The sequence below is a fragment of the Streptomyces sp. NPDC041970 genome (assembly GCF_055588985.1).
Map to the genome: position 1 here is coordinate 1 of NZ_JBVJCD010000011.1, position 55,142 is coordinate 55,142.

The window sequence follows — 55,142 nt, forward strand, 5'->3', positions numbered from 1 at the left end:
CCCCCCCCCCCCCCCCCCCCCCCCCCCCCCCCCCCCCCCCCCCCCCCCCCCCCCCCCCCCCCCCCCCCCCCCCCCCCCCCCCCCCCCGCGTCCGGCCCCGAATTTCCTGCGGGGACGGCCGGAACACCAGGTGTGGGCCCCGCTTCTCCGGGCACACGCACGGCAGCGGAATTACCCCTCTGCACACCGGTGTTCCGCCCCGTCAACGAACGGAACAGAGCTTCGCGAAAGGACCGGGCAATGAACGACTCCCTGTGGGGCTATCAGCCGTCGAGCGGCCATGCGACGGGTGTCGATCTCATCGGCTATTCGGTCGAGGCGACCGACGGCGGTATCGGAAAGGTCGACAAGCACTCCGAGGAGGTCGGCTCGTCCTACCTGCTCGTCGACACCGGAGTCTGGATCTTCGGCAAGGACGTCCTGCTGCCCGCGGGCGTGGTCACGCGCATCGACCACGACGACAAGAAGGTCTACGTGGACCTCACCAAGGACCAGGTGAAGGACTCCCCCGAGTTCGACCGGCACCAGCAGGCCGACGACCCGGCCTACCACGACCAACTGTCCGCGTACTACACGGCGTTCCGCGTCATGTGATCCGCGTACGCCCCCCGGACGGCGGCGGGCCCGACCCCGAGGAGGGGCCGGCCCCGCCGCCTCACGCGTTCGAGGGGCCGACTCGCGCGCGTACGGACACCACACGGGCGTACGGGGGCGGCACGGCCCACCCGACGGCTCGGGCCCGGCGCGCGACCTGCCGCGGCATTCGCCGTACGGCCTGCCGCGCGACCCGCCGTACGGCCGCGGCGGGCGCCCCGGCGGCCTGACCGCCGCCGGGAGGGCCGCCGCCGGGAGTACCGCCGCCGGGAGGGCTCCAACCGGCGGGGCCCCGGCCGGGGGCGAGCGCTGCCGGGCGTCCGACGCCGGGCAGCCGCCGCCTCACCGCGGCAAGCGCCCCTCGCGGTTGATCTCCGTCACCCGCGCCCGCAGCACCACGCCCGGCGAAGCGGGTCGCACGGCGTCGAGCGGACAGTCCCACTCCGGGCCGCCGCCGGGCGGCCGCAACCGCACGAACAGACCCAGTCGGCCCATTACCCGGCCGACCCGCCCGTCCCGCCCGTCCACGGCGAAGGACCCCGGTTCGGGCGCACACGGCTCGCACCCCTCATCCGTCATGACCGCCCTCCCCGACCGCTCTCCCCCTCCGACAGCACCTCGCACAGCCGCAACGCGGTGTCGATGTTGCAGCGGCCCAGGTCGACCAGGGGCGACGGCTCGTCGCCCGCGCACGAGACGGGATCGACCCGCAGCGACGGCAACGTCACTCCACGCCCCGCCAGCCCTTCCTTCAACCGCGCCACCGCGTCCTCCGCCGTCCGCACTCTGTCCGCTGTCACGCTGCGCCGATCCATCGCTACCATGCTGCACACCTTCCACTCTGCGTAATGGACATGCATACCCAGCGTGTCCAACGCGCAGCTACCCTGGAAGAGGCGTAGTCCCAACAACCGCACGAGTACCACCAGGAGTTGCCGTGCCAGGTCCGAAAGAACTCGATCCCTTCTCGTCGCCGAGGGCCCTTCTGGGTGCGGAGTTACGCCATCGGCGCGAGGCGGCCGGCCTCTCGCAGTCCGAGCTGGGGGCCCCGCTCTTCGTCAGCGGCTCGTTCATCGGGCAACTGGAGTCGGGCGTCCGCCGGATGCAGATGGACCAGGCGGTGAAGCTGGACCAGATCCTCGACACGGGTGACTTCTTCACACGGAACTGCGAGGCGCTGAAGAAGTCGAAGTACCCGGACCACTTCGCGGAGGCAGCCAAGGCGGAAGCGCAGGCGGAGCAGATCAAGGAGTACGCGCCTCAGCTCATTCCGGGACTGTTGCAGACCGAGGCGTACGCGCGTGCGGTGATCCACGCCTACCAACCGACCGCCCTCGAAAGCGTCATTGAGGAGCGGCTCGCCGCCCGACTGGAGCGGACACAACTGCTGGACGATCCAACGAAGCCCGTGTTGTGGGCGGTGTTGGATGAGGCGGTACTGCGACGACCGGTCGGCGGTCCCGCCGTGATGGCGGAAGCTCTACGGCACATCGCGGCGCTGATCAGGCAGCGACGGATCATCGTGCAGGTGCTGCCCTTCTCTGTCGGGGCGCACGCGGCTTCGACCGGTGCAATCAAATTGATGGCCTTCGCGGACGAGCCGCCCCTGGCCTACGTAGATGGCTTCGGTCTCGGGCAGTTGCAGGACGAACCAGCTAGCGTTCGAAACTACGAACTGGCCTACGATCTCTTGGTGGCCAGCGCGCTCTCACCGGACGCGTCCCTGGCTTTCATCGAGTCGGCGGCAAAGGAATACGACGATGACGCTCAGCAGCTCGGACTATGACCTGTCCATCGTGACCTGGCACAAGTCGTCGTACAGCGGCGGCGACGGCGGGAACTGCCTGGAAGTCGGCACCTGGCACAAGTCGTCGTACAGCGGCGGCAGCGGCGGCAACTGCCTGGAGGTCGGCACCTGGCGCAAGTCGACCCACAGCGGCGGCAGCGGCGACTGCCTCGAAGTCCTCGACGGCCTCCCCGACGTCGTCCCCGTCCGCGACTCGAAGGTCGCCGACGGTCCCGCCCTCCTCTTCCGCACCGCCGCCTGGGGCGCCTTCGTGGCGGACCTCAAGCAAGGCTGACCCGCCCCCGGGGACGGTGCCGGAGCCGGGGATCGGAGGCGCGCGGAAACGGAGTCCGACCCTCCCCTGGAAGCGCTCTCAGCCCTGCCCCCGCCCGGCGTTAGGCTGTAGACGATCCGGCGGCGACACGGCCCGCGCACCGCGCACCACGTGTCGCCGCCCCTGTCGACGAGGAGCGTTCTCCGTGCCCGAGCAGCGTCCCGCATTTCGGCCCACTCTGGAAGCCGTCGCGGCGCGTGCGGGGGTTTCTCGGGCCACCGTCTCGCGGGTCGTCAACGGGGCCGAGGGCGTCAGCAAGACGCTGGTGGACAAGGTGCGCCTGGCGATCGACGAGCTGGGGTACATCCCCAACCACGCGGCGCGGACGCTGGTCACCCGGCGGACCGGGGCGGTGGCGGTCGTCATCGCGGAGCCGGAGATCCGGTTCTTCTCGGACCCCTTCTTCTCCCAGCAGATCCGCGGCATAAGCAAGGAGTTGACCGCCCACGACACCCAGCTCGTCCTGCTGCTGGTGGAGGGGCCCGGAGACTTCGACCGGATAGCGCGGTACCTGTCCGGGGGGCACGTGGACGGGGCGCTGGCGTTCTCGCTGCACACCGACGACCCGTTGCCCGCGATCACGCGTCGGGCCGGGATTCCGACGGTGTACGGGGGGCGGCCCGGCCCGACCGCCGATCCGGGGGACCAGGCCGTCCCGTACGTGGACGCGGACAACCGGGGCGGTGCGCGGCTGGCCGTACGGCATCTGCGGGAGCTGGGGCGCGAGCGGATAGCGCACATAGGCGGGCCGCCGGACCAGACGTCGGCGCTGGACCGGCTGGAGGGGTACCGGGACGTGCTGGCGGACGTCGATCCCGCCCTCGTCGCCCACGGCGCGTTCACCGTGGAGAGCGGGGCGCGGGCGATGGCGGAGCTGCTGGGGCGGCGGCCCGATCTGGACGCGGTGTTCGTGGCGAACGACCTGATGGCGTCGGGTGCGCTGCGGGTGCTGCGGGAGCGCGGGATCGCCGTGCCGGAGCAGGTGGCGGTCGTCGGGTTCGACGACATGGACCCGGTGGCGGTGGAGACCGATCCCCCGCTGACCACGGTGAAGCAGGACGTCGAGGGGCAGGGCCGGCTGATGGCCCGGCTGCTGCTGCGCACGCTGGACCGGGACCGCAGGGGCGGCGGGGAGGCGGCCGCGTCGGTGATCACCCCGACGACGCTGGTGCGGCGGGCCTCCGCCTGAGAGCCGGAGACCCGCCGCCTGGGTCGCTCCCGTACGGCCGCGGGGCCCTGCGGGCGTCCCGTGCCGCTCGCGGGGAGCCCTACACGTACGGGATCTTCAGGACCGCCGCGTCGGTGCCGGTCTGCACCTGGGAGACGCCGTCGCCGAGGGCGTTCCAGATCTCCAGGCGGACGGTGCCGCCCTTGAGGTCGCCCAGGCTTCCGGTGGTCGCCCGGACCCCCGCCGCCTGGGTGTACTCCTCCCAGCCCGTGACCGGATCGGTCGCGAAGTAGCGGAAGGTCTCGGTGCGGTCGAACGTGCCGTCGCCGGTCAGGTCGTAGCCGACCCGGACCTGCGGGGCGAGGCCGACCTTCGTGCCGGCGTCCACCCGGAGGCGGAACGAGGTCGCGGCGCCGGCGGCGAGGGTGCCGTCGACCTTCCGGATCTCGTACACGTTCGGGCGATACGGAACGCCGTCCCGGTTGACGCCGTCGGCCGAGGCGAGGGTGTCCACGCCCGCCGGGTCGGTGGTGGCGGTGGTGAGGACGCCGCCGCTCTTCAACCGGAAGGTGTTGCCGGTGGACGGTCCGGGTTCCCCCGGACCGGGGTCGCCGCCGCCGGTCCCGTTGCCGGTGGCCGTCGAACGGGCCGGTACGGACAGCGTCTTGCCGTCCGAGAAGGTCACCGTGCGGGCGGTGGAGCCGTGGTTGTGGGCGGTGTAGGTGCGGACGCCGTTCTTGCTGAAGACGGCCGAGGTGGGCAGGTCGCCGCTGACGGTCATGTCGGGGGCGCCGAGCGCGTCGAGGGTGGTGATCCAGTGGTAGGTGTGGGCCTTCGACTCGCCCTGCTCCGGGGAGTAGTTCCCGTTGGCCGCGTCCCACTTGGCCTTCGCGGCCGCCGGGTCGGCCAGTGACTCGAACTCCCACAGCAGGTCGCGCCACTCCTGGGCGGGCCCGCCGTTCTGGCGCTCCATCTCGGCGATGTTCCGCTTGATCGCCGCCTTCTCCCGCGCCAGGTGCAGGGAGCCGCCGGTCACGGGGAGGACGTTGATGCCGTGGATCTCCTCCGGGTTCGCGGTCCACCAGGTGGAGTACGCGCCGCCGCTGCCCCAGACCATGCCGACCGTGTCGTGGCCGAAGGAGGCGGGGAAGACCTGCTGGTCGGCGTCGAACCAGTACTGGGTGATCGCCTCCGACTCGGTCGTCAGCAGGTAGCTGCCGAGGTCGCGCAGGGCGGTGTCGCCGGTGGCCGCGCCCCACAGGACGAGCCCGGCGCTGAGGTTGACGGACTCCGACGAGGACTCCTGGTTGTTGCCCGCCGCGAAGCCCTGGTGGCCGGAGGCCCAACTGTGGCCCGCGTACACGTCGAAGCCGCGCAGGAACGGGTAGGCGGCGTCGGTGCGGCTGGGGTTGGCCGCATCGCGGACCAGGTGCTCGACCATCGTGCCCCAGGCGGAGTCGGCGGCCCAGGCCGGGTCGTACTGGGCGACGACCGCCGCCGCGTAGACGTAATAGCTGTAGTGGAAGTGGTGGTCGTTGAGTTCGGTGTCGCTGCCGTACGAGGCCGGGTAGCCGGTGAGGGTCTTCCACTGCCGGTCGTAGCTGAACTCGCTGGGCCCGCCCGCCGTGAACCACTCCTGGAGGCGGCCCTTCATCAGCCCGACGAGCTTGTCCCGGACGGCGGTCTGGCCGATCTGGTCCGCGATGGGCGCGAGTTGGGCGAGGCGGCCGAGCGCCTTGCCGGTCCAGTAGGTGTCCGAGGCCCCGGAGAAGGGGTCGGAGGCGTTCGCCACCTCGTTGAGGTAGCCGGTCAGCCGCGCCCGGTCGGTGCCGGTGGCGGCTGGCAGGGCGGGCACGACCCCGTTGGCGCGCTGGCTGGTCGTGAAGGAGGCGGACTCGCGGACCTTCATCGTGCCGCGCGGCGACACGTACGTGTACGGGGTCAGCGGGTCGGTGGTGTGCCGCCACTGGTGGCGGTAGAGGGCCTGGAGCGTGCCCCGCTCGGTCCCCTCCTCGGCCTCGGTCGTCAGCGTGTACGTCGCCTTCACCGTGCCGCCCGCGGACTGCCACGCCACCTGGGAGCCCGTGACGAAGCTGAAGGCGTACTTCCGGTAGGTGGCGAGCGCGTCCGGGGACGGGAGCACGGCGAGCGAGAAGTAGTCCCTGCCGCCGAGCCCGGCGGTGATGGCGGAGCCGGAGACGTTCCAGTCGCTGCCGGTCGGGGCGAAGAGGGCGTAGTGGTGCCCGGCGACGGTGATGCCGAGGACGTTGCCCTGGTCGGCGAAGACGGTGGGCGCGGTGGCGGTGGTGACGCGGGCGTCGCCGCCGGAGCCCTTGGCGTACACGAAGGGCATCCCGTGGCCGATGGTGGCCCGGAAGGTGCGCGCGCCGTCCGCCCAGTACGGGGTGACGGTCCAGTCGGACCAGGCGTCGGCCTTGGTGTCCGGGGAGTTCAGGCCGGTGAGCCCCACGGTGAGGTCGGCCTTGTGCGCGTACTCGTACTGCCGTCCGTCCCCGACGATCGCTGGGGTGGTCGGGTAGCCGACCTCCAGGCCGGACGCCTTGGCCTGGTAGGTGAGCGGGTGCCCGTACATGGGGGTGGAGTACGGGTTGCCGCCGTAGCGCTGGTAGGCGAGCGAGGACCACCAGTCGTTGGTGGGAACCGGCTTGCCCTGCGCGGCCGCGGTCACCTTCGGCGTCACGGGCGCGCCGGTGTCGGTGGTCGGGCCGGACGTGCCGGCGGGACGGGTGTCGGAGTAGCTGCCGGCGCCGGCGGGGATGACGGCGGCGGAGGCGGGCGAGGCTGCGGGGCCCAGGCCCACGGCGGCCACGGCGAGGGCCAGGAGAACCGCCGCTGCGGGTCTGGGGAGAGAGGCTTGCATGAGCAGCACCTCGTTCATGGGGGGGGGAGGAGAGAGCGTGTTCGAGAGCGCTCTCACGTGTCAAGGAACGTAAAACTCCTGAAACGTCAATGTCAAGGGAGCCCGCACGCAAGGCAGTTGAGAGACGGGCCCAGCCGTTACGCGTTCGAGTCTTGACGGGGAACGGGGTGTGCGGGACGCTCCAGTCGCAGTTGTGAGAGCGCTCTCACCGCGCTCGGTTCACCCCGGAGCCAAGGGAGGCTTCCCATGCCCATCGCCCGAGCCGCCAAGAGAGCCACCGCCCGCCTCGGCGCGGTCGTCCTCGCCGGGGCGCTCCTCGCCGCCTGCGGATCCGGCGGCGCGTCGGACTCCTCCGACAGCGCGGGCGGGAAGGTCACGCTCACCGTCGACCTCTTCGGCTCGTTCGGCTTCGAGGAGGCCGGTCTGTACGAGGAGTACGAGAAGCTCAACCCCGGTGTGACGATCAAGCAGAGCGACACCCAGGACGAGGTCGACTACTGGAAGTCGTTGCAGACCCGCCTCGCGGGCGGCGGCGGACTGGCGGACGTGCAGGGCGTCGAGGTGGGCCGCATCGCGTCGGTGACCCAGCAGCAGGCGGACAGGTTCCAGGACCTGCGGGAGTTCGGGGCCGACAAGCTCAAGAGCGAGTTCGCCGAGGCCAAGTGGACGGCGGCGACCACGAAGGACGGCCGCATCCTCGGCCTGGGCACGGACGTGGGGCCCGAGGCGATGTGCTACCGCACCGACCTCTTCCGGCAGGCCGGACTGCCCACCGACCGCGAGGAACTGGCGAAGAGGTGGTCCACCTGGGACGGCTATCTGGAGCTGGGCGAGCAGTACAAGAAGAAGGCCCCCGCCAAGAGCGCCTGGCTGGACAGCGTCGGCAGCCTCTACGCGATCATGATCGGCCAGGAGAAGGAGCGGTACTACGACGCCTCCGGCGAGCTGATCTACGAGAAGAACCCGGCGGTGAAGAGGGCCTGGGACACTTCGGTGAAGGCGGCGGACGCGGGACTGAGCGCCAAGCTCGACCAGTGGTCCCCGCAGTGGAACCAGGCGTTCGCGGCCGGGTCGTTCGCGACGATCCCGTGCCCCGCCTGGATGCTCGGCTACGTCAAGGGCCAGGCCGGTGACGCCGGCAAGGGCAAGTGGGACATCGCCAGACTGCCCGGCGGCGCGGGCAACTGGGGCGGCTCGTACCTCTCCATCCCGCGCGCGGCCAAGCACAAGAAGGAGGCGTACGCGCTGATCGAGTGGCTGACCGCCCCCGAGCAGCAGGCGAAGGTCTTCAAGAAGCAGGGCAACTTCCCGTCCTCCACCGGGGCCATCGCGACCATCGCGGACGCCACGGACCCGTACTTCTCGAACGCCCCGATCGGCCGGATCTTCGGTGACGCGGCCAAGGCGTCCCCCGTCCAGGTGCTGGGCGTGCACGACCAGAACGTGATGCAGCAGTTGACGAACGCGCTGAGCGAGGTCGAGCGCAAGGGCACGTCGTCGGAGAAGGCGTGGGAGACGGCGAAGAAGGGCGTGGAGAACGTGATCGGCTGACGCCCGCTGCGAGTCCGGGGGGGGCGGGTCCGACTGCTTACGCCGGGACTCCGGGGGCGCGGGGCGGGTTCGACCGCATACGCCGGGGCTCCGGTGGGCGCGGGTCCGACCGCGTACGCCGGGCCGACCGCGTACGCCGGGGCTTCGGGGGCGGGGCGGGTCCGACCGCGTACGCCGGGGCTCCGGTGGGGCGGCGCGGGTCCGACCGCGTACGCCGGGCCGACCGCGTACGCCGGGCCCCCGGCAGGCGCGGGGCCGCCCGCGCCCACCGCCCCCGACCTCCGGGCCGCGCCCACCGGCCGGGCAGGCTCCTCCGGGCCGCGCCCACCGGCTCACGCCGGGCGCGGGGCCGAGCCGCCCCGCGCCACACCAGCCCCCCCGGCGGGCGCGGGGCGGCCCGCCCGCCGGGGGCCACGACAGATCGGCTCCGCACCCCGCTTCCGTCCCCACTCCCCACCTCAAGCCCCCACCCCAAGCCTCCCCGCCCCACTCCCCCACCCCGCTCCCGATCCGGAAGGGCCGCACCGTGTCCCTCACCGCCACCGCCGCCGCGAAGGCCGGGCCGGGCCCGGCCCGTACCGGGCCCGAGGACGGCCGGGCCGCCGCCCTCCGGCGTACCTGGCGCACGGCGTCCCCGTACGCCTACCTCGCCCCCTTCTTCACCCTGTTCCTGGCCTTCGGGCTCTTCCCGCTCCTCTACACGGCGTTCGTCTCCCTCTACCGGGTCGAACTCCAGACGAGCGGCGAGATGGAGTGGCGCGGCATCGCCAACTACACGGCCGTCTTCAGCGACACGTACTTCTGGATCTCGCTGCGGAACACGTTCACCATCGGCGTGCTGTCCACCGTGCCGCAGCTCGCGATGGCGTTGGGCCTGGCGCACCTGCTCAACTACAAGCTGCGCGGGCGCACGTTCATCCGGACGGCGATCCTGCTCCCGTACGCGACGTCCGTCGCCGCCGCCACCCTGGTCTTCGCGCAGCTCTTCGGCCGCGACTTCGGGCTCATCAACTACGCGCTGGGGCTGGTCGGTCTCGACCCGGTGGACTGGCAGACGGGCACGGTCGCCTCGCAGATCGCGGTGTCGACGATCGTGATCTGGCGGTGGACCGGTTACAACGCGCTGATCTACCTGGCGGGTATGCAGTCCATCCCGAGCGAGCTGTACGAGGCCGCCGAGATGGACGGGGCCTCGCGCTGGCGGCAGTTCGTCCACGTGACGCTGCCCGGACTGCGGCCCACGATCGTCTTCACGGTGATCGTCTCGACCATCGGCGCGACCCAGCTCTTCGGTGAGCCCCTGCTGTTCGAGGGGTCGATCTCCGGTGGCATCTCGCACCAGTACCAGACCCTCGGCCTGTACATGTACGAGCAGGGCTGGGGCTTCTTCCACCTGGGCCGGGCCGCGGCCATCGCCTGGGTGATGTTCGTCCTGATCGTGGTGCTCGTCGGGGCCAACGCCCTGGTCGCGCGCCGCCGCGCCCGCAAGGAGGCCGGCCGATGACCGCGCTCGCCGCACCGCCGACCGCTCCCGACCGACCGCCGCGGGACGCCCCGCCCGGCGCGCGGGGCCGGGCCCGCAGGAGCGGCGCCGGGCGGACGATGCACGGCGGCTGGCTCTCGTACCTCATTCTGGGCGTGGCGCTGCTCGTGTCGGCGTTCCCGTTCTACTGGACGATCGTCGCCGCCAGCCGGTCCAACGCGGACCTGGCGAAGGTGCCCCCGAGCCTGCTGCCGGGCCCGAACCTGATCAGGAACTTCGAGGCCGTCCTGGAAGAGGCGGACATCGGCAAGGCGCTGCTGAACTCGCTGATCGTGTCCGGCTCCATCACGGTGGGCACGGTGCTGTGCTGCACGCTGGCGGGGTTCGCCTTCGCCAAGCTGCGGTTCCGGGGCCGGGGTGCGCTGCTGGCGCTGACGATCGGCACGATGATGATCCCGCCGCAGCTCGGTGTGATCCCGCTGTTCATGCTGATCGCGGAACTCCAGTGGGTGAACCAGCTCCAGGCGGTGATCCTGCCCGGTCTCGTCTCGGCGTTCGGGGTGTTCTTCATGCGCCAGTACCTGGTGCAGTCGCTGCCGGACGAGCTGATCGAGGCGGCCCGCGTCGACGGGGCGTCCACCGCCCGCATCTTCTGGTCGATCGTGATCCCGATCGCCCGGCCGGGAATGGCGGTGCTCGGGATGCTCACCTTCATGACGGCGTGGAACGACTTCTTCTGGCCGATCATCGCGCTGTCCTCGCAGGAGCCGACCGTGCAGGTCGCGCTGCGCCAGCTCGGCGGCGGTTACGTCAACGACCAGTCGGTGATCATGGCCGGCACGCTGCTCGGCACGCTTCCCGTGCTGTTGGTCTTCGGCCTGCTGGGCCGGCAGATCGTCGGCGGGATCATGCAGGGCGCCGTGAAGGGCTGACCTCCGCGCCTCCGCGCCTCCTCCTCTCCGCCCGCCCCCCTCCACCACCAGGAGTAGCCGTCTCATGACCGCTGTCGATGCCCGTCCGGCGACCGCCGACGCCCCCCGCGCCGAGACCGACGCCCGGCTCCGCTTCCCCACCGGCTTCCGGTGGGGGACGGCCACCGCCGCCTACCAGATCGAGGGCGGCGCCGCCGAGGGCGGTCGTACGCCGTCCATCTGGGACACGTTCAGCCGGACGCCCGGCAAGGTCCGCAACGGCGACACCGGCGACATCGCCGCCGACCACCTCCACCGGATGCCGGACGACGTACGGCTGATGAAGGAACTCGGCGTCACCGACTACCGGTTCTCCGTCTCCTGGTCCCGCGTCCAGCCGACCGGCCGGGGCCCGGCCGCCGAGCGCGGCCTCGACTTCTACCGGCGGCTGGTCGACGAGCTGCTGGCCGCCGGGATCAGGCCGGTCGCCACCCTCTACCACTGGGACCTGCCGCAGGAGTTGGAGGACGCGGGCGGGTGGCCGGAGCGGGACACCGCGTACCGCTTCGCGGAGTACGCCGGCCTGGTGGCCGGGGCGCTGGGCGACCGGGTGGCCACCTGGACGACGCTGAACGAGCCGTGGTGCTCGGCGTTCCTCGGGTACGGCAACGGGGTCCACGCCCCCGGCCGCACCAGCGACCTCGCCGCCCTGCGCGCCGCCCACCACCTCAACCTGGCGCACGGCACGGCGGTCGGCGTCCTGCGCGACCGCCTCACGGCGAGCGCCGCCGAGATCTCCCTGACCCTGAACCTCCAGGCGCTGCGCCCGCTGACGGACGCCGCGCCGGACCGGGACGCGGTGCGCCGGATCGACGCGGTGGCCAACCGGATCTTCCTGGACCCGGTCTTCCACGGGCGGCTCCCGGAGGACCTGGTCGAGGACACGGCGGCGGTGACGGACTGGTCGTTCGTCCACGCCGGGGACCTGGAGGCGGCGTCCGCCCCGATCGACGCGCTCGGCATCAACTACTACTCCCCCAGCGTCGTCTCGGCCGGCTCGTCCGACTCCCCCTCCCCGTGGGCGGGCGCCGAGAAGCACGTGGCGTTCACCCCGGCGGCGGGCCCCCGCACCGCGATGGACTGGCCGGTCGACGCGGACGGCCTGTACGAGCTGCTGACCCGCCTGCGCGACGAACTCCCGTCCGTACCCCTGCTGGTGACGGAGAACGGGGCCGCGTACGACGACTACGCCGACCCGGAGGGGCAGGTCCACGACCCGGAGCGGGTGGCGTACCTCGACGCGCATCTGACCGCGGTGCACCGGGCGATCGCGGAGGGGGCGGACGTCCGCGGGTACTTCCTCTGGTCGCTGCTGGACAACTTCGAGTGGGCGTACGGCTACAGCAAGCGGTTCGGGATCGTCCACGTCGACTTCGCGTCCCAGCGCCGTACGGCGAAGGACAGCGCCCGCTGGTACGCGGACGTGATCGCGCGGGGCGGCCTGGAAAGGGGGTGAGCGAAGCGGTCCGGATGATTCCTCCCGTAATCGTCCGGGCTGGTTTCGGCCGGATGAATCGGCGGCGACACCTCCCTCACCGGCGGGTGTCGGACCGGACGGCCGCCGGGGCGCGCGGGTGGCGCGAAGAGGTCGGCGGACCCGCCCCGGCGCACGCCCACCGGGCCGCGCCGGGACCGGTGCGGACAGAACGAAGCTGATCAGCAAAGGGGCGGGTGGGAGCCCGTCGGCGCGGAAGCGCCGGCGGACCCCCACCCGCCCCGCGCCGTGTCGGGGCGACCGCCGGGCGCACGAGCCCCCTATACCCCAGAGCCCTTGAGGCGTACGGGAGTTGGCGGAAAACAGCCGTTTCCGATCTGTCCCCTGGCGTACACCTCTTGACCCCCCAACCCCCGTCCGTATGGTCTAGACCAGGAACGAGGGAGCCGGTGACAACGCCGACGCACCGGCTCTCGCCGCTCCGCCATGCCCCACTGGTGCACGCGGACCCGCGCGGGCTCCCAGCACGTATCCCCCCACACACAAAGCGGGAGAAGGCCCATGAGGAGTCACACCGCCGAACCGACCCTGCCGACCACCGGAAGCGCCCCCGCGCCCCTGCCCCACCGGGCCGGCTTCCACCCCAGCTCCCCGACCACCCCTGCGCAGCCCCTGGTCGCCGCCCCTGCGTCGCCCCTCGTCACACCCCCCGCGCGGCCCCTCGTCCAACGACTGGCCGTACGCCTCAACCTGCACACCCTCACCCTCCTCCGGGTGACGGTCGGCCTCATCTTCCTCGGCTTCGGCGCCCTCAAGCTGTTCCCCTCGGCCAGCCCCGCGGAGCACTTGGCCGTCGAGGCGGCCACGAAGATGACCCTGGGCCTCGTACCGGAGACCGTGCTCCTCCTCGGCCTGGCGGCCCTGGAGACGGCCATCGGCATCGGCCTGATCACCGGGTGGCTGCTGCGCCCGGTCCTCGTCGCCTTCTTCCTCCACATGGGCGGGGTCTTCTCGACGCTCTTCCTCCTGCCGGACGCGATGTGGCAGGCCCACTCCCTCGCGCCGACGATGGAGGGCCAGTACGTCTTCAAGAACCTGATCCTGGTCGCGGTCTGCATCGTGGTGGCCGCCGACGAATGGGGCAACGGCACCCGCAAGCGCACGTCGCGGCTGTCCCGCCTGCCGCGGCGGTGAGGGGCCCCCTACCGTTGCCGCCGCATCCCCCGCTCGCACCGTCCGCCCGCCTACCCGTCACGGGGAGGCGGGCGGACGGCCGAGCGGGGACGGACACCGCCGACCGCGGCCCGGACCCGGCACGGGTGGCCGCCGACCGCCGGAGCGGCCCGCGCCGCCCGCCCCGACCGGGCGGCGGCCACGCACGACGGGGAGCCCGCGAGCCGGGCGGAACACCGGTCGACTCCGCCACGCCCTACGCGTACGGGCCAGGCGGCACCGGAACCGCCAGGGCCCCGCAGCCCCCTCCACCGGTAACCGCTCACCCGGACGGCCGAGGCGGAGCCGGTCGCGCGGGGGATGAGGCGCCGGTTCCGCGCCCCTGCTGGACCTGCGCCTCTCAGCGGCCTCCTTCTTCCCTCGCGCGCGTGCGCGCGAGGCTACTCAGCGCGTGCGCCCGAGGCGGAACGGGCAGGGGAGGGGCGGATCGGCCGGTCACCCGTGGTGCGCCCGGACGACCTCCGCCGGGGTCCGGCTCATGTACCAGCCGTCCACGCGGGGCCCGACGAGATCGGACGGCCAGCCCGCCAGGTCCACGGCCGCGTCGTACACCGCGTCCCCGAACGCCACGATGGCCCGGCGCGGATCGTCCGTCTCCCCGAGCGTGTCCCACGGCAGCAGGACCAGCCCGGCATCGGGATGCCAGGCCGCGCCCTCCACACCCCAGCTCCGGCCGTCGAGCCCGTCCGGCTGCGGCCAGATGTACGCGTACAGCCCGGCCTGCGGTGCCGCGTCCTGCCCGAAGGTGAAGCCCACCGCCACGTAGGCGTCGAGTTCGCCGTTCTGCTGGAACGGCGGGCGGTGGGGCGTCGGCTCGGTGGGCCTCCCGCTGTGCCGGGTGGCGGACAGGTCGAAGCCGCCCCACATTACGCCGACCCGCGGGTGGTATCCCAGGAAGGGCGCCTGCCACGCCTCCAGTCCGCCGGCGGCGATGTCCAACGCCTCCCACAGGAGCCGTGCCGCGCGGGCGTCCCAGACGCGTTCGGCGCGATCGTCCGGGAAGGTCGACGCGGCGTCGGGGATCTCGCAGATCAGCGAGGTGTGCGGGCGCTGGACGCCCAGTTCGGCCGTGGCGTCGCAGAACGCCTCGTAGAACGAGGCGACGGACCCCTTGGCCAGCGACACGGTGCGCGAGCCCGTGTCCGCCTCGATGACCACGTCTCCGTCGAGCAGCCGGTAGTGGGCGGTGAAGGTCGCCCCGGACTGCCGCAGCGTGGGCGTCCGGAGCCCGCGGGGGGTGACGTCGAGGACGATGTTCCCCCAGCCGGCTTCGAAGGGCGCGTCCAGGGTGTACTTGCCCGCGACCTGGACGACACGGTTCACGTAGCCGATCATGGGCGCCAGATCGTCGTAGGCCAGCGTCGGCCATGCACGGTGACGTTCGCTCATGCTGATGGGCCTCCCGTGTCCGAGCAGTGGGCAGAATGCCCCGGACAGCCCATTTTCGCCCGCAGCGCGACGCGGGGCGAACGGAGCCGCCACCGGTGCCGGCGAGGTCGACCGGCACCACGGCGAGCAGAGCGCAGGCCCCTCCCCCCTCTCCGCGGCCCGGCTATCCGCGGCCCGTCGGCTGGAGGAGGGCGAAGAGGGTGGCGGTGGTCAGGCCGTACAGCAGGTGGGCGGTCAGGTCCTTGGTCAGCGTCACCCGGTCGTAGGAGGAGACCGGCCGGTAGAGGCCGGCCGCCGGCAGGACGACGTAGCCGGTCGCGCAGAGGCCGGCGCCGAAGGGGAGGCCGTACCCGATCCGCGGCCTGCGCGCCGACCCGGCGAGCAGGCCGTACTGCGCACCCGCGAGCACGCCGTACGCCCAGTGGGTGGCGTTGTTGGCCGGCCGGGCCCACCGGTCGGCCAGCTCGCACCGGAACAGGCCCTCCACCAGCCGGCGGCCGACCTGCGCCGGAGCCGGGGCGTCCCGCCAGCCCTGGACGGAGGCGGCCGACTCCCAGGGGACGAACGCCTCGTCGCCGCCCCCGCGCCGGTACCGCAGATACAGCAACGCGTCCATCGCGAGGGTGCCGACCGCGCCCGCGAGCATTCCGCGCGCCACGGCGCCGAGCGGTGTTGTCCTGGCCATGGTTCGACCGTACCCAAAGTTGCGATCAGCGCACGTTGAGTGACGATCGAGAGGGCGACCCCGATGTCCGGGCGGCACCGGCGTCCGGACGCGCTCGACGCACCCGTTCCCGTACACCGGGGCGGTGCCCGTGGAGCAGAGAAGCGGCCTCGGGCGAACGGGAAGCGGAGTCGACAGTGCGGCACACGCGAGAGGGAGCGGGCGATGAGTGAGGGGCGCGTAGCAGTGATCACCGGTGCGGCGCGGGGGATCGGACAGGCCACCGCCGTCGCCTTCGCCCGAGCCGGCTACCGGGTCGCCGGCGCGGACATCGCCGCCGCCGCCAGCGGCGCGCTGGACTACGAGCCCGCCACCCCCGAGGATCTCGCCCGGACCGGCCGACTCGTGGAAGAGGCCGGCGGAGCGTGGCTGCCGGTGCTCTTCGACCAGCGCGACAGGGCGGCCGTGCGGCAGGGGTTCGCCCAGGTCGTCGACCGGTTCGGAGGCGTCGACGTCGTCTTCGCCAACGCGGGCGTCCAGGGCTTCGCCCCGCTGCTCGACATGAGCGACGAGCTCTGGCACGACCAGATCGACATCAACCTCACCGGCACAGCGAACGTGCTGCGCGTCGCGGCCCCCCTGCTGGTCGAACGCGGTGGAGGCCGCATCATCATCACCTCCTCCACCCAGGGCCAGCACGGCACTCTCGACGGCAGCGCGTACTCCGCGTCGAAGTGGGGGCTGATCGGGCTCATGAAGTCCGCCGCCCTGGAGCTGGGGCGGTACGGGATCACCGTCAACGCCGTGATCCCCGGCCTGATCAACACAAAGCTGACCCGGCACGAGGACCGGTACGCGCAGATCATCCGCAACGGCGGCAGCGAGCCCACCGGCGTCCTGGCGGAGGACGAGCGGACGGCGGCGGACGCCCAGCAGAAGAAGCTCCCGCTCGGCGTCCCCTGGGTCGAACCGGAGGACGTCGCCCCGCTGGTGGTGTTCCTCGCCTCGGACGAGGCCCGCATGGTCAGCGGCACCAGCTTCGCGGCCACCGGCGGCGACAGCGCCAACGTCACCGCCTGACGCGCACCGAGGCACGGGCGGGGGCCGGCGTCACGGCCGACGACACACGGGCTGCACCCCTCACATCAATCGAGGGGCGCGCACGGCCGGGCGACGGGCTCCCGCACGCGCGTGTCCAACGCCAGGTTCAGCTCGTCCACGAGGTCGATCGCCGCATCCACTTCCAGACGCAGGTGCGCCGGCCCCTGCGCGCTGCCGTTGAAGGTGATCATCAACGGCAGGTCGAAGCACGTGTCCTGCTTCCGCACGTCGATCACGCGCATGACGGGACGATCGGGGATGCGCTCGACCCGCCAACCGCGCTCAGGGTCGCACTGCGGCAGAACTCCCATGATTATCACCTTCCGTGAAGACTTCGGTTCTTTCCGTCATGAGCATCGGCGCTGCTGGCTACGCTCGGAAGGGGGCCGCCGTAGCCCTATACCCACAGGACACAGGAGAGTTGGTATGCCCAAACGCAGGTCCGATTCAGGAGGTGAGGCATCCGCCCGCAAGATGCTCCACGGAACCCTGCTGAAGCTGCGGGACCGGTCCGGGATGACGCTGGACGACCTGCACGACGCGACGACGTACGACCGCTCGTACCTGCACAAGCTGGAGACGGGGGCGCGCCTGGGCTCGCCGGAGGTGATGGCGGCGCTCGACAAGGTCTACGGCACGGGTGAGCAGTTGCAACAGCTCTGGGAGCTGGCCCGCGACGACGTCTTCGGCAGCCGGTACCAGCGGTTCATGAGACTGGAGCGGGAGGCGACGGTCCGGTACGAGTACGCGTGCAGCACGATTCCAGGACTGCTCCAGACGAAGGCCTACGCGACGGAGGTGCTGGAGCACGCCCGCCCTCGTGACGCGGCGAAGCTGCAGGAGGACGTTGACGCACGCATGAGCCGCCAGTCCGTCCTGGACGGCGAGGACGCCCCGTACTTCCGGGCACTGCTCGACGAAGCGGTGTTCCGGCGGGCGGCATCACAGCCGGCTGTGTGGTTGGAGCAGTTGGACGCCTTGCTCGAGTGGCAGAAGCGACCGAACGTAACGCTTCAAATGCTGCCCTTCGCGACAGGGCTTCACGACTTGATGGGCGGCTCGCTGACGGTTCTGTGGCTGTCCAACGGCAAGGCGGTGGCCTACCTGGAGGGCAGCAAATCCGGTGAACTGATCGAGGAACCAGGGCGGGTTGATGAGCAACGCCTGTCCTACGATGTACTGCGGGACAAGGCACTCTCTCCGGAGCAGACGACCGAGTTCATCCAGCAGCTAGTCAAGGAGATCCGGACATGCGATTCCGTCGACTCAACCTGACACACGCCACATGGCGGAAGTCCTCGTACAGCAACTCGGACGGCGGCAACTGCGTCGAGGTGGCGGATGGCCTTCCGGGCGTCATCCCCGTCCGCGACTCCAAGCAGCCGGAGGGCCCGGCCGTGGTCTTCGGGGCGGCGGCGTGGTCGGCGTTCGTCAACGACATCCGCTAAGTCCGTCCAGCGGCTAGCCAAGGAGATCCGGACATGCGATCCCGTCGACTCGACCTGACACACGCCACCTGGCGGAAGTCCTCGTACAGCAACTCGGACGGTGGGCAGTGCGTCGAGGTGGCCGACCACTTCCCCGACGCCGTCCCCGTCCGCGACTCCAAGCAACCGGAAGGCCCGGCCGTGATCTTCGGAACGGCGGCATGGTCAGCATTCGTCAACGACATCCGCTAAGCCCTCCAGTCGCCTTCGCGCCGGGGCCCCTCCCCGCGCGTCCCCCCTCGGGCAGCGAGACGGCCTCATGTGGGTGGACAGGGCGGTGGCACCACACGCTGTGCGGCTCAGGACACAAGCGAGCGAGTTCGATATGTCCGTTTCTCTGGAAGTGATGAAAAACAACCCCCTGACCACCTAAACCCGCAGGTCAGGAAGTGTCGTCCCCGCGCGTGCGGGGTTGGTCCCCTGTGGTGAACGCCGGGCTGTTCGCGTTGGAGGTCGTCCCCGCGCGTGCGGGGTTGGTCCCGCGTACCACGGGCGGGACACATCGCTGGCCTTGTCGTCCCCGCGCGTGCGGGGTTGGTCCCGGCGGAGATCCCGTCGCAGGATCGGATGCGGAGTCGTCCCCGCGCGTGCGGGGTTGGTCCCCGGATATGCCGCCCCAGACGGACCACTGGTGGGTCGTCCCCGCGCGTGCGGGGTTGGTCCCGCCTGACGGCGCAACTTCCCTGCAAGCGCTCTGTCGTCCCCGCGCGTGCGGGGTTGGTCCCCGGCGCATCGAGCGGCCGACGTCGGCACAGACGTCGTCCCCGCGCGTGCGGGGTTGGTCCCACCCGTGTCAGCACCGACCCCCGCATCCGCACGTCGTCCCCGCGCGTGCGGGGTTGGTCCCAGCATCCTCGCCGCCGAAGCCCGCGTCGGCCTGTCGTCCCCGCGCGTGCGGGGTTGGTCCCTTGCTGGCGCGCGGCGGCTGGTGGCGGCCCTTGTCGTCCCCGCGCGTGCGGGGTTGGTCCCGCGTCGCCGTGATGGAGCGTCCAGCTACTCATGTCGTCCCCGCGCCCGCTGGGCTGCCCCCCGTACGCCGCCTCTCGGCGTCGGCGTCCGGCGTTCCCGCAAGGTCGGGGTGGTCCGCCTGCTCGCGCACGTAGGCAGAGAGCAGGGACGCGCCCGCCCTCTACCGGAAGGCGGCATCCCCACGCGTTCTCCTACGACTGCGGCACGACGACGAGGCCCCGCGCCCTCGGACCCCCTCCCGCAGACCCCCACCCACCGGCCCCAGCCACGCCCCCGGACCCCCAACGCGCCCCACCTCACCCCACCCCCGCGCCCCACCTCACCCCGCCCAGCGTCCCGTCAGGAACGTGATGGCGATGAGCGTGGCCGCCGGGGCGGCGACGCTGAGGTAGGCCGTCCTGATCCACGGGCGGCGCAGGCTCAGGGCTGCCAGGCCGATCCACAGGGGCCACCAGAGGAGGGTGGCGCGGGGGATGGAGGTGTACCAGTAGGAGGTGCCCAGGGCCCAGAGGCTGAGGGCGATGTAGACGGCCTCGGGCCAGCGGCGGCGGCGCAGGAGCGCGGCCAGGAGGACGAGGCCCACCAGCATCGCCGCCAACTCGGCCTGGAACATGAACGCGTACCCCGTGGTGTGCACCTCGTCGAACGCCGCGTTCCAGGTGTTCGTCCACGCCTCCCAGGGGGTGTGGAAGGCGCGGTGCCAGCCGCGTTCCTGCGCGTGCTTCCACGCCATCCAGTCGCCCGTGCGGGTGTGCAGGTACCAGCTGTACGCGGCCGGGGGCAGCGCCGGGAGTGCCAGCCAGCCCACCGCCCGCCAGTCCCGCCGGGTCCGGGCGGACAGGAGGAAGAGCACGCCGATCGCGGCGGCGAGGAACAGGCCGCTGACGCGTACGGTCGTCGCCAGGGCGGTCAGCGCGGCGGCGAGGGCCCAGTGGCGGCGTTGGGCCGCGAGCCAGGCGGGCAGGGCGAACGCGAGGAACAGGGCCTCCGTGTAGCCGGCGGCCAGGAACACCGCGCACGGGGAGAGCAGGAAGAACATGACGGCCCGCTGGTCGCTCCCGCCGTCGAGCCCCCTCGCGCCCCCGGCGCCCGCCGTGTCCTTCCGCGCCCAGGAAGGGCCGGTCCCGGCCCCCGCATCCGTGCCCGCCGCGTGCGTCCGCGCGATACGGGCGAGCGCCAGCACCGCGACGGCTCCGGCGACGAACGAGATCAGCATCCCGGCCGCCGTCCAGTCAGGTATCACGGTGTGCACCGCGCGCAGGAGGAACGGGAAGCCGGGGAAGAACGCCTCCCGGTTGTCCCACCCTTCCGTCCACGGGCCCGTCCCGGACGGGAAGTAACCTTCGCGCGCTATGTGGAGGTAGTGGTTGGCGTCCCACTGCTGGAACGGCGCGAACAACGGCCCCGACTCCCGCGCGTCCGCCTTGGCCGGAAACAGCCACCGGACGAAGTGGGCGGTGACCCACAGGGATATTCGGGTCAGCAGGTAGAGCCAGAGTATTCGGCGGTCGTCGGGGCTCAGCCGGTCGGCCACCCGGCGGAGGCGGCCGCCCCACGCGGGCCCGCCGGTCTCCTTCCGGCGCTCGGACCGGCGGGCCGACCGGGGCTCGGGGGGTTCGGGTTGGGAGGGGGCAGGCCGCAGCCCGGAGGAGAGGGTGGACACGAAGAAACCTTTCGGGCACGCCCATGCGTGCGGGATGGCCCGGTGGAGCCTCCGGGACGGGGAGGGGCACGAGGGATGGGGCAGGTACGGAGTCGGGGTGGTCGTGCCCGAAAACAGGCGGGATCGTAGCCGAGATCAGGTTGATGCGTACCCGCAAAAGGGGCGCGGACCAACCTGCCGGGGCCAGGACGCCTCAGCCGCCCCGAGCCCCGATCACCCCGCCGGGGCCGCGGCCCCCGTGCGCGTGGGCGGCAACCCCGTACGTGTGGGCGGTCGTTGGCCCGTACGGACGCCGCCCGGTCCGGACGGCTCCCCCACCCATCCCCTGGTCTCCGGCGGTGTGCCGCCCCGTACGGAGGGCGGCTGGTTCGCGCGCCCCTCGTACGCCGGCGGAAATCCGCGAGACGAGGGCGGAAGGCCGGGCGACGACCGGACGCCGGGCGGCACCACCCCACCCGACGACCACCGCGTACCCGGCGGCACCACCCCACCCGACGACCACCGCATCCCCGGCGGCACCACCCCACCCGGCGACCACCGCATCCCCGGCGGCACCACCCCGCCCGACGACCACCGCGTACCCGGCGGCACCACCCCACCCGGTGACCACCGCATCCCCGGCGGCACCGGCCCGTCGGGGGGCGACGCCGGGTCGCCGTACGACGGCGGGACCGAGGCCGGTACCACCTCCTGCGTGCGGACCGGCATCAGCGCGACCGCCGACGCACCCCCCGCGCCGACGGCCAGGCAGACCCCCACGGCCAGCGAGGCCATCCGGCGGCGCTGCGCCCTCATGCCGCGTACGGTGATGCTCGCCGCGGGGCAGGCGTCGGCGCGGAGCCGTCCGAAGTCCCCGGCCTGCCGGAACAGGGGCCGCAGCGGGTCCTGCGGTTCGGACATCGCGAGTGGTTCAGACATCAGGAGCCTCCTCGATGCGCGGGTCCCGCAGGCGTCCGGCGAGCGCCGCCCGTCCGCGGACCAGATGGGTCTTGATCGTGCTGCCGGAAAGCCCGGTCTCCCCGGCGATCTGCTCCACCGTGAGGTCGCACAGGTAGTGGAGGGTCAGCGTCCGGCGTTGCTGCGCGGGGAGTTCTCGGAGCGCGTCGACCAGGACCAGGTGGGCCGGGTCGGGCGGTTCGACGTGTTGCGGTACGCCGCTCCCCCGGCGCCACGCGTCGGCCGAGCGGCGCCGGAAGCGCCAGCGGCTGACGGCCAGCCGCCAGGCGACCGTACGTATCCACGCCTCGGGCCACCCGTCGCGCTCCAGGTGCCGACGCCGGACCCAGGCCCTGACGAAGGCCTCCTGCACGACGTCCTGCGCCTCCTGGAGGTCCCCGGTCATCACGTACAACTGGCCGGTGAGACGCGCGACCGCCTGGACGTAGAACTCTTCGAACTCCTCGACGGTCAACGGCTGCTCCCGGCTCTTTCGCTTCACCGGGTATACGCCCGGCGCAGCGCATCCGGTCTACGTCAGCCGCGAACATCCCGACGTGACGGTGGTCACGGCGCCCGGCCGGACCCCGCGCGCCTCCCGAAGCTCAAGCCGCGAGATCCGAGCGCTCTTCACAAGGATGGGGTGGAGGGTTCTGCTGTCCCACCCACCCTCCCCGCCTGCGAAGTTGACCTTTCGTGACCGACTTGCCACGCATGGTCGCCAGGCTCTAGCGTGCACAGGGACAACAGAAACAAAGACGACCCCCGCCGGTGCGGGAACACCGAACAGGGGTCTGACCAACGAGATCGGACACAACGATCCCCATGGCTGACAGCCAGCTTAGTGCTGCCCCCCGTGCCCCGCACGCACCGCTCCCCGCGAGCCCGCCCGCTGCGCCCGCCGCGCACCCGATGGCCAAACCGGGGTACGGCAAGCGCTCCGCCCCCGACGAACGCCCGCGCACCGACCGGGACTTCGCCCACCTGCTCCCTCGGGACGCGGCCGTCGCCGCCTACGTGGACCGGCTGCCGGACGGCTCCGACATCTCCGTGAAGACGCTGGCCAAGCACCTCCCGTACGGCCAGTGCGCCCTGCGCACCACCCTCAACCGCCTCCAGGCCGCCGGACATCTGCGGCGCGGCAGCGAATGCGTGATCACGGACGACGTGATGCTCTGGGTGACCCGGACCTTCTTCTCCCGCACCGCACGCGAGGACGACTGGTGGGACGCCTACACGCGGGGTGACGTCCCGCCGGACCGGCCGCGGCGGCCCACCCGTTCGCGGGCGTTCATCCTGCTCGCGGCCCTGGGCCGGACGGCCCCCGCGCTGTCGCTGTCCGCCGCCGACTGCGTACGCCTGGAGCCGCAGGTCGTCGAGTGGTTCGCGCGGGGCGCGACGGAGGCGGAGCTGCTGCACGCGCTCACCGTGGGCCTGCCGTCCCCCGTCCACTGCGCCGCCCGCCTGGTCGAACGGCGGCTGCGTGACAAACTGCCGCCCGAACGCGTCCTGCCGACCCCCCGTACGGTCCTGCGCACCCTGGAGTGCGGCGAGTGCGGGGCCCCCGGCAGCCCCGAAGCGCTCCTCGGCGGCCTCTGCCGTCTCTGCCGGGAGCCGTCCCCGCAGCCCCCGGCCGGCCCGCCGGGAGCCGTGCGGCCGCCGGGCGTACGGGAGCGGATGGACGCGGTCCGGGCCGGGCTGGTCCCCCGGTCGGAACGGGCCCACCGGTCCCGCTCCCGCGACCGGGGCTCCGGCAGCGGTTCGTAGCGGCCGACGGGCCGGGTGCGCCCGCGGCGGGACCGGAGAGGGCGTGCCCAAGGCGTGCGGCGCACCCGCGCAACCGGCGGGGCGAGGCGGGACAGGACGGGGCGCGGGCCGGGGACAACCGCGCGGCGCACCCGCGCACCCGCGCACCCGCGCAACCGGCAGGGCGGGGCGGGACAGGGCGCGGACCGGGGGCAGGCGGACCGTCCCCAACGCCGCAGGGGCGGCGCCTCCCCTGAAGGAGGTGCCGCCCCTGCGGGACGTACGGTGAACGACGATCGACCGGGGGCCGGAGCCCCTGCGGACGATCAGAAGTCCATGTCACCGCCCGGCATACCGCCCGGAGCGGCCGCGCCGGCCTTCTCGGGCTTGTCGGCGATGACGGCCTCGGTGGTGAGGAAGAGCGCGGCGATGGACGCGGCGTTCTGCAGAGCGGAGCGCGTGACCTTCGCCGGGTCGATGATGCCCTCGGCGATCATGTCGACGTACTCGCCGGTCGCGGCGTTGAGGCCGTGGCCGATCGGCAGGTTGCGGACCTTCTCCACGATGACGCCGCCCTCAAGGCCGCCGTTGACGGCGATCTGCTTGAGCGGGGCCTCCAGCGCGAGCTTCACGGCGTTGGCGCCGGTCGCCTCGTCGCCCGTGAGGTCGAGCTTGTCGAAGACGGCCGAGGCCTGGAGCAGAGCCACGCCACCACCGGCGACGATGCCCTCCTCGACGGCGGCCTTGGCGTTGCGCACCGCGTCCTCGATGCGGTGCTTGCGCTCCTTGAGCTCCACCTCGGTGGCGGCGCCGGCCTTGATGACGGCCACGCCGCCGGCCAGCTTCGCCAGACGCTCCTGGAGCTTCTCGCGGTCGTAGTCCGAGTCGGAGTTCTCGATCTCGGCACGGATCTGGTTGACGCGACCCTGGACCTGGTCGCTGTCACCGGCGCCGTCGACGATCGTCGTCTCGTCCTTGGTGATGACGACCTTGCGGGCGCGGCCGAGCAGGTCCAGGCCGGCGTTCTCCAGCTTGAGACCGACCTCCTCGGAGATCACGGTGCCACCGGTGAGGATGGCGATGTCCGCGAGCATGGCCTTGCGGCGGTCGCCGAAGCCCGGAGCCTTGACGGCGACGGACTTGAACGTGCCCTTGATCTTGTTGACGACCAGGGTGGAGAGCGCCTCGCCCTCGACGTCCTCGGCGATGATCAGCAGGGGCTTGCCCGACTGCATGACCTTCTCCAGCAGCGGGATCAGGTCCTTGACGCTGGCGACCTTGGAGTTGACGATCAGGATGTACGGGTCGTCGAGGGACGCCTCCATACGCTCCATGTCGGTGGCGAAGTACGCCGAGATGTAGCCCTTGTCGAAGCGCATACCCTCGGTGAGCTCCAGCTCCAGACCGAAGGTCTGGGACTCCTCGACGGTGATGACGCCTTCCTTGCCGACCTTGTCCATCGCCTCGGCGATCTTGGCGCCGATCTCGGTGTCGGCGGCGGAGATGGAGGCGGTCGAAGCGATCTGCTCCTTGGTCTCCACGTCCTTGGCCTGCTCCAGCAGGGCGGCGGAGACGGCCTCGACGGCCTTCTCGATGCCCCGCTTGAGCGCCATCGGGTTGGCGCCCGCGGCGACGTTGCGCAGACCCTCGCGGACGAGAGCCTGGGCCAGAACGGTGGCGGTGGTCGTACCGTCGCCGGCGACGTCGTCCGTCTTCTTGGCGACCTCCTTGACCAGCTCCGCACCGATCTTCTCGTACGGGTCCTCGAGCTCGATCTCCTTGGCGATGGAAACACCATCGTTGGTGATCGTGGGCGCGCCCCACTTCTTCTCGAGGACGACGTTACGGCCCTTGGGGCCGAGGGTGACCTTGACGGCGTCGGCGAGCTGGTTCATCCCGCGCTCGAGACCGCGCCGTGCCTCCTCGTCGAACGCGATGATCTTGGCCATGTGAAGTGGTCCTCCCGGACAGGGGTGGATTTCTCCGGACCGAGTGGCGCCCGCGACGGACGGCCTGCGCGTGCGGCGGTCCCTTGCTCCACCGCACCTGCGGGCCTCACCGGCCCGGTCCAAGTTCTGTCACTCTCACCTGGAGAGTGCTAACGCCAATGATTAGCACTCGACCCCTGAGAGTGCAAGCGCCTCGGCGGTCGCGGCGACCCTCTCCAGCCACCCGCCGGGGCCCGGTCCGGGCGTGCGGCTACGGCGTCGATGCGGGCACTCGCGGGGCGGCCCCGCCACCGGCCGGGGCGCCCCCGCCGCCTGCGGGGGGCAGTGGGCGCGCTTGACCTGCGGAAGGGGCGAACAGGGGACGCGGGGCGCGCACGGGGTGCGGGGCGAGGCGTGGCGGGCGCGGGGCGAGGGCAGGGCGAGGCGGGCATGGGATGCCCCGGAGCAGGAGCAGGAGCGCGGGATGGCCCGGAGCAGGCGCAGGGCGAGGCGGGCACGGGATGCCCCGGAGCGGGCGCAGGGGCGCGGGATGGCCCGGAGCAGGCGCGGGGCGAGCGTGACGGCCCGCACAGAGGCGGGGTGCGGGCCCCCGGCGACAGGGGCCCCGGCGGCCCGGTCGACGGCCCGGCCCAGAGACGGGGCGCGGGCAGGCCCCGGCGGCCCGGAGTACGCGGCGAGGGCCCGGCCCCGGAATCCGGGGTCGGGCCCTCGCCGCGTGAGTAGTGTCGTCGGACGACCGCGCCGGCTCAGCCGACGGCGAGCTTGACCATGTCGGCCTGGGGCCCCTTCTGGCCCTGCGAGATCTCGAATTCAACTCGCTGACCCTCTTCGAGGGTGCGGTACCCGTCCATCTGGATCGCGCTGTAGTGGACGAAAACATCCGCACCACCGTCGACCGCGATGAAGCCGTACCCCTTCTCCGCGTTGAACCACTTGACGGTGCCCTGAGCCATGCCTAACTCCCCTATTACTGGCCCTTGCACAGGACCGCACTTCGCGGACCCTGGGTCGCATCCCACCCTCCGACAGGAGAGGGTGCGTGGCGCTGTAGCGCGTCGACCGCGGCCGAATGTATCTGCCCAACTGCCCTCTGCAACAGGTCAATCGGACGAGAATTCTGGGCGCGACCGAACACCCGAAAATGCGTGTTTACCAAGATTTGCGGGCAAGTCGGGCCAGACAAAGGCCACTTATGCCTCAAGAGGGGGATGCACTTTGGCTACTTCTCGACGGAGCCGGGCGCATTCTCATATGCGGGCGGCACGAGCAGCGGAGGGGGCTTCCCCAACTGTACCGCGCTCAACCATGCAGAATCGCCCCCTCCGCTTCTGGTGCGGAGGGGGCGATTTCTCGTACGGAGGGAACGGCCGCGACGCGCGCCGGGCGGCGACCCGGCGTACGCGGGGGCGCCACGGCTCACGCGGGGCCGGTCCGGTTCACGCGCGGGCGCGATGGGAAGGCTGGGGTGCGCGGGCCGCCGTGCGGCACCCCCCGTAGCGCGTCAGCAGCCCGTAGCGCGTCAGCAGCCGCCGGCGACGGCGGGGATGATCGAGATGCCCGCGCCGTCCGGCGTGGCCGTCTCCAGGCCGCCCTCGAAGCGCACGTCGTCGTCGTTGACGTACACGTTGACGAAGCGGCGCAGCTTGCCCTGGTCGTCGAGGACGCGGGCGGCGATGCCGGGGTGGTCCTTCTCCAGGGACTCGATGACCTCGGAGAGCTTCGCGCCCTCGGCGGTGACCTCGGCCTGCCCACCCGTGTACGTACGGAGGATGGTGGGGATGCGGACCTTGACGCTCATGCTGGTGCCCTTCTTCCTGCGGTCTGGGGTGGTCAGGCGGAGGCGAGGCCCGCGCTGCGGAACGCTTCCAGGCTCGGCTTGATGGTCGCCGTGGCCTGCGAGGTCGCGGAGACCGCGTCGAGCGTCTTGAGGCCGTCACCGGTGTTCAGCACGACGGTGGTGAGCGTCGGGTCGATCACGCCGGCCTCGATCAGCTTCTTGGTGACGCCGACCGTCACCCCGCCCGCCGTCTCGCCGAAGATGCCCTCGGTGCGCGCCAGCAGCTTGATCGCGTCGACGACCTGCTCGTCGGTCACGTCGTCCACCGCGCCGCCGGTGCGGCGGGCGATGTCGAGGACGTACGGGCCGTCCGCCGGGTTGCCGATGGCCAGGGACTTGGCGATGGTGTTCGGCTTCTGCGGGCGCACCACGTCGTGACCGGCCTTGAAGGCGGCGGAGACCGGGGAGCAGCCCTCGGCCTGGGCGCCGAAGATCCTGTACGGCCGGTCCTCGACCAGGCCCAGCTTGATCAGCTCCTGGAACCCCTTGTCGATCTTCGTCAACTGGGAGCCGGACGCGATCGGGACGACGATCTGGTCCGGCAGCCGCCAGCCGAGCTGCTCGCAGATCTCGTACGCCAGGGTCTTGGAGCCCTCGCCGTAGTACGGCCGGAGGTTGACGTTGACGAAGCCCCAGCCCTCGCCGAGCGGGTCGCCGATCAGCTCGGAGCAGAAGCGGTTGACGTCGTCGTAGTTGCCCTCGATGCCGACCAGTTCACCGCCGTACACGGCGGCCATGACGACCTTGCCCTGCTCCAGGTCGTGCGGGATGAACACGCAGGAGCGCAGTCCGGCGCGGGCGGCGGCGGCGCCGACGGCCCCGGCCAGGTTGCCCGTGGAGGAGCAGGACAGGGTGGTGAAACCGAAGGCGCGGGCGGCCTCGACGGCGATAGCGACGACGCGGTCCTTGAAGGAGTGCGTCGGGTTGCCGGAGTCGTCCTTCACGTACAGGCCGCCGGTGACGCCGAGTTCACGGGCGAGGTTGTCGGCCTTGACCAGCTTGGTGAAACCGGGGTTGAGGTTGGGCTTCTCCGCGACGTCCGCCGGGACGGGCAGGAGCGGGGCGTAGCGCCAGATGTTGTCCGGGCCGGCCTCGATGCGCCGGCGCAACTCCTCCGGGGAGCCGGTGGGCAGGTCGTACGCCACTTCCAGCGGGCCGAAACAGGAGGCGCAGGCGAAGATCGGGCCGAGTTCGAAGCGTTCTTTGCACTCGCGGCAGGAAAGCGCGGCGGCGGGTCCCAGATCCGGGGACGTGATGGTCTGACCTTCAACTGTCTGAACAGCCATGATGGCGGAGGCCCTCTCTCCTCATCTTCCTCACGACGCGTTTCGCCGCGAGACGGAATTGGCACCTTCCCCACCGTGACCTCGCGGTCGGCAGGAGGGTTGCCGGGACTTCAACGGGCCGTTCCCTCAGTCCCTCTGGATGAGCTGTGTGGCACGGGATCTTCGATCCCGGCGTTTGTGGGCGGTCCGACCCCGACATGCGAGGGTGATCCGCGTTGTTCAAGACTGTAACCGAAGCACTGGGCCGTTGAGATAGTCGTCCGTACGGCGAGATGGATCACACACAGGGAGTTCAGACCGTGCTCGAAGAGGTGGAACGCTGGTTGACCAGGCGTTCCTGGTCGTCCGCAGACCGCCCGCCCGCGCTGCTCGCCGACGTCCGGGACGCCGATCCCCGGCGTGCGTCGGTGAGCGTGGTGCTGCCCGCGCTGAACGAGGAGGCGACGGTCGGCGCGATCGTGGCGACGATCCGGCGCGAACTGATGGAGAAGGTCCGCCTCGTGGACGAGCTCGTGGTGATCGACTCCGGTTCCACCGACGCCACGGCCGCCGTCGCGCGGGCGGCGGGCGCACGGGTGGTCCACCGGGACGCGATCCTGCCCCGCATACCGGCCGTGCCCGGCAAGGGCGAGGTCCTGTGGCGCTCGCTCCTGGTGACCAGCGGGGAGATCGTCTGCTTCGTCGACGCCGACCTGCTGGACTTCTCGTCGGACTTCGTCTCCGGCACGGTGGGTCCGCTCATCACGGACCCCGGCGTCCAGTTCGTCAAGGCGATGTACGACCGCCCGCTCGGCGACAGCGCGGGCCAGGGCGGCCGGGTCACCGAGCTGGTGGCGCGTCCGCTGATCAACCTGCACTGGCCGCTGCTGGCCGGTTTCGTCCAGCCGCTGGGCGGCGAGTACGCGGTGCGCCGCTCGCTGCTGGAGCGGCTGCCGTTCCCGGTCGGTTACGGGGTGGAGCTGGGGCTCCTGGTGGACGCGCTGCACACCGTGGGCCTGGACGCGCTGGGCCAGGTGGACGTCGGCGTACGCAGACACCGCCACCAGGACGGCCGGGCGCTGGGCCGGATGGCGGCGACGATCTACCGCACCGCCCAGGTGCGGCTCTCGCGGGGCCACCTGGTGCGGCCGGTGCTGACGCAGTTCGAGCGGGAGGAGAGCGGCTTCGTCCCGCGCACCCACGCGGTGGACACCGAGGAGCGGCCCCCGATGCGGGAGATGGCGGAGTACGCGGAGCGACACGCGGCGTGAGGCGGGGCGGTCGGGGGCGGTCGGCGTGCGCCGCGTACGGGCGGAGGCGCGGGTGGCGCGCCGCGTACGGGCGGGGGCGCGGCACGATCGGGCGTACGCCGCAGGCGGGACCGGCGCGGGCAGAACGCTGACGCGGACGAGCACGGCGTCGCGGGCGGGACCCGGCGCGGGCGGGAACGCCGCCCCGGACCGGCACGGCGGCGCGGGCGGTGGCTTCCGCCGCAGGTAATCGCGTTTGACGGCTTCCCTTACGGGCTAGGTTCCGCTACATGGTCTCTGAGCTCGCCGAACCCGCAGCCCCCGCCACCGCCCAGGTCCTGGTCGCGTCCAACCGCGGCCCGGTCTCGTACACGCTCGGTGAGGACGGTTCGCTCGACGCCAAGCGCGGCGGCGGCGGACTCGTCTCGGGTCTGAGCGCCGTCGACGACAAGCTGTGGGTCTGCGCGGCCCTCGGGGACGGGGACCGCGAGGCGGTGCGGCGCGGGGTCGGGGAGCCGGGCGTCCGGATGCTCGACATCGACGCGGAGGTGCACGCCGACGCCTACAACGGCATCGCGAACTCCGTGCTGTGGTTCGTCCACCACCTGCTCTACCAGACCCCGGTGGAGCCGGTCTTCGACGCGGAGTTCCGGCGGCAGTGGGCCTCGTACGAGGCGTACAACCGGGCCTTCGCGCAGGCGCTGGCCGAGGAGGCGGGCCCCGGAGCGGCGGTCCTGGTGCAGGACTACCACCTGACCCTGGTGCCCGGAATGCTCCGCGAGCTCCGCCCCGACCTGCGGATCGGCCACTTCTCGCACACCCCGTGGGCTCCCGTCGACTACTTCCGGCTGCTTCCCGACGACATCGGCGAGCAGGTGCTGCGCGGCATCCTCGGGGCGGACCGGGCGGCGTTCCTGACCCGCCGCTGGGCGGACGCGTTCATCAACTGCTGCACGGAGATCCTGGGCGGGACCGGCCGCACCCGCATCGGCGTGCACGGACTCGGCGCGGACGCCGACTTCCTGCGGCGGCGCTCGCACGAGGCGGACGTCGACGAGCGGATGGCGGCGCTGCGGGAGCAGGTGGGCGAGGGCCGCAAGACCATCGTCCGGGTGGACCGCACCGAGCTGTCCAAGAACATCGTGCGCGGCCTGCACGCGTACCGGACGCTCCTGGAGACCCACCCCGAGTGGCGCGAACGCGTCGTCCACGTGGCCTTCGCCTACCCCTCCCGCCAGGACCTCCCCGTCTACCGGGACTACACGGCGGCGGTGCAGAGCCTGGCCACCGAGATCAACGGGGAGTACGGCACGGAGAGCTGGACGCCCGTGGTGCTCCACGTCAACGACGACTTCGCCCGCTCGCTGGCCGCGTACCGGCTGGCGGACGTGGCCCTGGTCAACCCGATCCGCGACGGCATGAACCTGGTCGCCAAGGAGGTCCCCGTCGTCTCGGACGAGGGCTGCGCGCTGGTCCTGTCACGGGAGGCGGGGGCCTACGAGGAGCTGGGCGAGGACGCGATCGTCGTGAACCCGTACGACGTGACGGGCACGGCCGAGGCCCTGCACGAGGCGCTGACGATGAGCGCGGACGAACGCTCCCGGCGCTCCGAGCGCCTGGCCGAGGCGGCGACCGCCCTGCCCCCGCAGCAGTGGTTCCTGGACCAGCTCGACGCGCTGCGCAAGGACTGAGTCCGGCCGGACGGAACAGCCCCGGCCCCCCGCGCACTCCGGGGGGCCGGGGCTGTTTGCCGTCATCCGACCGGTCACACCCGGTCGGTCAGGGGCATATCTCGGTCACATCCGGTCGGCCAGCGCCGCCAGGAGGGCGACGACCGCGGCCGGGCCGGGGACCGCCAGGTCGGCGCGTTCGGCCAGCTCGGGCACCTCGGTGCTGCCGCTGCACACCAGCAGGCCGGGGACGCCGTCCGGGGACGCCGTCCGCAGCTCCTCCACCGCGGCGAACGCGGCGAGGTCCCCGAGGTCGTCGCCCGCGTACAGAACGGACCGGGCGTCCCGCTCCCGTACGAACGTCTTGAGCGCGACGCCCTTGTCCACGCCGGGCGGACGCAACTCCAGGACCAAGCGGCCCGGTTCGACGATCAGCCCGTGCGCGGCGGCCAGGGCGTCCAGCGGCCCGCGCAGCGTCTCGAACGCCGCCTGCGGGTCGTCGGCGCGCCGGGTGTGGACGGCGACGGCCCGCCCCTTGTCCTCCACCCACGCCCCGTGGGAGACGCCGAACTCCTCCAGTACGCCGGGGAGTTCGGCCCGTACGGCGTCGACGCCCGGATGCGGGGCGGGGGCGCTGACGGTGCCGGTCCCGGCGTCCCAGCGCTCGGCGCCGTAGTGGCCGAGGACGACGAGGCCCTCCAGACCGGGGACCCCCGCGAAGCCCCCGTTGCGCACGGCGACCTCGGCGGGGCGGCCGGTGATCACGGCTACGGCGGCGACCTTCGGGGCGAGCGCGGCGAGCGCGGTCACCGCGCCGGCATGGGCGCGGGCCTGCTCGGGGTCCGGGACGATGTCGGCGAGGGTGCCGTCGAAGTCGAGCGCGATCACCGCGCGGTCGGGCCGGTCCAGCAGGGCCTTCAGCCCCTCGCGGCCGGCGGGGGTGGCCGGGTTCGGCAGAGTTTCCGGGTGACTGGCCATGCGCCGAGCTTATCGGGTGGCCGCCCGCGAGGGGCGGGGCCGGGCCTCCGCCCCCGTACCGCCACCGGGGCCGCCGGGACCGTCGCGGCCACCGCCGGAGGCGGGCGCAGAGGCCCTTCGCTGGGGGCTCAGGTCGGGCCTGGGCCGGGGGCCGAGGTCGGGCGGTCGGGTCCGGTTCGGCGGCGATCATCGCCGGAGGGGCCGAGAGGCCGGGAGACCAGGGCCTGGAGGCCGGCTCGCGTGCAGCCTCCGAGGGCGCCCGGACCGCCACGACCGCCGCGGGAAGCCGGGGCGGGAAGCCGGGGCCAGGAGGCGGGGCCGGAGCCCCAGGCTCGTCGCCGCAGGCCCGGAGCCGTCAGCCGCCCCGTTCAGCGGCGGTCGCGCTTCGCCGCGCGCACTCTGCGCAGCCGGTTGACCGTGACCGGGTCCTCCCGCAGCGCCCGCTCGTCCTCGATCAGCGCGTTCAGCAGTTGGTAGTAGCGGACCGGCGAGATCCCCAGCTCCTCGCGGATCGCCCGCTCCTTCGCGCCCGGCCCCGACCAGGGCCGCCGCTCCAGGGCCAGCAGCGCCCGGTCCCGCTCGGACAGCTCGGCCGGGTCCGGGGCGGGCTCGGGGCCGGGCTCGGGCGCCGGTTCGGCGTCGGGGGCGGGGTCGGATGCTGCTCCGGGGTCGGGGGCGGTCATGTCAACCAACCTAACGCCCGCCCCCGACACCGCATCCGGGGTGCGCCGCCCGGCCGCCCGCCCCGCGACCGCCGCTCCGCCGCCTCCGGCCCGCCCCCCGACCGCTACTCCGCCGCCTCCGCCCGCGTCGCCTCGGCGGATATCCCGCCGAGCACGCTCTCCGGGTTGCTGCCCGGCGCGACCGCCCCGCCGATGTTCTTCTTGATCGCGTCGCTCACGGCGGCCCACGACGTCTTGCCGAACGGCGGCAGCGTCGAGTTCGGCAGGGCCGCCAGGAACTTGCGCATCTTGCGGTGCTTCTCGTCCGCCTCCATCGCGGCGGAGGCGCTGCCGGTGACCGGCAGCATGGTGTACTCCTCGGCGAAGTCGAGCACGTTCCGGTCCGAGTAGACGAAGTCGAGGAACGTGCCGATCTCCTTGCGGTGGCCGTTCTGCTTGAAGCCCATCATCCAGTCGGCGACGCCCATCGAGCCCTTGGTCGGCCCGTCGACGCCGGGCAGCGGCACCATGCCGACCTTGACGCCCTCGGCCTCGGCCTTGTTCATCAGCGTGGGGTGGCCGTTGAGCATCCCGACCTCGCCCTCGGTGAACGCCGCGAACGCCTTCTCCCGGTCGAGTCGGTCCGGGGGGACGGGGCCGGTCAGGCCCTTGCCGACCAGGTTGTCCCGCAGCCAGCGCAGCGTGGCGACGTTGGCCGCCGAGTCGATGTCGTACGCGCCGACCTCGTCGGTGTAGCCGCCGCCCCCGCTGAGCAGCCACATCAGGGTCTCGGCCTGCGCCTCCTCCTGGCCGAGCGGCAGGGCGAAGGGGTAGGCGACGCCCTTGGCCTTCAGCGCGGTGGCGGCGGCCAGGATGTCGCCCCAGGTCTCGGGGGCCTCCAGGCCCGCCCGGTCGAAGAGCTTCTCGTTGTAGAACAGCAGCCGGGTGCTGGCGACGAAGGGGAGCCCGTACAGCGTGCCGTCGATCTTGCCCGCGTCGGTCAGCGACGGCAGGAAGTTCGCCGTGGTGCGGATGGCGAGGGTCTCGTCGGCGGTGTAGAGCTTGCCGTCCTTGGCGTAGTTCGCGTACGCGCCGATCTGGGCGACGTCCGGGGCCTTGCCGGCCTCGACCATCTCGGCGACCTCGCGGTCGACGTCCTTCCAGGCGTAGACGCTGACGTCGACCTTGATGCCGGGGTGCTCCTTCTCGAAGGCGGCCGCGACCCGGCTCCAGTACTTCTCGGAGGTGTTGGACGGCCCCGTGCCGTAGTCGGCGGCGACCAGCTTCAGGGTCACACCGCCCGAGCCGCTGTCACCGCCGCAGCCCGACAAGGTCACTGCCATCGCCAGCGCGGCCACCGCCGCGGTCAGACTCGTCAAACGCCGCTGCACAGCCTCGCCCATCCTCGTTGATCGTCTCTGCCCTGGTCGGCGTGTCCGGCGTGCTCGTGCGGCCGTCCTCGTCGTGACCGCGCCACCCTGCCCCGACATCGTCCGGATGAACGACGATTTTCCCCCATTGGCGAACCGGCGGTCTACACCACTGGAGTATCGCTTCGGCAACGCACACGCGCCCCGGCGGTGACAACTGGCGTACGCGCCCTGGTAGTCAGGGGCTCCGCACCGTATGTTGGTCCAGACCTTTATCCCCGTTTCCCCTCGGGGCGGGGTGTCGATTCCCTCCCTTCTCGGGAGGTAAGCGGCACGGTCCACTGCGCCCATCATTTTGTATGGATGCGCAACAAACCGCGCTAGTGGACTAGACCTTTTGGGGGTCGGCGGGCGAAACTGTCTCCCGTGAGACATGTCATCGCCCTCGATGTGGGCGGCACCGCAATGAAGGCCGCGCTGGTCGGGGCCGACGGCACGCTGCTCCACGAGGCGCGGCGGGCCACCGGCCGCGAGCGCGGCCCCGACGCGGTCGTCGAGTCGATCCTCGCGTTCGCGGCGGATCTGCGCCGCCACGGCGAGGAGCACTTCGGCGAGAGCGCCGTCGCGGCCGGGGTCGCCGTGCCCGGCATCGTCGACGCCGAGACGGGGACCGCGGTGTACGCCGCCAACCTGGGCTGGCACGACGTACCGCTCCGGGCCCTCCTGCGCGGCCGCCTCGGCGACATCCCGGTCGCCCTCGGCCACGACGTCCGCACCGGCGGGCTCGCCGAGGGCCGCATCGGGGCCGGGCGGGGAGCGGACCGCTTCCTCTTCGTCCCGCTGGGCACCGGCATCGCCGGGGCCATCGGCATCGGGGGGACCATCGAGGCGGGCGCCCACGGGTACGCGGGTGAGATCGGGCACATCGTGGTCCGCTGGGACGGGCCGGAGTGCGGCTGCGGCCAGCGCGGCTGCCTGGAGACCCTGGCCTCCGCCGCCGCCGTGACACGGGCCTGGGCCGCCGCCTCCGGCATCCCCGACACGGACGCCGCGGACTGCGCGAAGGCCGTCGAGGCGGGCGACCCGGCGGCCGTCCGGGTCTGGGCGGACGCGGTCGACGCGCTCGCCGCCGGGCTCGTCACCGCGCTCACCCTGCTGGACCCCCGCACGCTCATCATCGGTGGCGGGCTCGCCGAGGCCGGGGAAACCTTGTTCACACCACTGCGTGCGGCCGTCGAGGAACGCGTCACGTTCCAGAAGCTGCCCCACATCGTCCCGGCGGCCCTCGGGGACACCGCCGGATGCCTGGGCGCAGGGCTGCTCGCCTGGGATCTACTCTCCACGGAGGTTTCCGCCTGATGGCCGGACGCGCAGCAGACAGCACCGTTCTCGCGGGCGGACGGGTGGTGCTGCCCACCGGCACCGTCGAGGACGGCCGGGTGACCGTCGAGGGCGCCCGGATCGCGGCCGACGCGCCGGAGGGCGCCCGGATCGTGGACCTCACCGGCCACTGGGTGGTCCCCGGCTTCGTGGACATGCACAACCACGGCGGCGGCGGGGCCTCCTTCACCTCCGGCACCGTCGACGAGGTCCTCACCGGCATCCGCACGCACCGCGAGCACGGCACCACCACCCTGGTCGCCTCCATGGTCACCGGCGAGATGGACTTCCTCGCCGAACGCGCCGGCATCCTCTCCGAGCTGGTCGAACAGGGCGACCTGACCGGCATCCACTTCGAGGGCCCGTTCATCTCGCCGTGCCGCAAGGGCGCCCACAGCGAGCAGCTTCTGCGCTACCCCGACCCGGCCGAGGTCGGCAGGCTGGTGGACGCGGCGCGCGGCGCCGCCCGCATGGTCACCCTCGCCACCGAGCTGCCCGGCGGCCTGGACTCCGTACGGCTGCTCGCCGAGCGCGGGGTCATCGCCGCGATCGGCCACACCGACGCGACGTACGACCAGACCGTCCTGGCGATCGACGCGGGCGCGACCGTCGCCACCCACCTGTTCAACGCCATGCCCCCGCTCGCCCACCGCGAGCCCGGTCCGATCGCCGCCCTCCTGGAGGACGACCGGATCACCGTCGAGCTGATCAACGACGGCACGCACCTGCACCCGGCCGTCCTGGAGATGGCCTACCGCCACAAGGGCGCCGACCGGGTCGCGCTGATCACCGACGCGATGGACGCCGCCGGCTTCGGCGACGGGGAGTACCAGCTCGGCCCGCTCGCGGTCGAGGTCCGCGACGGGGTCGCCCGGCTGGTGGAGGGCGGCTCCATCGCCGGCTCCACCCTCACCCTGGACACCGCCTTCCGGCGGGCCGTCACCGTCGACCGGATTCCCGTCGAGGACGTCGTCCGCTCCATCTCCGCCAACCCCGCCCGGCTGCTCGGCGTGGACGACCGGGTCGGTTCGCTGGAACCCGGCAAGGACGCCGACCTGGTCGTGCTCGACGAGGACTTCGTCCTCAAGGGCGTCATGCGCCGGGGCGAGTGGATCGTCGAGCCCAAGACGGCCTGACCCGCCGGGCGTCCGCGCCCGGACCCCTCCCGCGTGGCGGGGCGGCGGCCGACCCCCGGTACGGGGTCGGCCGCCCCTCCTTTGGCATGATCACCTGCGCGCCGCACACGGGTGCGGGCCGTGGGAGCCACGGACCGAGGGAGGGACGGCACAGGTGATCCTGACCGTCACGCTGAACGCGGCGCTCGACGTGGCCCACACCGTCGACGCGCTCGTCCCCCACACCACGCACCGGGTCGGCGAGGTGGCCGAACGCCCCGGCGGCGCGGGCCTCGGCGTCGCACGGATCCTCGCCGCGCTCGGCCACGAGAGCGTCGTCACCGGCTTCGCCGGCGGCCCCACCGGCGACGTCCTGCGCTCCCTGCTCGCCCCGCTGCCGCCGCGCGACGCCCTGGTGCCCGTCGCCGGGAACACCCGCCGGACCCTGACGGTCACCGACCGGTCCACCGGCGGCGCCACCCGGCTCGACGAGCCCGGACCGCAGGTGAGCCCCGCCGAGTGGGCCGCCTTCCTGCGCACCTACGAGGACCTCCTCGCCTCCGCCGACGCGGTCGCCCTCTGCGGCGGCCTGCCGCCCGGCATCCACGTCGGCGCGTACGCGGAACTCGTCCGCACCGCCCGCGCCGCCGCCGTCCCCGTCCTGCTGGACACCGCCGGCGAACCGCTGCGCCGGGGCATCGCCGCCCGCCCCGACCTGGTCAAGCCGAACGCGGAGGAACTGGCCCGGCTGACCGGCTACCGCGAGCCGCTGCCCGCCGCCGGGGACGCCCGCCGCCGGGGGGCCCACGCCGTGGTCGCGTCCCTGGGGCCCCAGGGCCTGCTCGCCGTCACCCCCCGGGGCCTCTGGCGGGCCGCCCCGCCCGCCGCCGTGCGCGGCAACCCGACCGGCGCGGGCGACGCGGCGGTGGCGGGGCTGCTGTCCGCGCTGGTCGAGGGGGCGGACTGGCCGGACCGGCTGGCGCGCGCGGCGGCCCTGGCCGCGGCGACGGTGCTCGCCCCGGCGGCCGGCGCGTTCGACGCGGCGGCCTACGCGGAGCTGCTGCCGCGCGTCGTCGTGGAGCCGTGCACGCCTACGCCCTGACCACCGGGGCGGTGGTCAGGGCGTAGGTCCTACGGATCACGGCCGTCGGTCGCGTCCGGAGGCGGGCGTGCGCCCGGCGCATGTGCCCGGAGGCGCGCGCCTGCCGAACGTGTCCGGGGACCGTGCTCGCCGGACGTGTCCGGGGAGCCGTGCCCGCCGGGTGCGTCCTGTCTGCCGTGCTTGCCTTCTGCGCCTGCCGGACGGATGCGAGCGCTCGCGCCTACCGGATGTGTCCGGCCTTCAGCTCCAACTGGTCGAGGTTGGCGTCGCACGCGTCGCCCGTCTCGCACGAGAGCTTGAGCGTGTTCGAGCCCTTGTCGAGCTGGACGTAGGCGAACGTGTTCGTCCAGCCCTTCGACAGGTCGCCCTCGGGGGCCTGCGCGAAGTTCTTCATGTTGATGGAGCGGGGCGCCTGCGCGTTGACCGTCAGGGTCGTCTTCGCGTCCTTGCCGGGCACGCCGTACGTCACGTACAGGGTGTACGCGCCGGCCTCGGGGACCTCGACCGTCCAGGTGGCGGACCGGCCGACCTCGTTGAGGTTGATGTAGTTGCCGTTCGCGCCCTTGGCGCCCGCGACCGAGTTGTCCAGGGAGGCCGTGCCGCCCAGGGTCAGCGTCGCCGCGTCCTGCTTCGGCAGCTCGACCGGCTTCGGGGTCTTCTCGGGCTTCTTCTCCGGCTTCTCGGTCTCCTGGACCTCGTCGGACGGGCCCTGCGTGGAGGCTGCCTCGTTCTTCTTGTCGCCCTTGTCGCCGTCCTCGCCCGTGAGCAGCGCGGCGCCGATGCCTATGAGGACCACCGCGACCACGGCGACCGCCGCGATCAGCAGCGCCTTGGTATTCGGTCCACCGCGACCGGGGGCGCCGTGGCCGCCCTGCGCCGGGGCGTGCGCGGAGGGCGCGCCGCCGGGGTACGTCTCGGGGGCGGCGTACTGCGCGGTGGGCCGGCCGTGCTGCTGCGGGGGGTAGCCGTAGCCGCCCTGCTGGGGCGGGTAGCCGTACCCCCCCTGCTGCGGGGCGGCCTGCTGCCCGTACTGGCGCTCGCCCACGGCCCGCACCTGGTTGTACGACGTTCTGGGCACGCCCGGCTGGGGGGCGGGACCCGGATAGCCGTAGCCGCCCTGACCTGGCGGCTGCGCGCCCGCCGCCTGTCCGTCCGCGTACAGGTAGCCGAACGGATCGTCGTCCTCGGGCTTGCTCGCGCCGTTGTTCCCGGCCGTCATCCCTGGGTCACTCCTCACCATGTCGCCAGCCGTCGCCGACCGGCCGAGCCTACCTCGAACGGAGCAGAGCCCGAATTGCGCTCACCCCCCTCGGGAGGCCCCGAAGAACGGGCACGGCGTGCCGGAGGAACCGGCCGTGAACGTCAACCGGCTCTGCGGTGAACCTTCGAACGGGACCGCTTCTCCACGTACATCCGCTGGTCCGCGGAGCGCAGCACCTCTTCCACCGTCATGCCGCACTCGGCCCACCCGATGCCGAAGCTGGCGCCGACCCGGACGGCCCGGCCATCGACCCTGATGGGCGGAATGATGGCATTTCTCAAGCGTACGGCCAGGTCAGCGGCGTCCGCGGCGCCGAGGCCGTCGGCGAGGACGACGAATTCGTCACCTCCGAGCCGGGCGACGGTGTCGCCGTCGCGCACGCAGGCCCCCAGCCGCCGGGCGACCTCGATGAGCACGGCGTCCCCGGTGTGGTGCCCGAAGCGGTCGTTGATGGACTTGAATCCGTCCAGGTCGCAGAAGAGGACCGCGAGCCCCTTCGTCCCGTCGTCGCGCTCCGGGTCGGGGGCGACCGCGTGCACGTGGTGGTCGTAGAGGCCGCCGCCGGGGATCTGCTCCCCCTCGTACGCGTCCAGGGCGCTGCCGTGGGTCAGGGACGACTCGACGTCCCCGTACGCCGCGTCCAGCGCCTCGATCGCGGTGGTGGCCGGGGAGTAGGGGCGCTCGCAGATCCGGTCGCTGAGCCGCGACTTCAGCTCGGCGCTGTTGGGCAGCCCGGTCAGGGCGTCGTGGGAGGCGCGGTGGGCGAGGTTCAGTTCGAGGCGCTTGCGCTCCTCGATGTCCTCGACGTGGGTGAGCAGGAAGCGCGGTCCGTCGGCGGTGTCCGCGACCACCGAGTTGCGCAGCGAGACCCAGAGGTACGTGCCGTCCCGGCGGCTCAGCCGCAGCTCGGCCCGGCCGCCCTCGGCGGAGGTCCGCAGCAGGGTGCCGATGTCCTCGGGGTGGACCAGGTCCGCGAAGGAGTAGCGGCGCAGCATGGAGGCGGGGCGGCCCAGCAGCCGGCACAGGGCGTCGTTGGTGCGCAGCAGGCGGCCGTGCTGGTCGCCGCCCATCTCCGCGACGGCCATGCCGCTGGGCGCGTACTCGAAGGCCTGGCGGAAGGACTCCTCGCTGGCCCGCAGCGCCTGCTGCTCCCGCTCCAGGCGGACCAGGGCGCGCTGCATGTTGGCGCGCAGCCGGGCGTTGCTGATCGCGATGGCGGCCTGGGAGGCGTACATCCGCAGCGCTTCGCGCCCCCACGCGCCGGGGCGGCGCCCGTTGCGCGGCCGGTCCACGGAGAGGACGCCGAGGAGGTCCTGCCCGCCGCCGGAGGCGTGCATCGGGGCGTAGAGCCGGTCCAGCGGATGCCACTCGTCCTCGAAGCGGGGCTCGGGCCCCTCGGTGTGCCACTGGGGCACGTCGTCGTCGAGCAGCACCCAGCCCTCGGTGTGCGGGATGAACCGGATCCCGTCCCAGTCCTCGCCCATGGACAGCCGGCGCTCCCAGGAGGCGCGGGGGCCGACGCGCCCGGTGATCAGGGCCTCGGCGGTCTCGTTGCCCGCGAAGGCGGCGATGACGAGGTCCCCGTCGGGCCGGACGAGGTTGACGCAGCCCAGCTCGTACCCGAGCCCGGTGACGATGCCGTCGGCCACGCTCTGCAGGGTGTCCGCCAGGCTCCGCGCCGTGTTGAGATCAGCGACGGCCTGATGCAGCCGCCGCATGGTCGCCAGGCGGACGTACGGCTCCGACTCGGCCTCCATTGCTCGCACTCCCCGAGACCTCGACAGCAACTCCAGGTTTCATATCGACGTACTTGTTGCAGTGTCACGGCCACTGAATCACAGTGAGCTGTGCACCCGGTACACAGGGTCAGCAGAAAATGGACTCTGTGACCCAAGTCACGCGAGATGCCCCTGGGGCGCCCCGGCGGTCGCGGGCCCGGCGACGGGTCCTAGGACCGGCCTGGTCCCCTGGTCCGATGCGCCCGCCCGGCCCGCCCGGTTAGCGTGCGGGTGTGCTCCCCACGACTCCCCCCGCCCCGCGTCCCCGGCCCGTCCCCCATGCTGAGGGGGTGAGCAACGACGAGTTCCGCGCCGCCCTGGCCCGCCTGGCCGCCGGGGTGGTCCTGGTCACCGCCCAGGAGCCGCCCCTGGACGAGCACGGCCGGGGCGAGGACGTCGGCATGACGGCGACCGCCTTCATGTCGGTCTCCCTGGACCCGCCCCTGGTGATGGTGAGCCTGCGCAACGACTCCCGCATGGACGACCTGCTCTCCGAGCAGCCCCTGTGGGCGGTCTCCGTGCTGGCGGCGAGCCAGCGGCACATCGCGGGGCGGTTCGCCATGAAGGGCCGGATCAGCGACCGGCTGCTGTTCGAGGACGTCCCGTACGTACGCGGCGGCACGAGCCGCGCGCCGCTGATCGGCGGGGCGCTGGCGACGCTGGAGTGCCGTACGGAGCAGCGCGTGGTGGCGGGGGACCACACGCTGGTGATCGGCCGCGTGCTGACGGCGGAGCTGCCGAGCCCGGAGGGCGAGCCGCTGACGTACTTCAAGGGGCGCTACCGGCATCTGGGGTGATGGCGGGGGGTGTGCGGCGGGCCGGGGGCCGGGGGCCGGGGGAACGGCTGGGGTTCCGCTCGGCGACGGCTGATGGGGCGCGGGGTGCGGGTCGGCTGCGGGGTGCGGGTCGGCTGCGGGTGCCGGTACGGCTGCGGAGAGCCGGGGCGGCTGCGGGGTGCGAGTACGGGCTGCGGGGTGCGGGCGGTCGGGGCCCGGCGCGGGCGCTCGGGCCGGGGGTCACCAGTCGCGGCCGGAGCGGCCGCGCTTGGTGTCGCCGCGCTGCTTCTTCTCGCGCAGCCTGCGCTCGTTGATCCCGCGCGGCACCTTCCGCTTGATCCGGGGCTTGGGCGGCGGGGCGGTGGCCTCGGCCAGGAGGGCGGCGAGCCGCACGGCGGCCGTCTCGCGGTTGCGCCACTGGGAGCGGTGCTCCGAGGCCCGTACGGAGACCACCCCGCCCACCATCCGGCCCGCGAGCCGCTCCAGCGCCCGCGCCTTCCACACCTCGGGGAGCGCGTCGGCGGCCCCCAGGTCGAAGCGCAGCTCCACCTGGGAGTCGCTGGTGTTGACGTGCTGGCCTCCGGGCCCGGAGGAGCGCGAGAAACGCCACATCAGCTCGGCCTCCGGCAGGGAGACCGAACCTCGGATGACATAGGGCCCGGACATGACACCCATGGTCCCTCCCCCGCGCGCCGTTCGTCACCTTCTTTTGACGGGCTTCCGCCGACGACGGGGCTTCCTCCCGATGGTCCGGCGCGTCGCGCGCCGGGAAATCCGGCAAAGAAAGTAAAGCGACCAGGAACCTCGTGGTCCGCTGCCTGCGTTAGGACGGGTGACGGTAGCTTTCGTGATGGCACGAAGCCCGCACACGACGAGGAAAGGGACTTCCCATGGCAGTAAGCCTGTCCAAGGGCGGCAACGTCTCGCTCACCAAGGAGGCACCGGGCCTTACCGCCGTCACGGTCGGCCTCGGCTGGGACGTCCGCACCACCACCGGCACCGACTTCGACCTCGACGCCTCGGCGATCGCGGTCAACGTGGCCGGGAAGGTCGTCTCCGACCAGCACTTCGTCTTCTTCAACAACAAGGCGACGCCGGACCAGACCATCGTCCACACCGGTGACAACGTCACGGGCGAGGGCGAGGGCGACGACGAGCAGATCAACGTCAACCTGGCGGGCCTGCCGGCCGACGTCGACAAGATCGTCTTCCCGGTCTCCATCTACGACGCCGAGACCCGCAGCCAGAACTTCGGCCAGGTCCGCAACGCGTTCATCCGCATCCTCAACCAGGCCGGCGGCGCCGAGATCGCCCGCTACGACCTGAGCGAGGACGCCGCCACCGAGACCGCCATGGTCTTCGGCGAGCTGTACCGCAACGGCGCCGAGTGGAAGTTCCGCGCGGTCGGCCAGGGTTACGCCTCCGGCCTGCGCGGCATCGCGCAGGACTTCGGCGTCAACCTCTGACCCGAGCCCACCCCGTCCCACCCGGAGCCCCCGGCCGCCCTCCGCGGCCGGGGGCTCCGCGCGCGGTGGACCCGGAGGGCGCGCGGGGCGCGGTGGGCCTTGGCGGCGTACGGCGGGGGGCGGAGGGCCTTGGCGGCGTACGGCGGGGGGCGGAGGGCCTTGGCGGCGTACGGCGGGGGCAGGGGCCTCGTCGGCGTACGGCGGGGCTGTCGGCGCTCGGCGTGTGCGGCCGGTCTTCGCGTGCGGCAGCACGGGTGCGGGACCGGAGCCGGGGCGGTCACAGTCCAGAGGCGGTCAGTCCAGGGGCGGTCGGTCGGCGCCGTACAGCCAGGCGTCCCACAGCGCCGTCAGGTCCCGCCCGCTCTCCTTCTCCACGTACGCGGTGAAGTCGCCGGTCGAGGCGTTGCCGTGCCGGTGGGCCCGCGTCCACCCCCGAACCAGGGCGAAGAACGCCCGGTCGTCGGCCAGGGCGAGCCGGACGCGGTGGACGACCATGGCCCCGCGCCCGTACACCGGCGGGCCCGAGAGGTCGCGGGCGGCGGGTGGCCGGGCGGGCGGGAACGCCCAGTTCGCCTCGGAGGCGTACGCCCGCTCGAAGCTCTCCCGGACCGGTACGCCCTCGTGGTCGGCGGCCCAGAGCCACTCCGCGTAGGTCGCGAAGCCCTCGTTCAGCCACATGTCCCGCCAGGTGGCCGGGGTGACGGAGTTCCCGAACCACTGGTGGGCCAGTTCGTGCACGAGGAGCCCGATGTCGGGCGGGCCGGGGAGGACGGGCCGGTTCTGGGTCTCCAGCGCGTACGAGGAATCGCCCGTCCGCTCCACGATCGCCCCCGCCGACCGGAAGGGGTACGGGCCGAAGCGGGCCGCCGACCATGCCAGCACCTCCGGAATCCGGCGCAGCACCGCCTCGCCGTCCTCAGCCGATACGGGGTCCACAGCGGTGAACAGCCTGACGCCTTCCGGCGTCGACGACTGCCGGGTCTCGAACCGCCCGACGGCCACGGTCGCCAGGTAGCTCGCCATCGGCTCGGTGGTCCGCCACCGGAAGGCGGTGCGGCCCTCCGCCGTACGGCGTGCGACCAACTCGCCGTTGGAGACGGCCGTCAGCCCCTCGGGGACGGTGACCTCGACGTCGTACGCGGCCTTGTCGCCGGGGTGGTGGTTGCCGGGGAACCAGGCCATGGAGCCGGTCGGCTCACCGAGGGCGACCGCGCCGTCCGCCGTCCGCAGCCACCCCTCCTCCTCTCCGTCCGCACCGGTGATCGTCCGCGGCGCACCGGAGTAGCGCACGACAGTGGTGAACGTGCGCCCGGCGCGCAACCGCCCCTCCACCTCGGCCGCCGGACGCAGCGTCATCTCCTTGCCCGCCCGGTTCACGGCGGCCGGCCGACCCTCGACGGTGGCGCCCTCGACATCGAGTCCGACCAGGTCCAGGTGGAAGGCGCTCAGGTCCTGGGTGGCGCGGGCGGTGATCGTCGCGGTGCCGCGCACCCGGTCGGCACCCGGTTCGACGTCGAGCCGCAGGCCGTAGTGCGTGACGTCGTACCCGCCGTTGCCGAGCCCCGGAAAGTACGGATCGCGCGCCCCGGCCGCCCCCGGCGTCCCCGCCACGCCGCCCGTGCAGCCCGCCCCGACCAGGGCGAGGACGAGGGCGAGGAGCAGCGGGGCGGGGGCGGCGCGCCGCCGGACCCTAACCGGAAGGGGATGTTCCACGGCGACGATCTTAGGGCCGCTCCTCACCCCGTACGGCTCAGCGCACGGCGGCGGGGCATCTGCCCGCAGGGAGCGGGCGGGCGCAGGGCGGGCGTACGCCGGGCGCTGGACGCGGCGTCCCCGGCGGGCGTACGCCGGGCACATCCCCACCGGGGACCGTACGCCGGTGCTCTCACCCGGCCGGTCCGCAGGACACGCCCTCACCGGGTGCCCACACATCGGCGCGTCCTCACCGGGTGCCCACACGTCGGCGCGTCCTCACCGGCGTGCGTGCACCGGACGCATCCCGCCGACGGGCGCGTGCCCGACACGTTCTCCCCCGGCGGGCCGGCGCACGGGACCCGGCCTCCGCACGGGACCCGGCCTCACCGGACGGGACCCGACCTCACCGCACGGGACCCGGCCTCACCGGACGGGACCCGACCTCACCGCACGGGACCCGGCCTCACCGGACGGGACCCGGCCTCCACACGGATCCCGGCCTCACCGCACGGGCGCACGCCGGGCGTGACCTCACCGGGCGAGGGCGGCGGCGCCCGCCCGCGCGAACTTCTCGTCGAGGTCGCCGCTGGGCGCGCCGGCCACCCCGATGCCCGCGACCGGCGCGCCCTTGACCTGCACCGGGACGCCGCCCCCGAGGAACAGGGTGCCGGGGATGTCCTTCAGATTGGGCGCCTGGGCCAGGCGCTTGACCAGCTCGGAGGTGGGGGCGTTCCAGGAGACGGCGGTGAACGCCTTCCTCACCGCGGACTCGGGCGACTGCGGGCCCGCGCCGTCGCCGCGCAGCGTGACGATGGTGTTGCCGTTGCGGTCGACGACCGCGACGGAGACGCGCTGGTTCTCCTCGGCCGCCGCGTCCAGCGTCGCCTGCGCGGCCTTGGCGGCGGCGGCGACGGTGAGGTGCGTGGACTGCTGGAGGTTGCGGTTGCCCGTGTCGGCCTTCACGGCGGCGGCGGGGGCGGCCGCCGGGGCGGAGGCGTTCGCGGAGACCGCGCCGAACGCGCCGGCCCCGAGGGCGGCGACGGCCACGGCTCCGGTGACGACACGGGTACGCGGGGACATCTTCTTCATGGTGGCTCCTCGGTCGTTCCGGGATGGTTCCGGGCGTCCCCGGCGTCCGGTGGTCCCGGCGGCCTGGGGTGCCCGGTGGTCCGGGCGTTCGCTCCGACCTCGATCCTCCCGGCGGTTGCGGGCCCGTACGGTCGACGTACCGGCTGGAGGCGGCGCACCGGTCGGCCGACGCCGCCGTCAGCCGATCGGTTGATGCGGGGGTGGCCGGTCCGGGTCACCATGGGGGAATCCGCGCAGGTCGGGCAGGGTCGGGCAACACATGACGCGAGGTACGAGGTGGACCACCGGAGCGTTCCGCGGGACGCGGAATGGGGCGGGCCCGCGGGCGTCGACCCCGACGTCCGCCGACTCGTCCTGTTCATGCACGCCGCGTTCTTCCTGCTGCTCGGCGGGTCGCTGGCCCGGTTCCTGATCCGGCACCCCGGCGAGGCCCGCACGCCGTGGATCATCGCCCTGTCGGCCGCCCTCGCGGTGCTCCACCTCCTCGGCCCGGTCCTCGGCTCACGCCCCACCCCGCGCCGACTGGCCCGGCTCGGGGTCCTCGTGGCCCTCTGGGCCGTGCTGGTCGTCCTCGCGCCGAGCTTCGCGTGGTGTGCCGTCCCGCTCTTCTACACCGGGCTGGGCATCCTGCCGCCGCGCGCCGCCCTCGCGCTCGTCACCCTGCTCACGGCGCTCGTGGTCGCCGCTCAACTGCGCCTGGCGACCGGGTTCGACCCCCTCCTGGTGCTCGCCCCGCCCGCCGTCGCCGCCCTGGCCACCGCCGTCTTCGTCCATACGCGGCGCCAGGCGGCACGCCAACGGGAGCTGGGCGCACGCCAGCGCGAGCTGATCGACGACCTGTTGCGCGCCCGGCGCGAACTGGCCGCCACCGAGCGCCGCGAAGGGACCCTCGCGGAACGCCAGCGGCTCTCCATGGAGATCCACGACACCCTCGCGCAGGGCCTGTCCAGCCAGCGGATGCTGCTCCAGGCCGCCGACCGCACCTGGGAGGCCGACCCGGACGCCGCCCGCCGCCACGTCCGTACGGCCGCCGGCATCGCGGAACGCAACCTCGCCGAGGCCCGCCGCTTCGTCCACGACCTGGCCCCGGCCGACCTGGCGGAGGGCGGCGGCCTCGAAGCGGCGCTGCACGCGCTCGCGATCCGCGAGACGGCCCAGGCGCAGGGCGCGCTCACCGTCCGCTGCCACGTCGAAGGAGTCCCGCACGCCGCGCTGCCGGACCGGGTGCAGTCCGCCCTGCTGCGCATCGCCCAAGGAGCCCTGGCCAACGTGCGGGAGCACTCCGGGGCCGCCAACGCCGGGCTCACCCTGACCCACCTCGGCGACCGGGTCGTCCTCGACGTCGGCGACGACGGCCGCGGCTTCACCGCCGATCCGGACGGCCCCCGCCCGGCGGACGGCGTGCGGGGGCACGGGTTGCCGGCGATGCGGGCACGGGTGCGGCAGCTCGGCGGCGCCCTGACGATCGAGTCGGCACCGGGCGAGGGCACCGTCCTCTCCGCCGAGATCCCGCTCTCCCCCGTACCGGAGGAACCCGTATGACCGGCCCGACGCCCCCCGTACGCATCCTGATCTGCGACGACCACGCGGTGGTCCGGGCGGGGCTGCTCGCCCTGGTCGGCAGCGAACCGGACATCGAGGTCGTCGGCGAGGCGGGCAGCGGCGAGGAGGCCGTGGTGCTCGCCGCCCGACTGGCCCCGGACGTCGTCCTCATGGACCTCCAGTTGGGCGCGGGCATCGACGGCGTCGAGGCGACCCGCCGCATCACGGCCACCGGCGCCGCCCACGTCCTGGTGCTGACCACCTACGACACCGACGCGGACATCACCCGCGCCATCGAGGCGGGCGCCACCGGCTACCTGCTGAAGGCAGAGCGCCCCGAGGAGCTGTTCGCCGCCATCCGGTCCGCCGCCCGCGGCCGCACCACGCTCTCGGCCCCGGTCGCCGGCCGGGTCATGGCCCACCTGCGCAGCCCCCGCCCCGCCCTCACCCCCCGCGAACGCGACATCCTGGCCCAGCTCTCCCAGGGCCTCGGCAACCGGGACATCGCCCGCGCCCTGTTCATCAGCGAGGCCACCGTCAAGACGCACCTGGGGCGGATCTACGCCAAGCTCGGCGTCGACACCCGCGCGGGCGCGGTGGCCGTGGCGAAGGAGCGCCGCCTGCTCCCCTGACCCCCCACCGCCCCCGCCCCACAGCCGCCCCCACACGGACAGCCCGAGCGCGCGCCGCGGCCAACCGCGCCCGTGCCCGTGCCGCACCCGTCCCCCGGCCCCGCCCGCGCCCCCGCACCGGCCCCGATCGTGTCGGTCCGTCCTCGTGCGGCATGACACCATCGATCCGTGCTCGACATCGGCTACTCCCTCTCCCGCCGCTTCCCCGATCCCCCGCAGACCGACTACCGCCGCGCGGACGTCCGCGCGCTGCGGCACGATCTGTTCTCCGGCGACGTCTACCTCGCGGACACCAAGGCGGACCGCGAGGTGTCCACAGCCTGGGGATGGGTGCCGGTGCTCGACTTCGCGTGGGCGCTGTGCGACATCGTCGAGCAGATCGACCAGGACCCGCGCGGCAACCGGTCGCACCGGCGGCAGTACGCGGAGCTGGACTTCACCGAGTCCTCGGACCGGATGCTGTTCGAACGGCGCTTCGGCTGGGTCGACGTCGAGGCGGACTGGATGCCGGGCGACGAGCCCCCGCTCACCTTCAGCCACTCCCTGCTGCGCCGCGAGGCCCGCGACTTCCTGCACGACCTCATCGCCGACCTGGCCGACATGCACGAGGGCCTCGCCGACAACCCCGTGATCTGGGACCTCCAGGCCCGCTTCCCCCGCATGTGACCGCTGTGGCCGCACCGCTGTGACCGCGCGAGCCCGAAGCGCCCGGCGGGCTCACCCCTCCACCCGCACCCCGATCTGCGCCGCGAACGCCGGCGCCAGCTCCATGAGCTGCGCCGGGCTGATCACCGCGCCCGCCAGCCGCTCCACGCCCCGCGCGATGTCCAGCTCGGCCGCCCCGCGCAGGTCCACCGACTCCATCCGCGCCGCACTGAAGTCCGCCCGCCTCAGCACGCAGTCCCGGAACTCCACCCGGACCAGGTGCGCGCCCCCGAAGTCCGGCTCGGAGAGCACGCAGCCCTCGAAGACGACGTCCTTCAGCCGGGCCCGGCGCAGATTCAGGTAGTCGATCTTCCCGCCCCGCACCACCACCCGCTCCAGCACCGCCCCGTGCATCTGCATCCCGCCCAGCCGGGCGTCCACCACCTCCACGTCCCGCAGCGACGCCTCCGCGAGATCCGCGCCCACCCCCCGTACGCCCGTCAGGACCGCGTCGAGGAACCGGGCCCGCGCCAGCTCCGCGCGGTCCAGGAGGCAGCCGTCCAGCGCGCAGTCCATGAACCGCGCCCCCCGCCCCGAGGCGTCGGCCAGGTCCGTCCCGTCGAACCGCACCCCGTCGTAGTCGCCGTCCGGCTCCAGGCCCTCCCCGTCGTACGGAACGAGCGGCGGCAGCCGCACCTCCGGCCGCCGCGCCGCCTCGACGGCCTTCTTCCCGCTCCCGGCCCTGCCCGTGCTCGCTGCCATGCCCCCCATCGTGACGCACCCCACTGACAACGTCCGCGCGCCCGATGTCACGTGCGGCCGCCGCCGATCCGTCGTATCACCAAGAGAGCGAAGGAGTTCCAGCCATGGACCACATCCACGTCATCGGCGGCGGCCTCGCCGGGCTCACCGCCGCCATCACCGCAGCCGAGTCGGGTGCGCGGGTCACCCTGTACGAGGGCCACCGCACGCTCGGCGGCCGGGCCAGGACCGCGGACGGCCCCTACCGCACCAACGAGGGCCCGCACGCCCTGTACCGGCGCGGGCCCCACTGGACCTGGCTGGCCCGGCGCGACCTCCTGGGCCGGGTCGCCTCGGTGCCGCCCCTCGACGGCGTGCGGTTCCGCTTCCGCCGCGACGGCGCGGGCCGCCGCACCCCGCCCGCCGCCCTGCTGCGCCTCGCCCGGCGCAACCCCCGCACCGCCCCGGTGGACGCCGACTTCCTCGGCTGGGCCACCGGTCAGGCGGGCGAGGAGGCCGCCCGTACCGCCGCGCACTTCGCGGCGACCGCCGTGTTCCACCACGATCCCGGCGCCCTCTCCGCCCGCTTCGTCCAGGAGCGGCTGCGCCGCCTGGCGTCCTTCCCGCCCGAGGCCCGCTACCCGGTCGGCGGCTGGGGCCCGCTCGTGGACCGGATGGCCGACCACGCCCGCCGCCTCGGCGTCACCGTCGAGACGGGCGCCCGCGTCGACACCCGTACGCTCGGCGAGCTGTCCCGGTCCGGGCCGGTGATCGTCGCCACCTCCCTGGCCGCCGCGCGCACCCTCCTGGACGACCAGACCCTCACCTGGGACAGCGGCCGCACGGTCCTGGTGGACCTGGCCGTACGCACCCGGCGCGGTGACGCGTTCGCCGTGTCGGACCTGGACGCCCCCGGCTGGGTGGAACGGTTCACCGCCCAGGACCCCGGCCTCGCCCCGGCCGGCGAGCAACTTATCCAGAGCCAGATCCCGATCGCCCCGACCGCCCGCCGGGCCGAGGGGACCGCCCGCGCCGAACAACTCCTGGACCTCGGCTTCCCCGGCTGGCGCGAGCGCACCACCTGGCGCACCGAGGCCATCGCGGACGGCCGCACCGGGGCCGTGGACCGGCCGGGCACCACCTGGCGGGACCGCCCCTCCGTCATCCGCGGCAACGGCCTCTTCCTCGCGGGCGACCAGGTCGCCGCCCCCGGCCTCCTCAGCGAGGTCTCCTTCACCAGCGGCCTGGAAGCCGCCACCCTCGCCGTGAAGGCCGCCGCACAGCGCTCGGCACCGGGGGCCGGCCTCAAACGCGCCTGAGACACGCGAACGGGGCGGGGCACGGAAGCCGGGGGGCACGTACGCCGGAGCCGGGGAGCGCGTACGCCGGAGCCGGAGGGGCACGGAAGCCGGGGGGGCACGTACGTCGGAGGGGAGCGCGTACGCCGGAGCCGGAGGGGGCGTACGCCGGAGGGGGCGGAGAGCGGAGGACGGGGGAGCCCACGCCGACCAAGGCGTACGTCCTGGTCGGGGTCGGCACGGGGCATACGCCGGGGAGGGCGGAACACCGTAGGGCGCGGGCGCGGAGCCGCACGCCGACCGGGCGCACGGGAGAGCGCCGACGCCGGAGGGCGTACACCGGAGCACGGCCGCCAAAGGCCACCAGCTACCAACTACCAGCCGCCAACTACGAGCCGGAAGGCGACGGAAACCGGAAGCCAGACAGCGGACAGCGGACAGCCGACAGCGGTCAAACGGAACCACCCCCCTCCCGCAGTCCCCCGCGCCCCCGCCCCACCCCGCCCCCTCAGCGCCCCATCAACCGCCGGGCGAGCTCCGCCTGCTCCGGGTCGAGACGGCGCGCCCCGCCCTCCACGTGCCACAACGCGCTCTGGAGGACCCGCCCCAGCGTCCAGGCCCGCGCCCGCCCCCGGTCCCGCTCGCCGCCCAGCGCCTCCGTCAACGCGTCGAACCGCCACAGCACCTCCCCCGCGTCGAACAGGTTGACCAGTGCCGGGAACAGCTCGAACCCCGCGTCCCCCGCCAGGGGCTTGGGGTCGAGCGCCACCCACTCCCCCGCCCGCCCGGCCTCCGCGCGCCCGGCCAGGACGTTGTCGTAGTGCAGGTCCCAGTGGAGCAGCCGGTCCCCCGGTTCCCCCGCGACCTCCCGCACCGCCGCCGCGCAGTCCGCGAGCAGCCGCCGGTCCGACGCGTCGGCGAGCCGCCCCAGGGCCCGCGGCGCCGCGGCGAGCATCCGTTCCGCCTCTCCGCCCAGGGTCCGCAGCCCCGTTGGCGCGGCCACCGCCACCAGCCGGGCCAGCACCGCGCCGAGCACCGCCACCGCCTCCCGCACGTCGAGCAGGCCCGACAACGGCCGCCGCTCGTCGAGCCGTTCGAGCACCATCGCCCCCGACTCCGGGTCATGGGCGAGCAGTTCCACCACCCCGGCCCCCGCCTCGCCCCACGCCCGCAACGCGACCGGCTCGCCCTCCGTCTCCCGGTCCACCGGCTGGAGCTTCAGCACGGCCGGCAGGCCGTCGGCCTCCCGCACCACCGGCAGGACCAACGCGCATCTCCCGTGCATCGACGGGCCGTCCGGCCGCAGTCCCCAGCGCTCCAGGCACCGGTCCGCGAGCCCCGGCAGCCCGGCGGCGAAGGACCGTCCGGCCGCACCGCTGTCCAGGGACAGATGAGCGATCAGTTCGTCAGGGATGTCGATCACGCCGCCGATCCTAGAGACGTGCGTGAATCGGGTCATGCCCCGAAAAGAGCCGGGCGACCGGCCGCCGGACCGCCCCCGCACCTCGGGGCCCACCGGCCCCGCAGACCTCTCGGGCCCCGCAGAGCACACGAACCCCTCCCGCCTCGCGACCCAGCAGGGCCATGGCCGGGCCGCCCTCGCCGCCGCCCGCCACTGGGTCGCCACCGCGCCCGGCACCTACGTCTGGCTCGGCCTCCTCGTCGTCACCGCCGTCGTCCCGCACCGGCTGCCGCCCGCCCTCGGCGGCGACCTCCTGCGCCGCGAGGCCACCGGCGCGCCCGAGCCGTCGCAGAGCCCCGTACGCAACCTCGTCGAGGCCACCCTGGGGGTCGAGGGCGCGCGCTGGCTCCCGTACGCGGTGCTGTTCACCGTCTTCCACGCCACCGCCGAACACTGGCTCGGCACCCTGCGCTGGCTGGCCGTCGCCGTGACGGCCCCGGTGCTGGCCAGCCTCCTCAGCGGAGTCGCCCTCGCGTGGGCGCTCCAGCACGGGCACGCGCCCCAGCCCGACCCCGGCGCGCTGGGCGCCGGGGTCGGCTACGCGCTGGCCGGGGCCGCCGGCGTCCTCACGTACCGGGTGCCGCATCCGTGGCGGCACGCCTACGCGTTCGCCGTGCTCGTGTTCTGCGGCGTCCCCCTCCTCGGCGACGGCCGCACCCTCGCCGACCTGGTCCGCCTCACCGCCGCCCTGGTCGGCCTCGCCTGCTACCCGCTCACCCCGAGCCACCGCACGGAGCACGGGCCGACGTAGCGGGGGCGCGGGAGGGGAAGACGGAACGCGCCCCGGCGCAGTAACGACCCCCTGGGCGACCTGGCCCACGCCTCCCTCCCCGCCCAGCGCACCGCCGACGACCGCGGAGCGCGGGGGCGGCCGCGGCCTGTACGCCGCCGACCGCCGCGCAACCGCTTTCCCCCGCACCGGCACGCCCCCCTCGCCCGGGCGGCCGACCGCTTCGCGGGCCGCCGCCGGCCCCGGCCGGGGCACGGGCCCGCACGGGCGGGGCGTACCGGGGCCGCCGGCCGCGGGGGTCAGTCGCGGGGCCAGGGCCGCCCGTCGAGGCGCTCGATGGAGAGGTTGAGACGGCTCAGGGAGGCGGCGAGCTGCTCCGCCTCCTCGGGCGTCCAGTCCGCGAGGACCTTCGCGAGGCCGGCGAGGTTCCTGCCCCGGTCGTTGTCGAGGCGCCGTTCGCCCTCCTCGGTGATGGCGAACTTGCGCGCGATGCCGCCGTCGGGGTCCGGGATGCGCTCGACGACCCCGGCGCGCAGCATCGCGGCGGTCTGCCGGTTGAGGGTGGACGCGTCGAGGCCGAACGCCTCGCTGAGCTGGCTGATGGACATCGGGCCCTCGGCCTGGATGCGGCTGAGCAGGATGTAGGCGCTGCGGTCCAGCCGCCATTCGGCGCGCGGGCTGAGCAGGTGCATGTACCGGCCGAGCAGCATGGTCTCGCGTTCGATCCGGTCGAGGGGCTTGTCCACGCGTCGCTTCCTTCGGCTCCTGCGGCTCCTGGTCCGCCGTACCGGAGAGGGCTGGCGGACGACCACACCCCACACGATAGATGTGCATCATACATATGTCGTGCATGATGCACATTCGATGTATCGTGCACAGTCGAGCGCGGTCCTCGACGGCCGCGATGCCGAGACCCGGCCCGTGAGGGCGAGAGGGAGCACCCCGTGGACAGTTCACCCCCCACGCCCCGGTCCGGAGGCGTGGTCGCCATCCTGGCCTTCGCCGGGATCGTGGCGGCCCTCACCCAGACCCTGGTGGTGCCGCTGATCGCGGAGCTGCCGAAGCTGTTCGACACCTCCGCGTCGAACGCGTCGTGGGTGATCACCGCCACCCTGCTGGCCGCCGCCGTCGCCACCCCGGTCGCGGGGCGGCTCGGGGACATGTACGGCAAGCGGAGCCTGCTGCTCGCCTCGCTCGCCCCCCTGGTCCTCGGCTCGGTGGTCTGCGCCCTCTCCTCGTCGGTGGTGCCGATGATCGCCGGGCGCGGACTCCAGGGCCTCGGCATGGGCGTGGTCCCCCTCGGCATCAGCCTGCTGCGCGACATCGTCCCGGCCCGGAAGCTGGGGTCGTCCATCGCGATCATGAGCGCGTCGATGGGCGTGGGCGGCGCGCTGGGCCTGCCGTTCGCCGCCGCCATCGCGGAGAACGCGAGCTGGCGGGTGCTGTTCTGGGCCATCGCGGCGCTGGCCCTCGCGGTCGGCGCGCTGATCCTGCTCCTGGTCCCCGCCGACCGCCCGGCCGCCTCGTCCGGCGGCTTCGACCTGCTCGGCGCCGCCGGCCTCGGCACCGCGCTCATCTGCCTGCTGCTCGCGGTCTCCAAGGGCGCCGACTGGGGCTGGGGCAGCGCGACGACGCTCTCCCTGTTCGCCGCCGCGCTCGTCCTGCTGCCCGCCTGGGGCCGGTGGGAGCTGCGCCGGGACGACCCGCTGGTCGACCTGCGCGTGACCGCCCGCCCCCAGGTCCTGCTGACGAACACCGCGTCGGTCCTGGTCGGCTTCGCGATGTACGCCCAGTCCCTCGTCGTGCCCCAACTGCTCCAACTGCCCGAGGCCACCGGCTACGGCCTGGGGCGGTCGATGGTGGCGATGGGCCTGTGGATGGCCCCGGCGGGCCTGATGATGATGGCGATGTCCCCGGTCGGCGCGAAGCTGTCCGCCGCCCGGGGCCCCAAGGTCACGCTGGCCGTCGGCAGCCTGCTCATCGCCGCCGGATACGGCCTCTCCGTACCGCTGATCGGCTCGGACTCCCCGTGGGGCCTGCTGCTGGTCACGCTCGTCT

50 protein-coding genes, 1 CRISPR repeat array and 1 riboswitch (1 of these 52 running past the window's edge) are annotated in these 55,142 nt (G+C 73.3%); of the genes, 27 read left to right on the plus strand and 23 right to left on the minus strand.

Annotated features, from left to right (window positions below; translation table 11 throughout):
* Positions 1–240 precede the first annotated feature (240 nt).
* The gene (locus ACZ6EJ_RS08455) at positions 241–594 is read left to right on the plus strand and encodes a PRC-barrel domain containing protein (RefSeq protein WP_469265432.1); all 354 of its coding nucleotides are present in this window, start codon (positions 241–243) and stop codon (positions 592–594) included.
* Between the two features lie 342 nt (positions 595–936).
* On the opposite strand, the gene ACZ6EJ_RS08460 is transcribed toward ACZ6EJ_RS08455, so the two are convergent.
* Positions 937–1,173 (minus strand): hypothetical protein, encoded by a 237-nt coding sequence (locus ACZ6EJ_RS08460; protein WP_469265434.1) that lies wholly within the window; start codon positions 1,171–1,173, stop codon positions 937–939.
* Entirely contained in the window at positions 1,170–1,418 is a 249-nt protein-coding gene (locus ACZ6EJ_RS08465) for a hypothetical protein (protein ID WP_469265436.1), read from the minus strand. Before ACZ6EJ_RS08465 ends, ACZ6EJ_RS08460 begins: the two co-directional genes overlap by 4 nt.
* 113 nt (positions 1,419–1,531) lie before the next feature.
* Between ACZ6EJ_RS08465 and ACZ6EJ_RS08470 the strand changes: the two genes are divergently transcribed.
* The 3 genes from ACZ6EJ_RS08470 (at position 1,532) to ACZ6EJ_RS08480 (ending at position 3,903) form a co-directional block, all read left to right on the plus strand.
* Positions 1,532–2,380 carry a helix-turn-helix domain-containing protein gene (locus ACZ6EJ_RS08470; protein ID WP_469265437.1) on the plus strand — a complete coding sequence of 283 codons (849 nt, stop codon included), beginning with the start codon at positions 1,532–1,534 and terminating at the stop codon, positions 2,378–2,380.
* Positions 2,355–2,675 (plus strand): DUF397 domain-containing protein, encoded by a 321-nt coding sequence (locus tag ACZ6EJ_RS08475; RefSeq protein ID WP_469265439.1) that lies wholly within the window; start codon positions 2,355–2,357, stop codon positions 2,673–2,675. The genes ACZ6EJ_RS08470 and ACZ6EJ_RS08475 overlap by 26 nt, the downstream gene beginning before the upstream one ends.
* Positions 2,676–2,859: 184 nt before the next feature.
* Positions 2,860–3,903, plus strand: a complete 1,044-nt coding sequence (locus ACZ6EJ_RS08480) for a LacI family DNA-binding transcriptional regulator (protein ID WP_469265441.1) — start codon at positions 2,860–2,862, stop codon at positions 3,901–3,903.
* Positions 3,904–3,982: 79 nt separating this feature from the next.
* Here ACZ6EJ_RS08480 and ACZ6EJ_RS08485 read toward each other — a convergent pair whose 3' ends face one another.
* Entirely contained in the window at positions 3,983–6,781 is a 2,799-nt protein-coding gene (locus tag ACZ6EJ_RS08485) for a glycosyl hydrolase (protein WP_469265442.1), read from the minus strand.
* A 228-nt stretch (positions 6,782–7,009) separates the two neighbouring features.
* On the opposite strand from ACZ6EJ_RS08485, the gene ACZ6EJ_RS08490 reads away from it, so the two are divergent.
* From ACZ6EJ_RS08490 to ACZ6EJ_RS08510, 5 genes are all read left to right on the plus strand, one after another.
* Positions 7,010–8,314: an ABC transporter substrate-binding protein gene (locus ACZ6EJ_RS08490; protein WP_469265444.1), complete on the plus strand. Its 1,305-nt coding sequence runs from the start codon at positions 7,010–7,012 to the stop codon at positions 8,312–8,314.
* A 526-nt stretch (positions 8,315–8,840) separates the two neighbouring features.
* Positions 8,841–9,818, plus strand: a complete 978-nt coding sequence (locus ACZ6EJ_RS08495) for a carbohydrate ABC transporter permease (RefSeq protein ID WP_469265445.1) — start codon at positions 8,841–8,843, stop codon at positions 9,816–9,818.
* Positions 9,815–10,729, plus strand: coding sequence for a carbohydrate ABC transporter permease (locus ACZ6EJ_RS08500; protein WP_469265447.1), 915 nt, complete (start codon positions 9,815–9,817; stop codon positions 10,727–10,729). Before ACZ6EJ_RS08495 ends, ACZ6EJ_RS08500 begins: the two co-directional genes overlap by 4 nt.
* 64 nt (positions 10,730–10,793) lie before the next feature.
* The gene (locus ACZ6EJ_RS08505) at positions 10,794–12,224 is read left to right on the plus strand and encodes a GH1 family beta-glucosidase (RefSeq protein ID WP_469265449.1); all 1,431 of its coding nucleotides are present in this window, start codon (positions 10,794–10,796) and stop codon (positions 12,222–12,224) included.
* Between the two features lie 540 nt (positions 12,225–12,764).
* Positions 12,765–13,397 (plus strand): DoxX family protein, encoded by a 633-nt coding sequence (locus tag ACZ6EJ_RS08510; protein ID WP_469265450.1) that lies wholly within the window; start codon positions 12,765–12,767, stop codon positions 13,395–13,397.
* Positions 13,398–13,871: 474 nt separating this feature from the next.
* On the opposite strand, the gene ACZ6EJ_RS08515 is transcribed toward ACZ6EJ_RS08510, so the two are convergent.
* Both ACZ6EJ_RS08515 and ACZ6EJ_RS08520 read right to left on the minus strand, forming a co-directional pair.
* Positions 13,872–14,825 carry a DUF5996 family protein gene (locus tag ACZ6EJ_RS08515; protein WP_469265452.1) on the minus strand — a complete coding sequence of 318 codons (954 nt, stop codon included), beginning with the start codon at positions 14,823–14,825 and terminating at the stop codon, positions 13,872–13,874.
* 163 nt (positions 14,826–14,988) lie between these two features.
* Positions 14,989–15,510: a hypothetical protein gene (locus tag ACZ6EJ_RS08520; RefSeq protein WP_469265454.1), complete on the minus strand. Its 522-nt coding sequence runs from the start codon at positions 15,508–15,510 to the stop codon at positions 14,989–14,991.
* A gap of 204 nt (positions 15,511–15,714) precedes the next feature.
* Between ACZ6EJ_RS08520 and ACZ6EJ_RS08525 the strand changes: the two genes are divergently transcribed.
* Positions 15,715–16,569: an SDR family oxidoreductase gene (locus tag ACZ6EJ_RS08525; RefSeq protein ID WP_469265456.1), complete on the plus strand. Its 855-nt coding sequence runs from the start codon at positions 15,715–15,717 to the stop codon at positions 16,567–16,569.
* 65 nt (positions 16,570–16,634) lie between these two features.
* Here the strand turns inward: ACZ6EJ_RS08525 and ACZ6EJ_RS08530 are convergent, their stop codons facing one another.
* Positions 16,635–16,901: a hypothetical protein gene (locus ACZ6EJ_RS08530; RefSeq protein ID WP_469265458.1), complete on the minus strand. Its 267-nt coding sequence runs from the start codon at positions 16,899–16,901 to the stop codon at positions 16,635–16,637.
* Positions 16,902–17,016: 115 nt separating this feature from the next.
* Between ACZ6EJ_RS08530 and ACZ6EJ_RS08535 the strand changes: the two genes are divergently transcribed.
* The 3 genes from ACZ6EJ_RS08535 to ACZ6EJ_RS08545 are packed head-to-tail and all read left to right on the plus strand — an operon-like array spanning position 17,017 to position 18,269.
* Positions 17,017–17,865, plus strand: coding sequence for a helix-turn-helix domain-containing protein (locus ACZ6EJ_RS08535; protein ID WP_469265459.1), 849 nt, complete (start codon positions 17,017–17,019; stop codon positions 17,863–17,865).
* Positions 17,841–18,038, plus strand: coding sequence for a DUF397 domain-containing protein (locus ACZ6EJ_RS08540; RefSeq protein ID WP_469265460.1), 198 nt, complete (start codon positions 17,841–17,843; stop codon positions 18,036–18,038). The genes ACZ6EJ_RS08535 and ACZ6EJ_RS08540 overlap by 25 nt, the downstream gene beginning before the upstream one ends.
* A 33-nt stretch (positions 18,039–18,071) precedes the next feature.
* Positions 18,072–18,269: a DUF397 domain-containing protein gene (locus tag ACZ6EJ_RS08545; protein WP_469265462.1), complete on the plus strand. Its 198-nt coding sequence runs from the start codon at positions 18,072–18,074 to the stop codon at positions 18,267–18,269.
* Positions 18,270–18,468: 199 nt separating this feature from the next.
* A CRISPR array of direct repeats spans positions 18,469–19,046; the repeat unit is 29 nt; unit sequence GTCGTCCCCGCGCGTGCGGGGTTGGTCCC.
* A 319-nt stretch (positions 19,047–19,365) separates the two neighbouring features.
* Here the strand turns inward: ACZ6EJ_RS08545 and ACZ6EJ_RS08550 are convergent.
* Together ACZ6EJ_RS08550 and ACZ6EJ_RS08555 are read right to left on the minus strand one after the other, a co-directional pair.
* Positions 19,366–20,709 carry a mannosyltransferase family protein gene (locus ACZ6EJ_RS08550; RefSeq protein ID WP_469265463.1) on the minus strand — a complete coding sequence of 448 codons (1,344 nt, stop codon included), beginning with the start codon at positions 20,707–20,709 and terminating at the stop codon, positions 19,366–19,368.
* A gap of 910 nt (positions 20,710–21,619) precedes the next feature.
* On the minus strand, positions 21,620–22,120 hold the full coding sequence (locus ACZ6EJ_RS08555) for a SigE family RNA polymerase sigma factor (protein ID WP_469265639.1): 501 nt from the start codon (positions 22,118–22,120) through the stop codon (positions 21,620–21,622).
* Positions 22,121–22,470: 350 nt separating this feature from the next.
* On the opposite strand from ACZ6EJ_RS08555, the gene ACZ6EJ_RS08560 reads away from it, so the two are divergent.
* On the plus strand, positions 22,471–23,412 hold the full coding sequence (locus ACZ6EJ_RS08560; protein ID WP_469265465.1) for a hypothetical protein: 942 nt from the start codon (positions 22,471–22,473) through the stop codon (positions 23,410–23,412).
* A gap of 305 nt (positions 23,413–23,717) precedes the next feature.
* Here ACZ6EJ_RS08560 and groL read toward each other — a convergent pair whose 3' ends face one another.
* The 4 genes from groL to thrC all read right to left on the minus strand — a co-directional run bounded on the left by groL (position 23,718) and on the right by thrC (position 28,463).
* Positions 23,718–25,340 carry a chaperonin GroEL gene (gene groL, locus ACZ6EJ_RS08565; RefSeq protein WP_469265467.1) on the minus strand — a complete coding sequence of 541 codons (1,623 nt, stop codon included), beginning with the start codon at positions 25,338–25,340 and terminating at the stop codon, positions 23,718–23,720.
* Between the two features lie 746 nt (positions 25,341–26,086).
* Positions 26,087–26,293 (minus strand): cold-shock protein, encoded by a 207-nt coding sequence (locus tag ACZ6EJ_RS08570; RefSeq protein WP_003967346.1) that lies wholly within the window; start codon positions 26,291–26,293, stop codon positions 26,087–26,089.
* A 566-nt stretch (positions 26,294–26,859) separates the two neighbouring features.
* Positions 26,860–27,138, minus strand: a complete 279-nt coding sequence (locus tag ACZ6EJ_RS08575; protein ID WP_469265468.1) for a MoaD/ThiS family protein — start codon at positions 27,136–27,138, stop codon at positions 26,860–26,862.
* A 32-nt stretch (positions 27,139–27,170) separates the two neighbouring features.
* On the minus strand, positions 27,171–28,463 hold the full coding sequence (thrC, locus tag ACZ6EJ_RS08580; RefSeq protein WP_469265470.1) for a threonine synthase: 1,293 nt from the start codon (positions 28,461–28,463) through the stop codon (positions 27,171–27,173).
* Between the two features lie 18 nt (positions 28,464–28,481).
* Positions 28,482–28,609, minus strand: a riboswitch (SAM riboswitch).
* A 153-nt stretch (positions 28,610–28,762) separates the two neighbouring features.
* Here thrC and ACZ6EJ_RS08585 point away from each other — a divergent pair.
* Entirely contained in the window at positions 28,763–29,713 is a 951-nt protein-coding gene (locus ACZ6EJ_RS08585) for a glucosyl-3-phosphoglycerate synthase (protein WP_469265471.1), read from the plus strand.
* A gap of 269 nt (positions 29,714–29,982) precedes the next feature.
* A complete protein-coding gene (locus tag ACZ6EJ_RS08590; RefSeq protein ID WP_469265473.1) occupies positions 29,983–31,383 on the plus strand; it encodes an alpha,alpha-trehalose-phosphate synthase (UDP-forming) in 1,401 nt (466 codons plus the stop codon).
* Between the two features lie 105 nt (positions 31,384–31,488).
* On the opposite strand, the gene otsB is transcribed toward ACZ6EJ_RS08590, so the two are convergent.
* From otsB to ACZ6EJ_RS08605, 3 genes are all read right to left on the minus strand, one after another.
* The gene (gene otsB, locus ACZ6EJ_RS08595; RefSeq protein ID WP_469265475.1) at positions 31,489–32,340 is read right to left on the minus strand and encodes a trehalose-phosphatase; all 852 of its coding nucleotides are present in this window, start codon (positions 32,338–32,340) and stop codon (positions 31,489–31,491) included.
* Positions 32,341–32,708: 368 nt separating this feature from the next.
* Entirely contained in the window at positions 32,709–33,023 is a 315-nt protein-coding gene (locus tag ACZ6EJ_RS08600) for a DUF3263 domain-containing protein (RefSeq protein ID WP_469265476.1), read from the minus strand.
* Positions 33,024–33,127: 104 nt separating this feature from the next.
* Positions 33,128–34,405, minus strand: a complete 1,278-nt coding sequence (locus tag ACZ6EJ_RS08605) for an extracellular solute-binding protein (RefSeq protein WP_469265478.1) — start codon at positions 34,403–34,405, stop codon at positions 33,128–33,130.
* Positions 34,406–34,837: 432 nt separating this feature from the next.
* On the opposite strand from ACZ6EJ_RS08605, the gene ACZ6EJ_RS08610 reads away from it, so the two are divergent.
* The 3 genes from ACZ6EJ_RS08610 to ACZ6EJ_RS08620 all read left to right on the plus strand — a co-directional run bounded on the left by ACZ6EJ_RS08610 (position 34,838) and on the right by ACZ6EJ_RS08620 (position 37,969).
* Entirely contained in the window at positions 34,838–35,731 is an 894-nt protein-coding gene (locus tag ACZ6EJ_RS08610; protein WP_469265640.1) for an ROK family protein, read from the plus strand.
* Positions 35,731–36,888 (plus strand): N-acetylglucosamine-6-phosphate deacetylase, encoded by a 1,158-nt coding sequence (nagA, locus tag ACZ6EJ_RS08615; RefSeq protein WP_469265479.1) that lies wholly within the window; start codon positions 35,731–35,733, stop codon positions 36,886–36,888. Before ACZ6EJ_RS08610 ends, nagA begins: the two co-directional genes overlap by 1 nt.
* 154 nt (positions 36,889–37,042) lie before the next feature.
* Complete coding sequence (locus ACZ6EJ_RS08620; RefSeq protein ID WP_469265481.1) at positions 37,043–37,969, plus strand: 1-phosphofructokinase family hexose kinase; 927 nt, start codon at positions 37,043–37,045, stop codon at positions 37,967–37,969.
* Positions 37,970–38,189: 220 nt separating this feature from the next.
* Here the strand turns inward: ACZ6EJ_RS08620 and ACZ6EJ_RS08625 are convergent, their stop codons facing one another.
* A complete protein-coding gene (locus ACZ6EJ_RS08625) occupies positions 38,190–39,188 on the minus strand; it encodes a carbohydrate-binding protein (protein WP_469265483.1) in 999 nt (332 codons plus the stop codon).
* A 143-nt stretch (positions 39,189–39,331) separates the two neighbouring features.
* Positions 39,332–40,987, minus strand: coding sequence for a diguanylate cyclase CdgB (gene cdgB / locus ACZ6EJ_RS08630; RefSeq protein ID WP_469265485.1), 1,656 nt, complete (start codon positions 40,985–40,987; stop codon positions 39,332–39,334).
* Positions 40,988–41,298: 311 nt separating this feature from the next.
* Between cdgB and ACZ6EJ_RS08635 the strand changes: the two genes are divergently transcribed.
* Positions 41,299–41,805: a flavin reductase family protein gene (locus tag ACZ6EJ_RS08635; RefSeq protein ID WP_469265487.1), complete on the plus strand. Its 507-nt coding sequence runs from the start codon at positions 41,299–41,301 to the stop codon at positions 41,803–41,805.
* A 219-nt stretch (positions 41,806–42,024) separates the two neighbouring features.
* Here the strand turns inward: ACZ6EJ_RS08635 and arfB are convergent, their stop codons facing one another.
* The gene (gene arfB, locus ACZ6EJ_RS08640; RefSeq protein WP_469265488.1) at positions 42,025–42,459 is read right to left on the minus strand and encodes an alternative ribosome rescue aminoacyl-tRNA hydrolase ArfB; all 435 of its coding nucleotides are present in this window, start codon (positions 42,457–42,459) and stop codon (positions 42,025–42,027) included.
* A 215-nt stretch (positions 42,460–42,674) separates the two neighbouring features.
* On the opposite strand from arfB, the gene ACZ6EJ_RS08645 reads away from it, so the two are divergent.
* The gene (locus tag ACZ6EJ_RS08645) at positions 42,675–43,250 is read left to right on the plus strand and encodes a TerD family protein (RefSeq protein WP_469265489.1); all 576 of its coding nucleotides are present in this window, start codon (positions 42,675–42,677) and stop codon (positions 43,248–43,250) included.
* A gap of 294 nt (positions 43,251–43,544) precedes the next feature.
* On the opposite strand, the gene ACZ6EJ_RS08650 is transcribed toward ACZ6EJ_RS08645, so the two are convergent.
* Both ACZ6EJ_RS08650 and ACZ6EJ_RS08655 read right to left on the minus strand, forming a co-directional pair.
* The gene (locus tag ACZ6EJ_RS08650) at positions 43,545–44,963 is read right to left on the minus strand and encodes a M1 family metallopeptidase (protein WP_469265490.1); all 1,419 of its coding nucleotides are present in this window, start codon (positions 44,961–44,963) and stop codon (positions 43,545–43,547) included.
* Between the two features lie 513 nt (positions 44,964–45,476).
* A complete protein-coding gene (locus ACZ6EJ_RS08655) occupies positions 45,477–46,034 on the minus strand; it encodes a GlcG/HbpS family heme-binding protein (protein ID WP_469265492.1) in 558 nt (185 codons plus the stop codon).
* 276 nt (positions 46,035–46,310) lie between these two features.
* Between ACZ6EJ_RS08655 and ACZ6EJ_RS08660 the strand changes: the two genes are divergently transcribed.
* The 3 genes from ACZ6EJ_RS08660 to ACZ6EJ_RS08670 all read left to right on the plus strand — a co-directional run bounded on the left by ACZ6EJ_RS08660 (position 46,311) and on the right by ACZ6EJ_RS08670 (position 48,874).
* Positions 46,311–47,576: a sensor histidine kinase gene (locus tag ACZ6EJ_RS08660; RefSeq protein WP_469265494.1), complete on the plus strand. Its 1,266-nt coding sequence runs from the start codon at positions 46,311–46,313 to the stop codon at positions 47,574–47,576.
* A complete protein-coding gene (locus ACZ6EJ_RS08665) occupies positions 47,573–48,208 on the plus strand; it encodes a response regulator (protein WP_469265496.1) in 636 nt (211 codons plus the stop codon). Before ACZ6EJ_RS08660 ends, ACZ6EJ_RS08665 begins: the two co-directional genes overlap by 4 nt.
* A gap of 168 nt (positions 48,209–48,376) precedes the next feature.
* Positions 48,377–48,874, plus strand: a complete 498-nt coding sequence (locus ACZ6EJ_RS08670; RefSeq protein WP_469265498.1) for a hypothetical protein — start codon at positions 48,377–48,379, stop codon at positions 48,872–48,874.
* Between the two features lie 51 nt (positions 48,875–48,925).
* On the opposite strand, the gene ACZ6EJ_RS08675 is transcribed toward ACZ6EJ_RS08670, so the two are convergent.
* A complete protein-coding gene (locus ACZ6EJ_RS08675; protein ID WP_469265500.1) occupies positions 48,926–49,624 on the minus strand; it encodes a pentapeptide repeat-containing protein in 699 nt (232 codons plus the stop codon).
* Between the two features lie 95 nt (positions 49,625–49,719).
* On the opposite strand from ACZ6EJ_RS08675, the gene ACZ6EJ_RS08680 reads away from it, so the two are divergent.
* A complete protein-coding gene (locus ACZ6EJ_RS08680; protein WP_469265501.1) occupies positions 49,720–50,913 on the plus strand; it encodes an FAD-dependent oxidoreductase in 1,194 nt (397 codons plus the stop codon).
* A 487-nt stretch (positions 50,914–51,400) separates the two neighbouring features.
* Here the strand turns inward: ACZ6EJ_RS08680 and ACZ6EJ_RS08685 are convergent, their stop codons facing one another.
* The gene (locus ACZ6EJ_RS08685; RefSeq protein ID WP_469265502.1) at positions 51,401–52,351 is read right to left on the minus strand and encodes an aminoglycoside phosphotransferase family protein; all 951 of its coding nucleotides are present in this window, start codon (positions 52,349–52,351) and stop codon (positions 51,401–51,403) included.
* Here ACZ6EJ_RS08685 and ACZ6EJ_RS08690 point away from each other — a divergent pair.
* Entirely contained in the window at positions 52,350–53,105 is a 756-nt protein-coding gene (locus ACZ6EJ_RS08690; protein ID WP_469265504.1) for a rhomboid-like protein, read from the plus strand. The two genes, ACZ6EJ_RS08685 and ACZ6EJ_RS08690, sit on opposite strands and share 2 nt — an antisense overlap.
* Before the next feature lie 278 nt (positions 53,106–53,383).
* Here ACZ6EJ_RS08690 and ACZ6EJ_RS08695 read toward each other — a convergent pair whose 3' ends face one another.
* Positions 53,384–53,830: a MarR family winged helix-turn-helix transcriptional regulator gene (locus ACZ6EJ_RS08695; protein WP_469265505.1), complete on the minus strand. Its 447-nt coding sequence runs from the start codon at positions 53,828–53,830 to the stop codon at positions 53,384–53,386.
* Between the two features lie 198 nt (positions 53,831–54,028).
* Here ACZ6EJ_RS08695 and ACZ6EJ_RS08700 point away from each other — a divergent pair, with 198 nt between their 5' ends.
* Positions 54,029–55,142, plus strand: partial view of an MFS transporter gene (locus tag ACZ6EJ_RS08700; RefSeq protein ID WP_469265507.1) — the 5' portion only. Its footprint extends 350 nt past the window's final position; the window shows 1,114 of its 1,464 coding nt (coding positions 1–1,114); the start codon lies at positions 54,029–54,031; its stop codon lies off the right edge, out of view.

Excerpts from the sequence above, each read along its gene's own strand:
- ACZ6EJ_RS08455 (WP_469265432.1), top strand. The coding sequence starts at position 241 with ATGAACGACTCCCTGTGGGGCTATCAGCCGTCGAGCGGCCATGCGACG.
- ACZ6EJ_RS08460 (WP_469265434.1), bottom strand. The coding sequence starts at position 1,173 with ATGACGGATGAGGGGTGCGAGCCGTGTGCGCCCGAACCGGGGTCCTTC.
- ACZ6EJ_RS08465 (WP_469265436.1), bottom strand. The coding sequence starts at position 1,418 with ATGGTAGCGATGGATCGGCGCAGCGTGACAGCGGACAGAGTGCGGACG.
- ACZ6EJ_RS08475 (WP_469265439.1), top strand. The coding sequence starts at position 2,355 with ATGACGCTCAGCAGCTCGGACTATGACCTGTCCATCGTGACCTGGCAC.
- ACZ6EJ_RS08485 (WP_469265442.1), bottom strand. The coding sequence starts at position 6,781 with ATGAACGAGGTGCTGCTCATGCAAGCCTCTCTCCCCAGACCCGCAGCG.
- ACZ6EJ_RS08490 (WP_469265444.1), top strand. The coding sequence starts at position 7,010 with ATGCCCATCGCCCGAGCCGCCAAGAGAGCCACCGCCCGCCTCGGCGCG.
- ACZ6EJ_RS08500 (WP_469265447.1), top strand. The coding sequence starts at position 9,815 with ATGACCGCGCTCGCCGCACCGCCGACCGCTCCCGACCGACCGCCGCGG.
- ACZ6EJ_RS08505 (WP_469265449.1), top strand. The coding sequence starts at position 10,794 with ATGACCGCTGTCGATGCCCGTCCGGCGACCGCCGACGCCCCCCGCGCC.
- ACZ6EJ_RS08510 (WP_469265450.1), top strand. The coding sequence starts at position 12,765 with ATGAGGAGTCACACCGCCGAACCGACCCTGCCGACCACCGGAAGCGCC.
- ACZ6EJ_RS08515 (WP_469265452.1), bottom strand. The coding sequence starts at position 14,825 with ATGAGCGAACGTCACCGTGCATGGCCGACGCTGGCCTACGACGATCTG.
- ACZ6EJ_RS08520 (WP_469265454.1), bottom strand. The coding sequence starts at position 15,510 with ATGGCCAGGACAACACCGCTCGGCGCCGTGGCGCGCGGAATGCTCGCG.
- ACZ6EJ_RS08525 (WP_469265456.1), top strand. The coding sequence starts at position 15,715 with ATGAGTGAGGGGCGCGTAGCAGTGATCACCGGTGCGGCGCGGGGGATC.
- ACZ6EJ_RS08530 (WP_469265458.1), bottom strand. The coding sequence starts at position 16,901 with ATGGGAGTTCTGCCGCAGTGCGACCCTGAGCGCGGTTGGCGGGTCGAG.
- ACZ6EJ_RS08535 (WP_469265459.1), top strand. The coding sequence starts at position 17,017 with ATGCCCAAACGCAGGTCCGATTCAGGAGGTGAGGCATCCGCCCGCAAG.
- ACZ6EJ_RS08540 (WP_469265460.1), top strand. The coding sequence starts at position 17,841 with ATGCGATTCCGTCGACTCAACCTGACACACGCCACATGGCGGAAGTCC.
- ACZ6EJ_RS08545 (WP_469265462.1), top strand. The coding sequence starts at position 18,072 with ATGCGATCCCGTCGACTCGACCTGACACACGCCACCTGGCGGAAGTCC.
- ACZ6EJ_RS08560 (WP_469265465.1), top strand. The coding sequence starts at position 22,471 with ATGGCTGACAGCCAGCTTAGTGCTGCCCCCCGTGCCCCGCACGCACCG.
- groL (WP_469265467.1), bottom strand. The coding sequence starts at position 25,340 with ATGGCCAAGATCATCGCGTTCGACGAGGAGGCACGGCGCGGTCTCGAG.
- ACZ6EJ_RS08570 (WP_003967346.1), bottom strand. The coding sequence starts at position 26,293 with ATGGCTCAGGGCACCGTCAAGTGGTTCAACGCGGAGAAGGGGTACGGC.
- ACZ6EJ_RS08575 (WP_469265468.1), bottom strand. The coding sequence starts at position 27,138 with ATGAGCGTCAAGGTCCGCATCCCCACCATCCTCCGTACGTACACGGGT.
- thrC (WP_469265470.1), bottom strand. The coding sequence starts at position 28,463 with ATGGCTGTTCAGACAGTTGAAGGTCAGACCATCACGTCCCCGGATCTG.
- ACZ6EJ_RS08590 (WP_469265473.1), top strand. The coding sequence starts at position 29,983 with ATGGTCTCTGAGCTCGCCGAACCCGCAGCCCCCGCCACCGCCCAGGTC.
- otsB (WP_469265475.1), bottom strand. The coding sequence starts at position 32,340 with ATGGCCAGTCACCCGGAAACTCTGCCGAACCCGGCCACCCCCGCCGGC.
- ACZ6EJ_RS08600 (WP_469265476.1), bottom strand. The coding sequence starts at position 33,023 with ATGACCGCCCCCGACCCCGGAGCAGCATCCGACCCCGCCCCCGACGCC.
- ACZ6EJ_RS08605 (WP_469265478.1), bottom strand. The coding sequence starts at position 34,405 with ATGGGCGAGGCTGTGCAGCGGCGTTTGACGAGTCTGACCGCGGCGGTG.
- ACZ6EJ_RS08610 (WP_469265640.1), top strand. The coding sequence starts at position 34,838 with ATGAAGGCCGCGCTGGTCGGGGCCGACGGCACGCTGCTCCACGAGGCG.
- nagA (WP_469265479.1), top strand. The coding sequence starts at position 35,731 with ATGGCCGGACGCGCAGCAGACAGCACCGTTCTCGCGGGCGGACGGGTG.
- ACZ6EJ_RS08625 (WP_469265483.1), bottom strand. The coding sequence starts at position 39,188 with ATGACGGCCGGGAACAACGGCGCGAGCAAGCCCGAGGACGACGATCCG.
- cdgB (WP_469265485.1), bottom strand. The coding sequence starts at position 40,987 with ATGGAGGCCGAGTCGGAGCCGTACGTCCGCCTGGCGACCATGCGGCGG.
- arfB (WP_469265488.1), bottom strand. The coding sequence starts at position 42,459 with ATGGGTGTCATGTCCGGGCCCTATGTCATCCGAGGTTCGGTCTCCCTG.
- ACZ6EJ_RS08645 (WP_469265489.1), top strand. The coding sequence starts at position 42,675 with ATGGCAGTAAGCCTGTCCAAGGGCGGCAACGTCTCGCTCACCAAGGAG.
- ACZ6EJ_RS08655 (WP_469265492.1), bottom strand. The coding sequence starts at position 46,034 with ATGAAGAAGATGTCCCCGCGTACCCGTGTCGTCACCGGAGCCGTGGCC.
- ACZ6EJ_RS08665 (WP_469265496.1), top strand. The coding sequence starts at position 47,573 with ATGACCGGCCCGACGCCCCCCGTACGCATCCTGATCTGCGACGACCAC.
- ACZ6EJ_RS08675 (WP_469265500.1), bottom strand. The coding sequence starts at position 49,624 with ATGGGGGGCATGGCAGCGAGCACGGGCAGGGCCGGGAGCGGGAAGAAG.
- ACZ6EJ_RS08680 (WP_469265501.1), top strand. The coding sequence starts at position 49,720 with ATGGACCACATCCACGTCATCGGCGGCGGCCTCGCCGGGCTCACCGCC.
- ACZ6EJ_RS08690 (WP_469265504.1), top strand. The coding sequence starts at position 52,350 with ATGCCCCGAAAAGAGCCGGGCGACCGGCCGCCGGACCGCCCCCGCACC.
- ACZ6EJ_RS08685 (WP_469265502.1), bottom strand. The coding sequence starts at position 52,351 with ATGACCCGATTCACGCACGTCTCTAGGATCGGCGGCGTGATCGACATC.